General features: G+C 44.2%; 46 protein-coding genes, 1 tRNA gene and 1 pseudogene (1 of these 48 only partly in view). 2 read left to right on the top strand and 46 right to left on the bottom strand.

The genetic code is table 11. From position 1 onward, the window contains the following. Positions 1 to 206 (top strand): hypothetical protein (locus HMPREF9624_RS11885; RefSeq protein ID WP_207635621.1); only part of this gene is annotated, 206 nt, incomplete at its 5' end. Between the two features lie 259 nt (positions 207 to 465). Here HMPREF9624_RS11885 and rpsA read toward each other — a convergent pair. The 44 genes and pseudogenes from rpsA to HMPREF9624_RS00670 all read right to left on the bottom strand — a co-directional run bounded on the left by rpsA (position 466) and on the right by HMPREF9624_RS00670 (position 54,206). Beyond that, a complete protein-coding gene (gene rpsA / locus HMPREF9624_RS00890) occupies positions 466 to 1,572 on the bottom strand; it encodes a 30S ribosomal protein S1 (protein WP_009429344.1) in 1,107 nt (368 codons plus the stop codon). Next, positions 1,553 to 2,425, bottom strand: coding sequence for a 4-hydroxy-3-methylbut-2-enyl diphosphate reductase (ispH, locus tag HMPREF9624_RS00885; protein ID WP_009536114.1), 873 nt, complete (start codon positions 2,423 to 2,425; stop codon positions 1,553 to 1,555). The genes rpsA and ispH overlap by 20 nt, the downstream gene beginning before the upstream one ends. Position 2,426: 1 nt before the next feature. Then, the gene (cmk, locus tag HMPREF9624_RS00880; RefSeq protein WP_009536113.1) at positions 2,427 to 3,095 is read right to left on the bottom strand and encodes a (d)CMP kinase; all 669 of its coding nucleotides are present in this window, start codon (positions 3,093 to 3,095) and stop codon (positions 2,427 to 2,429) included. 17 nt (positions 3,096 to 3,112) lie between these two features. Beyond that, positions 3,113 to 4,375: a BaiN/RdsA family NAD(P)/FAD-dependent oxidoreductase gene (locus HMPREF9624_RS00875; RefSeq protein WP_036594659.1), complete on the bottom strand. Its 1,263-nt coding sequence runs from the start codon at positions 4,373 to 4,375 to the stop codon at positions 3,113 to 3,115. Between the two features lie 112 nt (positions 4,376 to 4,487). Then, complete coding sequence (locus tag HMPREF9624_RS00870) at positions 4,488 to 5,816, bottom strand: aspartate kinase (protein WP_036594498.1); 1,329 nt, start codon at positions 5,814 to 5,816, stop codon at positions 4,488 to 4,490. Positions 5,817 to 5,891: 75 nt separating this feature from the next. Then, positions 5,892 to 7,238 carry an ABC transporter permease gene (locus tag HMPREF9624_RS00865; protein ID WP_009536110.1) on the bottom strand — a complete coding sequence of 449 codons (1,347 nt, stop codon included), beginning with the start codon at positions 7,236 to 7,238 and terminating at the stop codon, positions 5,892 to 5,894. Next, positions 7,238 to 9,322: a COG1361 S-layer family protein gene (locus tag HMPREF9624_RS00860; protein ID WP_009536109.1), complete on the bottom strand. Its 2,085-nt coding sequence runs from the start codon at positions 9,320 to 9,322 to the stop codon at positions 7,238 to 7,240. Before HMPREF9624_RS00860 ends, HMPREF9624_RS00865 begins: the two co-directional genes overlap by 1 nt. After that, positions 9,309 to 10,097, bottom strand: a complete 789-nt coding sequence (locus HMPREF9624_RS00855; protein WP_009428625.1) for an ABC transporter ATP-binding protein — start codon at positions 10,095 to 10,097, stop codon at positions 9,309 to 9,311. The genes HMPREF9624_RS00860 and HMPREF9624_RS00855 overlap by 14 nt, the downstream gene beginning before the upstream one ends. 227 nt (positions 10,098 to 10,324) lie before the next feature. Continuing rightward, entirely contained in the window at positions 10,325 to 11,641 is a 1,317-nt protein-coding gene (gene serS / locus HMPREF9624_RS00850) for a serine--tRNA ligase (protein WP_009536108.1), read from the bottom strand. A gap of 130 nt (positions 11,642 to 11,771) precedes the next feature. After that, positions 11,772 to 12,437, bottom strand: coding sequence for a ribulose-phosphate 3-epimerase (gene rpe / locus HMPREF9624_RS00845; protein ID WP_009536107.1), 666 nt, complete (start codon positions 12,435 to 12,437; stop codon positions 11,772 to 11,774). Between the two features lie 20 nt (positions 12,438 to 12,457). Then, positions 12,458 to 13,354 carry a ribosome small subunit-dependent GTPase A gene (gene rsgA / locus HMPREF9624_RS00840; protein ID WP_009428514.1) on the bottom strand — a complete coding sequence of 299 codons (897 nt, stop codon included), beginning with the start codon at positions 13,352 to 13,354 and terminating at the stop codon, positions 12,458 to 12,460. 1 nt (position 13,355) lies between these two features. Further along, the gene (locus tag HMPREF9624_RS00835; RefSeq protein WP_009536106.1) at positions 13,356 to 15,374 is read right to left on the bottom strand and encodes a protein kinase domain-containing protein; all 2,019 of its coding nucleotides are present in this window, start codon (positions 15,372 to 15,374) and stop codon (positions 13,356 to 13,358) included. Positions 15,375 to 15,380: 6 nt separating this feature from the next. After that, complete coding sequence (locus tag HMPREF9624_RS00830; RefSeq protein WP_009536105.1) at positions 15,381 to 16,115, bottom strand: Stp1/IreP family PP2C-type Ser/Thr phosphatase; 735 nt, start codon at positions 16,113 to 16,115, stop codon at positions 15,381 to 15,383. Beyond that, positions 16,115 to 17,167, bottom strand: coding sequence for a 23S rRNA (adenine(2503)-C(2))-methyltransferase RlmN (rlmN, locus tag HMPREF9624_RS00825; protein ID WP_009536104.1), 1,053 nt, complete (start codon positions 17,165 to 17,167; stop codon positions 16,115 to 16,117). Before rlmN ends, HMPREF9624_RS00830 begins: the two co-directional genes overlap by 1 nt. Further along, positions 17,155 to 18,498 carry a transcription antitermination factor NusB gene (locus tag HMPREF9624_RS00820; protein ID WP_242822599.1) on the bottom strand — a complete coding sequence of 448 codons (1,344 nt, stop codon included), beginning with the start codon at positions 18,496 to 18,498 and terminating at the stop codon, positions 17,155 to 17,157. Before HMPREF9624_RS00820 ends, rlmN begins: the two co-directional genes overlap by 13 nt. Positions 18,499 to 18,605: 107 nt before the next feature. Further along, the gene (gene fmt, locus HMPREF9624_RS00815) at positions 18,606 to 19,616 is read right to left on the bottom strand and encodes a methionyl-tRNA formyltransferase (protein ID WP_009536102.1); all 1,011 of its coding nucleotides are present in this window, start codon (positions 19,614 to 19,616) and stop codon (positions 18,606 to 18,608) included. Further along, a complete protein-coding gene (gene def / locus HMPREF9624_RS00810) occupies positions 19,613 to 20,107 on the bottom strand; it encodes a peptide deformylase (protein ID WP_009536101.1) in 495 nt (164 codons plus the stop codon). Before def ends, fmt begins: the two co-directional genes overlap by 4 nt. A 45-nt stretch (positions 20,108 to 20,152) precedes the next feature. Then, positions 20,153 to 22,132 (bottom strand): replication restart helicase PriA, encoded by a 1,980-nt coding sequence (gene priA, locus HMPREF9624_RS00805; RefSeq protein WP_009536100.1) that lies wholly within the window; start codon positions 22,130 to 22,132, stop codon positions 20,153 to 20,155. Positions 22,133 to 22,141: 9 nt separating this feature from the next. Continuing rightward, a complete protein-coding gene (locus HMPREF9624_RS00800; protein WP_009536099.1) occupies positions 22,142 to 23,476 on the bottom strand; it encodes a UDP-N-acetylmuramoyl-tripeptide--D-alanyl-D-alanine ligase in 1,335 nt (444 codons plus the stop codon). Between the two features lies 1 nt (position 23,477). Next, entirely contained in the window at positions 23,478 to 24,971 is a 1,494-nt protein-coding gene (locus HMPREF9624_RS00795) for a UDP-N-acetylmuramoyl-L-alanyl-D-glutamate--2,6-diaminopimelate ligase (RefSeq protein ID WP_009536098.1), read from the bottom strand. Positions 24,972 to 25,011: 40 nt separating this feature from the next. Next, a pseudogene (locus HMPREF9624_RS00790) lies at positions 25,012 to 26,677 on the bottom strand (formate--tetrahydrofolate ligase). 2 nt (positions 26,678 to 26,679) lie between these two features. After that, a complete protein-coding gene (locus tag HMPREF9624_RS00780) occupies positions 26,680 to 29,265 on the bottom strand; it encodes a DNA translocase FtsK (protein WP_009536095.1) in 2,586 nt (861 codons plus the stop codon). A 23-nt stretch (positions 29,266 to 29,288) separates the two neighbouring features. Then, on the bottom strand, positions 29,289 to 30,620 hold the full coding sequence (locus tag HMPREF9624_RS00775; protein ID WP_009536094.1) for a hypothetical protein: 1,332 nt from the start codon (positions 30,618 to 30,620) through the stop codon (positions 29,289 to 29,291). 66 nt (positions 30,621 to 30,686) lie between these two features. Then, on the bottom strand, positions 30,687 to 32,585 hold the full coding sequence (locus HMPREF9624_RS00770; RefSeq protein WP_009536093.1) for an ABC-F family ATP-binding cassette domain-containing protein: 1,899 nt from the start codon (positions 32,583 to 32,585) through the stop codon (positions 30,687 to 30,689). 13 nt (positions 32,586 to 32,598) lie between these two features. Beyond that, positions 32,599 to 33,957, bottom strand: coding sequence for an MATE family efflux transporter (locus tag HMPREF9624_RS00765; protein ID WP_009536092.1), 1,359 nt, complete (start codon positions 33,955 to 33,957; stop codon positions 32,599 to 32,601). 19 nt (positions 33,958 to 33,976) lie between these two features. Beyond that, entirely contained in the window at positions 33,977 to 35,923 is a 1,947-nt protein-coding gene (locus HMPREF9624_RS00760; RefSeq protein WP_009536091.1) for a fructose-bisphosphatase class III, read from the bottom strand. Between the two features lie 320 nt (positions 35,924 to 36,243). Then, on the bottom strand, positions 36,244 to 38,193 hold the full coding sequence (gene ftsH / locus HMPREF9624_RS00755) for an ATP-dependent zinc metalloprotease FtsH (RefSeq protein ID WP_009536090.1): 1,950 nt from the start codon (positions 38,191 to 38,193) through the stop codon (positions 36,244 to 36,246). Positions 38,194 to 38,378: 185 nt separating this feature from the next. Then, complete coding sequence (locus tag HMPREF9624_RS00750) at positions 38,379 to 38,681, bottom strand: metal-sensing transcriptional repressor (protein ID WP_009536089.1); 303 nt, start codon at positions 38,679 to 38,681, stop codon at positions 38,379 to 38,381. Positions 38,682 to 38,693: 12 nt separating this feature from the next. Next, a complete protein-coding gene (locus HMPREF9624_RS00745; protein ID WP_009536088.1) occupies positions 38,694 to 41,270 on the bottom strand; it encodes a heavy metal translocating P-type ATPase in 2,577 nt (858 codons plus the stop codon). A 153-nt stretch (positions 41,271 to 41,423) separates the two neighbouring features. Then, the gene (locus tag HMPREF9624_RS00740; RefSeq protein ID WP_009536087.1) at positions 41,424 to 41,714 is read right to left on the bottom strand and encodes a hypothetical protein; all 291 of its coding nucleotides are present in this window, start codon (positions 41,712 to 41,714) and stop codon (positions 41,424 to 41,426) included. Further along, positions 41,704 to 43,242 carry a Y-family DNA polymerase gene (locus HMPREF9624_RS00735; protein ID WP_009536086.1) on the bottom strand — a complete coding sequence of 513 codons (1,539 nt, stop codon included), beginning with the start codon at positions 43,240 to 43,242 and terminating at the stop codon, positions 41,704 to 41,706. The genes HMPREF9624_RS00740 and HMPREF9624_RS00735 overlap by 11 nt, the downstream gene beginning before the upstream one ends. 164 nt (positions 43,243 to 43,406) lie before the next feature. Further along, entirely contained in the window at positions 43,407 to 44,279 is an 873-nt protein-coding gene (locus HMPREF9624_RS00730) for a DegV family protein (protein ID WP_009536085.1), read from the bottom strand. Between the two features lie 45 nt (positions 44,280 to 44,324). Next, positions 44,325 to 45,929, bottom strand: coding sequence for a C40 family peptidase (locus tag HMPREF9624_RS00725; RefSeq protein WP_009536084.1), 1,605 nt, complete (start codon positions 45,927 to 45,929; stop codon positions 44,325 to 44,327). Positions 45,930 to 45,964: 35 nt separating this feature from the next. Next, complete coding sequence (gene pgeF / locus HMPREF9624_RS00720; RefSeq protein ID WP_009536083.1) at positions 45,965 to 46,819, bottom strand: peptidoglycan editing factor PgeF; 855 nt, start codon at positions 46,817 to 46,819, stop codon at positions 45,965 to 45,967. Position 46,820: 1 nt separating this feature from the next. Next, on the bottom strand, positions 46,821 to 47,444 hold the full coding sequence (locus HMPREF9624_RS00715) for an HAD family hydrolase (protein ID WP_009536082.1): 624 nt from the start codon (positions 47,442 to 47,444) through the stop codon (positions 46,821 to 46,823). A 51-nt stretch (positions 47,445 to 47,495) separates the two neighbouring features. Next, a tRNA-Glu gene (locus HMPREF9624_RS00710) sits at positions 47,496 to 47,567 on the bottom strand. Between the two features lie 29 nt (positions 47,568 to 47,596). Next, the gene (gene aroA, locus HMPREF9624_RS00705) at positions 47,597 to 48,937 is read right to left on the bottom strand and encodes a 3-phosphoshikimate 1-carboxyvinyltransferase (RefSeq protein WP_009536081.1); all 1,341 of its coding nucleotides are present in this window, start codon (positions 48,935 to 48,937) and stop codon (positions 47,597 to 47,599) included. After that, positions 48,934 to 49,569: a cytidylate kinase-like family protein gene (locus tag HMPREF9624_RS00700; RefSeq protein WP_009536080.1), complete on the bottom strand. Its 636-nt coding sequence runs from the start codon at positions 49,567 to 49,569 to the stop codon at positions 48,934 to 48,936. The genes aroA and HMPREF9624_RS00700 overlap by 4 nt, the downstream gene beginning before the upstream one ends. A 171-nt stretch (positions 49,570 to 49,740) precedes the next feature. Next, positions 49,741 to 50,535: an ABC transporter ATP-binding protein gene (locus HMPREF9624_RS00695; protein WP_009536079.1), complete on the bottom strand. Its 795-nt coding sequence runs from the start codon at positions 50,533 to 50,535 to the stop codon at positions 49,741 to 49,743. After that, complete coding sequence (locus HMPREF9624_RS00690; protein WP_009536078.1) at positions 50,528 to 51,457, bottom strand: ABC transporter permease; 930 nt, start codon at positions 51,455 to 51,457, stop codon at positions 50,528 to 50,530. The genes HMPREF9624_RS00695 and HMPREF9624_RS00690 overlap by 8 nt, the downstream gene beginning before the upstream one ends. Positions 51,458 to 51,637: 180 nt before the next feature. Further along, entirely contained in the window at positions 51,638 to 52,759 is a 1,122-nt protein-coding gene (locus HMPREF9624_RS00685; protein WP_009428650.1) for an ABC transporter substrate-binding protein, read from the bottom strand. A gap of 190 nt (positions 52,760 to 52,949) precedes the next feature. After that, positions 52,950 to 53,228, bottom strand: a complete 279-nt coding sequence (locus HMPREF9624_RS00680) for a type II toxin-antitoxin system RelB/DinJ family antitoxin (RefSeq protein WP_009536077.1) — start codon at positions 53,226 to 53,228, stop codon at positions 52,950 to 52,952. Between the two features lie 313 nt (positions 53,229 to 53,541). After that, on the bottom strand, positions 53,542 to 53,832 hold the full coding sequence (locus HMPREF9624_RS00675; RefSeq protein ID WP_009536076.1) for a type II toxin-antitoxin system RelE/ParE family toxin: 291 nt from the start codon (positions 53,830 to 53,832) through the stop codon (positions 53,542 to 53,544). Positions 53,833 to 53,834: 2 nt separating this feature from the next. Further along, complete coding sequence (locus HMPREF9624_RS00670; protein ID WP_009536075.1) at positions 53,835 to 54,206, bottom strand: AbrB family transcriptional regulator; 372 nt, start codon at positions 54,204 to 54,206, stop codon at positions 53,835 to 53,837. Between the two features lie 276 nt (positions 54,207 to 54,482). Between HMPREF9624_RS00670 and HMPREF9624_RS00665 the strand changes: the two genes are divergently transcribed. Continuing rightward, on the top strand, positions 54,483 to 55,358 hold the full coding sequence (locus HMPREF9624_RS00665; RefSeq protein WP_009536074.1) for a bifunctional hydroxymethylpyrimidine kinase/phosphomethylpyrimidine kinase: 876 nt from the start codon (positions 54,483 to 54,485) through the stop codon (positions 55,356 to 55,358). Between the two features lie 80 nt (positions 55,359 to 55,438). Here HMPREF9624_RS00665 and HMPREF9624_RS00660 read toward each other — a convergent pair whose 3' ends face one another. Next, positions 55,439 to 56,104: a TIGR03943 family putative permease subunit gene (locus tag HMPREF9624_RS00660; protein WP_242822598.1), complete on the bottom strand. Its 666-nt coding sequence runs from the start codon at positions 56,102 to 56,104 to the stop codon at positions 55,439 to 55,441. Between the two features lie 161 nt (positions 56,105 to 56,265). Next, positions 56,266 to 56,440 carry the 3' portion of a metal ABC transporter permease gene (locus HMPREF9624_RS00655; protein WP_009536072.1) on the bottom strand. It continues 650 nt past the right edge of the window, so 175 of the gene's 825 nt are visible here — the last part of the coding sequence; the start codon falls outside the window, past its right edge — the gene reads right to left on this strand; the stop codon is at positions 56,266 to 56,268.

The raw sequence follows: 56,440 nt of genomic DNA, 5'->3' as shown, positions 1-56,440 counted from the left end.
ACAGTTACCTTGTTCAGCCCTTCGGTATCATCCATTTCAGAATCATACCTACTACGGCTTCTGCTGACTTCTCACAGTTCGTTGTTGCTACGGCGAGTTTCCTCGTCTGTGAGACCTCACGGGATAAGCCTGCCAGTCTTTCCTCGTCTACCTGCCTGATTTACGCCTACGGGTTACGGTTGCCTTTTGGACTTTGCTGCTTTTAGCCAGCTCATCCGCCGTAAACGCCTTAATATCAGGTTTCTGTTCGTCAGGCTACGATTTCGCTATCCCTTCTTCTCGCCTACACCTCGCGATGTAAACCTTGGGAGTCGCTATGGGGTTCGTCGGCAACTACGCCCCTTGTGGACTTGCACCACAGATTGACGGCATGCCCGTCATACTAAAAAAGGCTGAGCTAAGCCCAGCCTTTCATTCATGATATTGCAAGATAAACGCATCGCTTGTTTAAGAAATCCCGGTGGATTACTCTTCTTCACTGACAGCGGATACATCTACATCAGCCGTATCTTCCTCTTCTTCCGGAAGAAGAGCCTTGATGGAAAGAGAAATCTTGTGGTTATCTACATCGAGATCAACCACTCTTGCCTCAATTTCCTGACCCGGCTCAAGCACGTCGGACGGCTTGTTTACATGATCCTTGGAAATCTGAGAAACGTGCAAAAGTGCATCGATGCCCTTGTCCAACTCGATGAATGCACCGAAGTCGGTCATTCTGGCAACCTTTCCCTTTACAATCTCCCCTACAGCATACTTACTTTCCGCATCCTTCCACGGATTCTCATTCGGGAACTTTCTGGTCAGCGCAATTCTCTCTCCGCTGATTTCCTTAACCAAAACTTCTACTTCCTGTCCCGGCTTAAAGAGCTTCTTCGGATTTTCAATTCTTCCCCAGCTCATCTCGGAGATGTGAAGAAGTCCATCTGCTCCGCCAAGGTCGATAAAGGCACCGAAGTCGGTAAGGTTCTTAACCACACCGGTACGAGTATCTCCTTCTTTTAACTCGGAGAAAAGCTTGTCATGCTGTTCCTTCTTCTGTGCAGACATAATCTGCTTTCTATCACCGATGATTCTTCTCTTCGCAGGATTGAACTCCGTAATAACAAATTGAATATCCTGTCCCTGGTATTTATTTAAATCTCTCTCGAAGCTGTCGGATACCAAAGATGCGGGAACGAAAATTCTTGCTCCGTCCACCTCCACATTCAATCCGCCCTTAACTACCTGAACAACCTTTCCTGTAAGGATTGCATTCTCTTCGAAAGCCTTTCTCAACTCCTCGGAAGCTTTAGACTGTAAAGCGTCTCTGTGAGAAAGGATAACCTGTCCTTCCCCGTCATTGACCTTCTTTACCTTACATTCAATCTCATCTCCCACCTTTACAACGGTAGTAAGATCCAACTGATTGTCGGCACTGTAATCACTTCTGGTCATGATTCCATCGGACTTGTACCCGATGTTCAGTGCAATCTCATCCGGCTTTACGCTGATGACTGTTCCTGTAACGATTTCTCCTGCATGAACCGATTTTAATGATTCTTCAAGCAATTGTTCAAAACTCATTTCTGACATAAGTTAGAACCTCCTCTATAATTTCTTTTGGGGTGCTTGCCCCTGCTGTGATACCTACGTTGCGAATCGCTTCATCCGAGTTGAATTTGAGATCTTTCACCGTTTGTATCAGCTGGGTATTAGGACAAATCGCCTTGCATATCTCATATAACTTCTTCGTGTTAGATGAACTGCTTCCACCGATAACCACCATGGCATCGGACTTACCAGCTAATTCCTTTGCTTCTGACTGCCGTTCGAAAGTTGCGTTGCAAATCGTATTGATAACAGATGTATGATACCCCTTTTTTTTAAAAGTTTCAAGAACTGTTTTGAATTTATCAATATGGAAAGTGGTCTGTGCCACAACAAAAATCTTTTTTCCGTTTCCGTCGGGTAAGCACAAAACCTCTTCTATCCCTTTTAACGCCGTAACATCACCATCTCCCCATCCGAGAATGCCCTGAATTTCCGGATGCTCGGGATCCCCCATAACGATTACCGATTCTCCGGCTTTGCTGTGCTCGGCAACCAATTTCTGAATCTTTCGTACAAAGGGGCAGGAACTGTCCACTATTTTCAGTCCTCTTTTTTCCAAAAGCTCATAAATATCTTTTCCGACGCCATGCGCCCGAATCACAACAATTCCTTGCTCAAGCGCTTTTAATTCTTCTTTGCTCTTCAGCACATGAACTCCGCGGCTTTCCAGATTCTCCACTATTTTTTCATTATGTACAATAGCCCCGTAAGTATAAATGGGAAGACGGTCCTTCGGATTTTTTTTCTCCTCTTCCTCCAAAACACGGTATACCGCATCCACCGCTCTTTCCACACCAAAACAGAATCCTGCACTTTTTGCCAGGACAACCGCCATCTTATGCCTCACTTCCCACGCAATAAGCGAGCATTTTATCCACTACTTCCTCAATGTTCAAGCCGGAGCTGTCAATTAAAATCGCATCCTCCACCTGCTTTAAAGGCGCTACAGCGCGACTCATATCTCTCTCATCCCTTTTCTTTACTTCTTCCAGAACGGATTCGTAGTTCGCAGATTCTCCTTTTTGTTGAAATTCCAGCGTTCTTCGTCTTGCACGCACTTCCGGAGAGGCAGTCAGGAAGAACTTTTTATTGGCATCGGGCAGGACCACGGAGCCGATATCTCTTCCATCCATCACGCAAGAATGTTGCCTTGCCACATTGCGCTGTAAATCCAGGAGTTTTTCTCGAACGGAGGCATATTGTGAAATCACGGAAGCCCCCTCCCCTATTTCCGAAGTACGAATAAGAGCACTACAGTCCACTCCGTTGCATAGCACCTTTTGCACTCCGTTTTCATAAAGAAGCTCTACATGGATTCCTTTGATTTCCTCTTCCACAGCCTTTTCATTCTGAAAGGGAACTCCTTTTTGCAAAAGACCGAAGGCAAGGCCCCTGTATAGAGCCCCCGTGTCCACATAATAGTAGCCCAAGCTTTTCGCAAGCGCTTTGGCAATGGTCGACTTTCCCGCACCTGCAGGACCGTCAATAGCAATTGAATAGGGCATTTTTTCTCCTTTCACTTCTACTGCAATATAGCAAGAGCCTCTGCCGCAGACTTTCCGGCAAGGTATCCCGTGGAAAAGGCAATCTGCATATTGTAACCGCCTGTATAGGCGTCTGCATCAATGATTTCTCCGGCAAAATACAATCCCGCTACGCTCTTCGCCTCCATGGTTTTCTTGGAAAGAGCCTTCACATCTATCCCCCCTATGGTAACTATTGCTTCCTTAAAACTACCTGTTGCGGCAATCGTAAAACGAAAATGATGAAAGAGCTTTAAAATCTTTTTCCGTTCTTCTTTTTTACTTTCCGAAGCCCTTTTTCCCAAAGCGACCCCCTCTTTTTCCAAGCGTTTACAGAAGCTTAAAAATAGCTGTTTCGGAAGCTTTTCTTGAATCAAATCTTTCAAACTCTCCTTTCCTCTTTTTTCGCATTCTGAAAGGAAAGTTCTGTCAAAGTCCTCCATTTCTCCTTTTAAATCGATAACGAGGACAAAAGCCCCCATAGGGGATTCGTGAATCATAGGAGAAAGTTCCGCGGAAAGGGAGAGCACGGTCGGGCCCAGCACGGAGTCCTTTTGAAAATAGAGTTCTCCCGTCTTTTTTCCGTAAACCTTTCCTTTTTCATCCTCTACCGTTGCAGTAATATGCTTTAGCTTAAGTCCGGAAAGAGAGAAAATATCCTCTTCCAAAACCTCCATTTTGACCAGAGAGGGATAAAGCTTGGTGACGGGAATAGAGAACTCCTTCGCAAAACGATAGCCGTCTCCGGTAGAACCGGTAGAGGGATAGGAAAGGCCTCCCGTAGCAAGAATCAGCTTCTTGGTAAAAACTTCCTCTCCTCCAATATTACAAAGAAAGCCATCCTCTTTTCTCTTCACTGTCTTCAAAGTCCGGTCGCATTCTACCTTGACACCAAGTTTTTTTAAGGCAAATTTCAGGGCATCGGTTAAGGAGTAGGCCTTATCGCTGACGGGGAAAATTCTGCCTCCCCTTTCTTCCTTTAAGGGACAGCCGTTTTTCTCCATAAAATCCATCAAGTCCCGATTGGAAAGGGCACGAAAGGCTGGGTAGATAAAGCGCGGATTTCTGAGAAAATGGGAAAAAAACTGCTCTTCTTCACAGCTGTTGGTCAGATTTCCTCTCCCTTTTCCGGTGATGAAAAGCTTTTTCCCGAGCTTTTCATTTTTCTCAATTAAAAGAACTTCAGCATTCTTCTTATGTTGCTTTGCGGAAATGGCCGCCATCATGCCTGCCGGCCCTCCGCCAACTACGATAATATCCACTTTTCTCCCTTTGCATTCCTTCCTTTTTCGGACTTTTCCTTGACTCCCTTTAAGTTTGTTAACCGCATCTTCATCCCTTACCGGTTTACTTTCTGTCATTCCATATCACTATCTATTTCTTAGTCGGCAGGGCGGAAAGCACAAACATATTATAAATAGCCCGGATCGCCGCTTCGAAATTTTCGTTCTTCACGCCGATGATGATATTGTACTCGGATGAACCCTGGTCAATCATCTTAATGTTGATGTATTCATGCGCAAGAGCCGAGAAAATCCTTCCGGCAACACCGCGGGAGGACTTCATTCCTCTTCCCACAACCGCAATCAGAGCAAGATCCGATTCCAATTCAATTAGATCCGGATTCACAGCCCTCTGAATCCCTTGCAATACCTTTTGCTCGTGAGACTCCAACTCCTCCTGATGAATAAAAAGCGTTAAGGTGTCAATTCCGGACGGTGTATGTTCTACGGAAATGCCATTTTCTTCAATTACGGAAAGCACCTTCCGGATAAAGCCGATTTCCGCATTCATCATGGCTTTCTCAATATTGATAGAACAAAAATTCTTCTTTCCCGCAATTCCGGTAATGATGAAACGGGGCTTTTTTAAGGTATTCGCCACAATCATCGTACCATGATCCTCCGGCGCATTGGTATTCTTGATCTGGATGGGAATCCCCTCTTTTCTTACCGGGAAAATAGCGTCTTCATGCAATACACCGGCACCCATATAGCTTAACTCGCGCAGTTCTCTGTAAGTGATGTAATCAATCACCTCCGGTTTCTCCACAATATGCGGATCGGAGACAAGGAATCCCGAAACATCGGTCCAGTTTTCATATAAATCCGCATAAACCGCCGCGGCAATGAGAGAGCCGGTCACATCGGAACCGCCTCTACTAAAGGTTACCACTTCTCCGTTTTCATTTACCCCATAGAAACCGGGAATAACAGCATATTCCACAGAAGAAAGGACAGACTTTGCCACCTCCTCCGTCTTTTTAAAGTCACAGGAATCTCCGGAAAAGAAGATCAGCCGTTCCGCATCGATAAAAGGAAATCCGAGGTATTCCGCCATGACACGGGCATTTAAATATTCTCCACGAGAAGCGGCATAATCCAAGCTGTCCCCCTCCATAAGTCTTCTCACAATTTCCGAAAAATCGTCCTCCAAAGAAATAGACAAAGATAAGCCTTCTATAATTTCCTGATATCGTCTTTTAATCTTTTCTACAATTTCCTCGATTCCCTTCTTTTTCTGCACGGCTTCATATAGGGAAATAAATAAATCGGTAACCTTGGTATCCTTACCGTTTCTTTTTCCCGGTGCGGAAACCACAATATACTTCCTATCCCGGTCTGCCATCACAATATTTTTTACTTTTTCAAACTGTTCGCTGCTGGCGCAGGAACTGCCTCCGAATTTCGCAATTTTAAGCATAAATTTTCCCTTTCTCCATATACAAAAAGAATGGGAAAATTGTATCATTTTCCCATTCATGAAACAAGACTCGATTTATTCATTTCGAATTGCTGCAAGCGGACTCAGCTTCATGGCACGGACTGAGGGGAAGTAACCGGACAGCATTCCGACAAGCATGGCAAAAATAATGGCAAAACCGGCAAGCCAAAGAGGTATAGTAGAGATATTTCCGCCACCTCCTCCGGTATAGCTGTCCACCATTTCTCCTCCGCCTGAGGAAAGAAAATTAATGATAAAAGACACGCCATAGCTTAACACTATTCCGACTATGCCTCCAAGGATTCCGATTAAGGCCGATTCCGTAAGAAACATATTACGAATATCCCCCATATCACAGCCCAGAACCTTCATAACACCGATTTCCTTGGTTCGTTCGAAAATAGACATCATCATCGTATTCATGATGCCGATTGCCGCAACAAGGAGGGAAACCGCACCGATTCCGCCCAAAACAAGCTGTGTCGTCTTGATTTGTTCCTGCGCCTGCTTTAACCACTCCACCTGAGAATAGCAGGAATAGCCCATATCCGTGATTTGCTTTTGCACAGCGGCAACATTATTCATATCATCCACAAAGACATAGGCCTGGTCATAAGAATAATAACGAAGAGGCTTTCCATTCTTTCCGGTTTTCGGATCAGGCACCAGATTTTTCTTATAAATCTTCTTTAGGAAAGCCTTTAGGCTGTCCAGGTCTGCATAAACATAGCTGGAATCTTCACTATAATCTTCTGCACTGCCTTCCATCACTCCGGAAGTCTTAATGATGTACTTTTTTTGCGGTTTATTCTGTTCGCCTTGCGTTTGGGCCGTGCCGGGTTTACTGTTATCCTGCGCTTCCGGGAATATATAGAAAAGAGTATCCTTCATCGGATCTATGGAATATTCTTTGTCCCAGTTGTTTCCCTTATGAAAGGAACCTGCCACCGTATTTCCGTAAATAAGACTCAGCTCGGCGTCACCCTTCTTCGGATAAGTCCCTTCCTTCAGCTTCATTTGCTGAAAATAGGCCTGTGAAACTCCTCTCAAACTGAAATCTCCCTGCAGCGCTCCCACCTTTGCCGTGACATACACTTCCAAGGAAGGTGAGGTCCCAATAACATGAGGGATGGATTCAAAGGACTGAATGCTTTCATCCGTGAGCTCCACCTTATTTTTGGCATTCGTTCCCATACCGCCGTAGTTTGTGATATTAATCTTGGTAAGAGAGCCGGAACTTTGAAACGAACGTAAAAGACTTTCGCTCATTCCCAGCCCCAGACTCACCATGACTACGATAGATGCCGTTCCAATCACTACACCGAGCACAGTGAGTAAGGTCCTGATTTTTCTTCTTCGCAGATTGGAAAAAGCCAGAAGAAATAAGTCCTGCATCTTCATTATTTATTCTTTCCTTTTTTCTTTATCTTTACAACGATTCCGCAAAGGATAAGGGCAGCTACAACAGCGCCTACCGCTAAGGGAACGGACGAAGTATGATTTTCGGGTATCCGTGAATTGGGTACATTATCCATGGAATCTCCCGGAAGAGTCTCGGCCTGTTCCGTAATCGTCAAGTTGATTTCCGTTTTCTCGGTAAATTTATTACCGTTTACATCTTCGTACTGAATTTCTACCGGAATCGTATCGTCACCACCCGTTGCCTTCACGGCAGAAAGCATCACATCCACATTTCCGGTTTCACCGGGCTTAATGTTTCCTACATACGCTGTTGCCTTTTTAATGTAATCACTCTGGAATATAGCCTGTACATTATAGAGGATAACCTTACCGGTATTATTGATGCCGAACATCGCATTGGATTCGCTTCCTACACTCACGGACTCCGGTGTTACGCTAAAGTTGGAGAATCCCATGCGCGCCGTCTGGTTTACAGGAATATCAATATCCACCTTTTCTTCCGCATTCTTAAAGTCCGGAGAATCATATTTCTCATTGATACTCATCACATAGGACTTCGGATCCACACCGGCGTTCGCCTTCACGGTTAAAGTCAGTTCCGTTTCCGCTCCGGCCGCGAGAGAATTGACCACAAAGGAATTGGCTCCGTCAGCGATAGCAAACACGGCGGCATCCTGACTTTTCTCGGAAGTTAAAGTAAAAAGAATATTGCTAGCCGCGATGGAAGTCGAAGCATTTTTCATCGTCAAATAAAGCTTAAAATCCTGTCCGGCATAAACCTTCTCCGGTTCCGTACGATAGGCACTGACTATGAGTCTTGCCTTTGTTCTGTCATTGGCGTTGAAATCACCCAATTTTTCCTTATCCACCTGAATCATCGTGGAATTGCGCACGTTAACATAGAAGGAATACGTATCGCTGACAGAAACATTTGCTCCCGGTGCCACCTTGTAGCTTACCGTATAGGAAAGCGGATAATAGCCGCTTGCCGTATTGGATTTGATTGCCATGGAATAGCTCGGGCTTACGGTTTCTCCGGGTTTTACCACGGCAAAATCCCGGTCATAATTTGCCTCATTAATGGCAAAGGGAAAATCCTTTTGTGCTTCCGACTTCGGATTTTCTGTAAGCTGTACGGTTTCTTTCTCAGCGAGTGCCGTGTTAAACTTCACTTTAACATCATAGAGAGTATTCTTACTCTGGTTTCTGAAATTTACGGAAAAATTCATCGGTGTCGGATAATTTCCCGTCGGGGTCAACTGATTCTCTCCCACAACAAAAGTTTTCTCCAATATTTTCGTACCGGAATTCTTGACTTCTCCGCTTTCGGTAATAAACACATTGACAAACTCGGTTCTGTTTTGCTCCTGTCCGTTTCCATCGGTATACCAAATGGTAAAAGGAACACCGAAATAGCCGTCGCTGGTATTTCCCGCACCGTCTTTCATCTTCAGGGCATCCGCACGAACATTAACCTTAAAGGTCAGCTCCTGATACTCTCCTTTTTTTAGAGAAGCTAACGTTTTTTCCTGTGTGAAAAGAGAAGCATTCACTTCAAAGGGATAGACGCCGCCGTCCACGGGATAAACATAATTTAATCCGTTTTTATAGGCATTGTTCTTTCCCGCCTTATAGCCCTCATCCCAAGCATCCTTCTGTGCCTCTCCCTGCTCATCGTCATCGCCGGCATTTTTATAAGGATTGTCTTTATTCGTTCTGGTAGGACTGTTCTTTGTTGTCAGGTAGCTTTGGTCATTGGACAGACGAACACGAACATTCTTGATTTCATCGGTATTCGGGTTGGCCAAACCGTTAACTCCGTTATAACCTACTCTTACCTTAATCTCCATCTCCTGGCCGGGATATCCTGTAGGAATGTCCTGCGGATCATGAAAAAAGGTATTTAAGTTTGTATTGACATAGGATGCATAGGCATGCCTTTCAAAGCAGAAGAGAAAAAGCATAGTAAAAGACAAGAAGAAAACCGCACTGCTTCGTATCGTAGTTCTCAGGAATGCTCTTACTCCTTCCCCTGCTTTTCTTCTTTTTCTATTCTCTTTCATCATTCTTCACCTCATTTTTTAAAGGATGCACCACTGTATAGGGGCGTTTTCCGTTATTCGCTAAAATTTCTTCTTCTATGGCGCTTCCTTCCCGGAGCACCGTTTCTACAATTCTGCCGTCTACGATTCGAAGCTGCCTGTCGGACCAGGATGCAATATGGGGATCATGCGTAACCATAATCAAGGTTTTTTTCTGTTCCTCCACAATCTTTCTCATCAGGCTCAGCACCTCTTCCGTGGTATGGGAATCCAGGTTTCCGGTCGGCTCATCCGCAAAGATGATTTCCGGATTAATAACCAAGGCTCTAGCTATCCCCACTCTTTGTTGCTGTCCTCCGGACATCTGATTCGGCGTATGTTCCGCTTCTTTCGCAATATTCATAAGTTCCAGATAATGCAGGGCCTCTTTATTTCTCTCTTCCTTATCCACGCCGCGAAACATAAGCGGCAGAGCGACATTTTCCACAGCATTTAAAAAAGGAATCAGGTTGTAGCTTTGAAAAATAAATCCCACATGATTTCTGCGGAAACTGACAAGTTCCGACTCACTCATCTTCTCTATGGCTTCCCCGACGATGTGAATCTCTCCTTCACTGGGTTTCTCCAATCCTGCCAACATATTTAAACAAGTGGATTTGCCCGATCCGGAGGTTCCCACTATGGCAATGAATTCACCCTGATAGATATCAAAGTCCAGACCGTTTAGTGCCGGGACATCATTGTCTCCAATTTTGAAAACTTTCTTCAAATTCCTCACGGAAATGATTGGTTCCATATTTTTCCTTTCTAAGCTAGGCAAGTATGGCACTATTTCTAAAAGTATAGAGGATAGGCGAAAAATTATCAATAAATCTCTTTCTTACTTCCTTATATCTTTTTTAAAAACTGCATTTTATAAGAAAAAAGCCGTTCTCTCTTTATGACAGAAAGAACGGCTTCTCCGTTACAGATTATTTACTTTTCCGCTTTCATTTTATGGAAAATGAGCGAGCAGGTACAAAACTAAGCTTTTCTCTCTTTTTCAACGGAATTATACTTCGGAACTAAAACTTCCTTTCCTCCCATATAAGCTTGCAATGCCTTTGGAATCGTTACCGTTCCATCCTCTTGCAAATGGTTTTCAAGAAAGGCAATCAGCATTCTGGGTGGAGCTACGCAGGTATTGTTTAAGGTAAAGGCCAAATGATTCTTTCCATCCTCTCCCTTCACACGAATCTTCAAGCGTCTCGCCTGTGCATCCCCTAAGTTTGAGCAGGATCCTACCTCAAAATACTTCTTTTGTCTTGGAGACCAAGCCTCCACGTCACAGGACTTTACCTTCAAGTCAGCAAGGTCTCCCGAACAACATTCCAGAGTTCTGACCGGGATATCCAGGCTTCTAAAGAAATCCACCGTATTCTGCCACAGCTTCTGATACCAGTTCATCGCATCTTCCGGCTCACAAACCACAATCATTTCCTGCTTCTCAAACTGATGAATGCGGTAAACCCCTCTTTCTTCAATTCCGTGAGACCCCTTCTCTTTTCGGAAGCAGGGAGAATAGGATGTCAACGTTAAGGGAAGAGAGGCTGCGGGTAAAATCTGATCGATAAATCTTCCGATCATGGAGTGCTCCGAAGTACCGATTAAATAGAGATCTTCTCCTTCAATCTTATACATCATGGCATCCATTTCGGCAAAGGACATTACACCGTCCACCACCTTGGAACGAATCATATAGGGTGGAATAACATAGGTAAAGCCTCTGTCAATCATGAAATCTCTCGCATAGGAGAGGACTGCAGAATGCAATCTTGCCATATCCCCCACCAAATAATAGAAACCGTTTCCTGCAACACGTCCTGCAGCATCCATATCCAAACCGCCAAAACTCTCCATAATGTCTGCATGGTAGGGAATGGGAAAATCCGGAACAAGCGGCTCTCCAAAGCGTTCATTTTCCACATTACAGCTATCATCCTTTCCAATGGGTACAGACGGATCAATCATATTCGGAATCACCATCATGCGTTTCAGAATCTCTTCCTGCAACATGGGCTCCTTCTCTTCCAATTCGGAAAGTCTTTTGGAGAAAGCGGCAACTTCTTCCTTTACCTTCTCCGCTTCTTCCTTTTCTCCTTTAGCCATAAGGGCGCCAATCTGCTTGGAAACCTGGTTTTTCTTACTTCTTAATTCATCGGCTTCCATCTGTACTTTTCTGGCTTCTACATCCAAATTAATTACTTCATCCACAAGATTCAATTTCTCATCCTGAAATTTCTTCTTGATATTTTCCTTAACCAGATCAGGATTTTCTCTAATAAATTTAATATCCAGCATACTGCCCCCTTCTTTTCCTATCGAGTATTGCATTTTCCCGTATGGAATACGCTTATTCCGGTTTGTCGTTCTTTTAAATATAAACTGATACGATAGCTTTTTCAAGCCACTGCCTTGTATTGCAGAAAAATCAATTTTTCCGAATAAAACGATTGAACTGTCTCACACTCTCTCCGACTTCCTCTTTTTTGGAGAATACGGAAGAGCCGGCAATAATAAAGTTCGCCCCGTTGTCCAGAATATCCCGAATATTTTGCAATCCCACGCCGCCATCTATGCCGATTTCCAAATCAAATCCTCGTGCCTCCGCCAACTTTCTAAGCCGTTTTACCTTATCCAGGCTATAAGGAATAAACTTTTGTCCCCCAAATCCCGGATTCACACTCATAAGAAGCACATAACTTAAAATAGGTAAAATTTCATCCAAAGAGGAAAGAGGAGTTGCCGGATTTAGAGCCACCCCCGCCTCCATCCCAAGTTCTCTTATCGCATGAAGGGAGCGGTCAATATGTGGAGTCGCTTCCACATGAAAACTGACTCTGTCCGCTCCGGCTTCCTTACACAGCGGAAAATAAAAGTCCGGATTGTCCACCATAAGATGCACGTCAAAAAATGCCTTGGAGTTCTTTCTCAAAGCGGAAACAAGACTTAAACCGTAGGAAAGGTTGGGCACGAAATGTCCATCCATAATGTCAAAATGAAAACTCTCGGCTCCCGCCTCTTCCGCTAAATAAAGATCTTCTCTTAACGCTCCGAAATCCGCCGCAAGGACAGATGGAGACAGTCTGTTTTTCATCTTTTGCACCTTCTTTCTGCTTACTGCCTGCCTTCTTCTATTAACTCTTGGTAAAGTTTTTTATAACTCTCATAGCGAACAGCCGAAATCTTTCCTTCCAAAACTGCCCGTTTTACTGCACAATCCGTTTTTCTCTCTCCGATATGAACGCAGCTGTTATAATGGCAGTCTTTTCTGTAGGCTTCAAACTCCGGATAAAAATAGCGAAGATTCTCCGGGCTGATTTCCGGAGGAAAAAGGGAAGTAAAGCCCGGTGTATCCAAAACATAACTGTCCTCATCCAAAGCGAAAAACTCAGCATGTCTTGTCGTATTTTTTCCTCTTGCTATCTTCTCGGAAAGCCCGCCCGTTTCCATCTTTTCCTCTCCGAGGAGGGAGTTAATCATGGTCGATTTTCCTACACCGGACGGGCCGGAAAACACTGTCGTCTTCCCTTTTAAAAGAGAAAGAATTCTATTCTTATCCTCCGCGCTGTTTCCTTGCAGAAAATAAACGGGGAGCTCCGCTTTTTTGTAAATTTCCTTTATTTCTTCTATAAAATCACCGTCTTCCCTAGTCAAGAGGTCTTTCTTATTAAAGAACAAGAGACAGGGAATCTCTTTCACCAGAAGATGTAAAAGAAACCGGTCTATAAGGGGAAAAGACGGAGCCGGATTTTTTACGGCAAAGAGAAGCACTGCCTGATCAATATTACTGACCAAAGGTCGAATGAGTTCATTTTTTCTTTCCAGTATACGTAAAATATGGCCTGTGTGTTCCTTTTCACTGTCCGGAACTTCCGAAAACTCGACCCTGTCGCCAACCAAAGGTCTCTCCTTTTTATTGCGAAAAGCACCTTTGGCATGACATTCGTATACCCCGTCCTTCGTGTGCACATAGTAAAATCCGCCTACGCCTTTGATGATTTTTCCTATCATACTAACCCTCCGGGTGGAATTCCAAGTCGAAGGAGGCCAGTACGCGATCATTTTCCGCATCGACTACCTCTATGGTTCCCTTGGAAAGCCCGGTAGCCCCTACAATCCGGTTGATGCTCAGCTGCATCTCACTGCCCAGGGCATAAGATCTGGCAGACTGTATGGTAGTATAACGACTTTCTCCATCAATTTCCTGAATCAGATAAACAACAACCAAAACGGTCCCTTGAACACCGGGTCCTCCGCTTCCTATGCTCACACTTTGATTAATGCTGGAAACCCATGCCTTTTCCGTAGAGGTGGAAGGCTTGGAACTCTGCCCTCTGATTACGGTAAGGGAAACAGCCTGTCCCTGCTCCACCATAGTACCGCTCAGAATACTCTGGCTAAGCACATAATCCGCATCCACCGACGTACCGGAAACATAAGTGATTGTTCCTACTACCAGCCCCTCAGACTGTATCGCTAAAACCGCCTCATCTTCCGTCATACCGACAAGGTCGGGAACTGCCACCAAATTGCTGGCAGCTCCGGTACTGACCGTGATTTCCAAGGCTCCGGCATCTTTTGTACCGGCTTTGTTGGTTCGAATCACATAGCCTGCAGGAACTGTATCGGAGGCTTCTTCCTTGATGCTGTACTGAATGTTTCTATCCTGTAATTTCCGCTCCAGCTCTGCAATAGACATCTTTTGCAAAGAGGACAAATCTTCCGGATTTTTGGGGTCATAAAACTCCAAATCTTTACTTCCTTTGGAAAGAGTTACATAAATACGACTATGGCTGTTATATTGTCCACCGGGGTAAGAGATAATTTGCCCTTCCTCATATTCATCGGAAAACTCCGCCTTATCTTCATAAAGGCGAATATCATAATTCTTCAAAATATCTTCCGCTTCGGGGATTGTCTTTCCGATAATTCCCGGCAGCAAGCTGTCCAATGCGGAAATCGTAATAGCAACCTGCGTACTGTCTTCCGTAGTCTTCTCCGTAAGCTTTGTTTCGTCAGAGGAAATGCTTTGCACGGAACGGAGAAGTCCCACCACCTTATATCCCAAAAAGAGAAATACTCCTACAATCAAAATAACCGATGCAATAGCCAGGCCTTTGTAGAGATTACTGATTCCCTGGTCCAATCCGTTTCTTCCGAAGACTCCTTTTCCTCCATCGTCCTCTCTCTCGGAAAGAAAGCTTCCATCCGGATCCTCCAGCGCAAGACGTAAATCTTCTCCCATATCCGCTATACTTTGATAACGAAGGGAAGCCTTTTTCTGCATTCCTCTCCAAACGATATAATCCAGAGCCTTGGATATTTCTTTTACACTGTCTCGAACTCTGGGAATCGGATCTTCCAGGTGTGAAAATACAACTGCCATGGAGTTTTCTCCCGCATAGGGCACTTTTCCGGTCAACATCTCATAGAGCGTACAGGAGAAGGAGTAAATATCCGACCTCGCATCGCTTACCCCTAAACGAGCCTGTTCCGGAGAAATGTAGTGCACAGACCCCATTACAGCCGTGTTAACCGTTTCCTGACTGGCTGCTCTTGCAATACCGAAGTCGGCAATTTTAACAACACCTTCCGTACTTACAATGATGTTTTGGGGTTTAATGTCACGATGGACAATCCCCATCTTGTGAGCGAGGTCTATGCCGTCAATCAACTGCAATGCTATCCCGATTGCTTCTCTCTCCGCAATTTTCCCCTTTCTTTGGATAAAGTTCTTTAAAGTTATCCCCTCGACAAGTTCCATAACGATAAAGTGCAAATCCCCTTCATCAACCGTGTCAAAGGTGGAAACAATATTCAAGTGATTCAATTTGGCTGCCGCTTTTGCTTCATTTTGAAATTTGTTTACAAATTCTGCATCTCCCGCAAACTCATCCTTCAAAACCTTCAACGCCACAATTCTTCCGAGTTTAATATCCTTTGCTTTATAGACGTAACTCATCCCGCCTTCGCCGATCAGACCTTCTATCCTGTATCGTTCCTGAAGCAGGGTATCCTTTTCAATCTTCATATTTCCCTACTCCTTTCCAAAGGGATCAACAAGAATCAAGGCTATATTGTCTTTTCCGCCATTGATATTTGCCAAATCAATCAAGGCCTGTCCCTTCTCCTCTAAACTCGCATCATCTTTCAGCACCTGTACCATGCTTTCATAATCCACCATATTGCTTAATCCGTCCGAACAAAGAAAAAACAGGTCTCCATCTTCCAATTCTTCTTCAAAATAATCCACCGCCAGCTGTTCTTCTACACCCACAGCCCGGGTAATATAATTTTTATAACTCAGATATTCTCTCGAACCGCGAATCATCTTTCCTCTTTCAATCATTTCTTCCACATAACTATGGTCTCTTGTGAGCTGTTTCAAACGACTTTTTCGAAAAAGATAGGCCCTACTGTCTCCCACATTGGAAACAAACAACACACGGTCTTCTACATAGGCGGTAACAAGAGTACTCCCCATTCCTCGAAGATTTCCATTATTTTGGGAAAGGCAAAAAAGCTCCCTATTCATTCTATTGATTCCCAAATCCAAGCACCGTATAGGGGATTCCTCTTTCATCTCTCCAAGATAGGAAACTAAGCTTTCCACCAGATAACGGGAAGCATAATCTCCCGCCTTATGTCCTCCCATGCCGTCAGCCAACAAAAAAAGGTTGGGAAATACTCCCAGTCCCTCCTTCGTTGCAAAAAGGAAGTCCTGATTCATTTTTCTCATTTTCCCTTGATCCGTTTTCGCAAAAAACTGCATCAATCCTCCTTCTCTTCCATTTCCGCATCTCTTCGCAGCTGCCCGCATGCACCGGAAATATCCGCGCCCATCTCCCTTCTAATGGTACAAGTTATTCCCTGCTTTTCAAGCCCTTCTTTAAAACGATTGATTTTTTTTCGATCCGGCGCGGTAAAATCTCTTTCCTTAATGGGATTCACGGGAATTAAATTTACATGTGCGGGAAAATGCTCCCCTTTCTTCTTTAAAAGTCCACTCAGCTCCCGTATATCCTCTTCCCCGTCATTTACGCCGAAGACCAGAGCATACTCAAAGCTAATTCTTCTTCCCGTCTTTTTGAAATAAAAGCGAACCGCTTCCATCACATCGGACAAAGCATAACGATTGGCAATCGGCATAATTTTCTTTCGTTTTTCATCCGTTGCCGCATGCAGACTAAGCGCCAGCGTGATGCCCAGTTTTTCCTCTGCAAGCTCCAAAATTCTCGGTACAATTCCGCAGGTAGAAAGAGTTATATTTCTCTGCGATATATTTCTGCCGATTTTCCCGCTAAGAAGGTGAATAAAGCGAAGTACTTCCATATAGTTATCCAAGGGTTCTCCCGATCCCATCAGCACAACATTGGAAATCTTTTTCCCCGTAAGATGCTCTATCGCAACAATTTGCCCGAGCATTTCTCCGGAGCTGCAATTTCTTGCGAGGCCTGATAGCGTCGATGCACAAAACGCGCATCCCATCCTGCAACCCACCTGCGTGGAAATACACGCAGTGTTCCCGTGGTGATAAGCCATAAACACCGCTTCAATTCGATGTCCGTCTGCGAGTGTAAAAAGAAATTTTTCCGTTTCATCCAGTTTGGAAGTATAACGACGGTAAAGTTCCGGAAGGGCAAGGCTGAATTCTTCACGCAAGGCTTGCCTGAGATCTTTGGGAAGATTTTCCATTTCCGAAAAATCCGTTACATCCTTCTCCTGTACCCAGCGAAAAATCTGTTCCGCCCTATACCTGGGAAAATGATGTTCCAACACCCAAGCCTCTACTTCCTTTTCTTCCAAATCTCTTAAACTTTGCATGGCTGTCCCGTTTCCTCCGTTCGAATAAAGCTGGCATAGTAGAAGCCGTCTCCCGGCTCTCCCGGGAGAAATTTCTTTTCCGTTTCCAGACGAAAAGGAAAGGATTTTAAAATAAAGTCTCGGTTTTCTTCATTTTCCTCCCTGCTTAATGTGCAGGTGGAGTAAATCAGTTGTCCTCCCCTCTTCACATAGCTCTGTACCGTACTAAGAATTTCTCTTTGCAAGCTTTGTAAAGATTTTACTCCTTCTTTAGAAAAATGCAGTCTAAGATCCGCTTTTTTCCCGATGACGCCGAGTCCCGAGCAGGGTGCATCACAAAGAACCACATCCAGTTTGTCCTCTTCCTTTGCAAATCGGGAATCCGGTTTTCTCGCATCCCAGGCTTCTATCTCCATATTTTCAAGATGCAATCTTTCTCGATTTTCCTCAATATAATGTAGCTTATCCGATTTTTCATCCCTGGCATAGACCATTCCGCTTCCTTTCAATCGACTCGCCATATGGCAAGCCTTTCCGCCGGGAGCGCTGCAACAATCCAAGACTCTGCTTCCCTCTCGTAAATGAGCAATCCTTCCCACCTCCTGCGAAGAAAAATCCTGAATGCTCACCTCTCCGGAGAGAAAACGTTCTTCCTCCATGATATTCCCCAGTACTTTTTCTCCCTCTCCGGCTTCATTTCGAATATAAAAACCAGCATCGGAGGACAAGAAGCTTTTTGCTATTCGAAGTGTCTCCTCCACTCCGTAATCTCTCTTTAAAAATGCAAAAATCTCCTCCGGAAGAGCTGCTCCAATCGCATCTTCTCTGTATTCCTGCTCTAATTTCTGAAGAAGCTGCTCTTTATCCTGTGCTATTTTCCGTAAAATAGCATTGGCAAAGGGTACGAGGCCCTGCAATTTTCTTTTCTTTAGGTAGTTCAAACCTTCATTAATGGCGGCGTGCGGCGGAATTTTATCCAGAAAAAGAAGCTGGTATACGGAAAGCCGCAGAACCTGCAAGAGAACAGGCTTCATTTTCCGTAAAGGAGTATTGGAATAGAGTGAAAGGAAGTAATCGATCTGGATATAACGTTCCAGTATTCCTCTACTCAAGCGGGTGATGAAGGCTCTTGAACGTGTATCAAAATAAGATTCTTCCGAAAAAAGCTTTCTTAAGGCAAGGTGCAAGAATTCTCCCCCCGTAAAAACAGAACAAAGCAGTTCCAAAACTGCTTCTCTCTCCGTTTTTTTATGGATACAGGGAGTTGCCGTTTTAGACTCTGCCAGCCTCTTTTTCCAGTCTCCCTGCGTTTTTTTACCGCTTAGCCTTTCTCTCTTTTTTCTTTCCACCATAACTCCTTTTGACTTTGTTCCAAAAAACGAGAACTTGTCTCCGATAGGATGCTCATCCCATCAAATTTCGCGAGCTATTCCCCTCTGCAATATATAAAGCTTCAAAACTATTCCGCTTTTCCGCTATAGCCTCTGAGAAAATCCGAAGTCGCCATCCGTTTTTTTCCTTCTACCTGTAGCTCCGTGATTTCCAGAAAAGACTTTCCTGTAGAAAAAAACAGCTTTTGCTTATTCTTGGAACAAAAGAGTCCTCCCGCTCCGTCCGTCGGAATATACTCTTCTTTAAAGTTATCTCCCAGAAAATGCTCTATATCTCCTCTCTGTATTTTCCCCAAACTCAGCATTTCCTCGTCCGGCTTATTCACTGCATCCGCCTGCCAGATTTTAAAAGTTTTCCCGTTCGGAAGGATACTCACGGCATTCGGCCAAGGTGTATAAGCTCTTACCATTCTTTCAATATAGGACGCCTCTCTGTTCCAGTTAATAAAGCCGTCCCTCTTTTTTATGATACCTGTAAGGCTTGCCTTTTCATCCTCCTGCGCTACAGGATGAATTTCTCCTTTGGAAAATCCCTCCAAAGTCTTTACAATGCAGGTTTTCGAAAGTTCGGCAAGCTTTTGGAAGAGACTGTCCGCCGTCTCCTTCCTGTCTAAAGGCAGCTTTTCCTGTAAGAGAATGTCTCCCGTATCCAGGCCTTCCGCCATAAGCATCGTTGTGATACCGCTCTCCTTTTCTCCGTCTAAAACAGCCTGCTGAATCGGAGACGCCCCTCTGTACTTCGGAAGGAGAGACGCATGAATATTGATTGCCCCAAATCTTGGAATATCCAATACTTCCTTCGGAAGAATCTGGCCAAAAGCGGATACCACAATAAAATCAGGTGCAATTTCTCTGATTCTTCGGATGCAGTCTTCATCCGTTCTTAAACGGTGAACCGATTGAACCGGAAGGCCGAGCCTCTCTGCAGCCAGCTTTACCGGAGTTTTCTCAACAATGGCTTTTCTTCCCTTGGCCTTATCTTCCTGACTGATGACCAGGGCAATTTCATGACCTGCTGCCTCTAAAGCTTCCAGACTCTCTACTGCAAAATCAGGCGTTCCCAAAAAGACTATTTTCAAATCTGCTCCTCCTCGTCGAGCTCTTCATACACAACATCTTCAAGCTCACCCTCCACTTTTTCGGTATAGAGTATTCCCTGTAAGTGATCATTCTCATGCATAAAGGCTCTGGCTAAGAAGCCGCTTGCTTCCAGTTCATACTCCTCCATATTCTGATTGAGGGCCTTCATGAGAATACGCATGGGGCGAGTTACCACTCCTTCTTTTCCCGGAACGGAAAGGCATCCCTCCTCTCCTGTTTGCATTTCTTCTCCCAGGGTCGTAATCTCCGGATTAATTGCCACATACTGCTTTCCGTCTCCGATGTCCACAACAAAAAGCTGTTTTAAAATTCCTACCTGCGGAGCGGCCAGACCCACTCCGTTCGCCTCATACATCGTTTCAAACATATCGGAAATCAAGTCCTTTATGCGGTCGGTCATTTCCTTTACCGGCTTGGTTTTCTTTTCTAAAATCGGATCTCCTATGGTTCTTATGGAACGAATAGCCATTTTATCCCCTTTCAATGTGTTTATTTTCAAATAATACGGACCCTGCTATAGAAGATCAAACTGTAGCAAAATCAAATTTCTCTTATCTTCCTGCTTTAATTCTTGTATAAAATAGTCCCTTAGCTGCAAAATTATATCATGATTACTATGCTTAATATAGATAATTTTCCTAAACTTATCTTTTATTTTATAGACGGTAGCCGGGAAAGGACCATAGGTTTCTCCCCCTCCGTCTCTTATCCTTTCCTGTACTCTGGGCATAAGCTTTCCGAGAATATAGTCCAGATAAGCTTCTTCCGTATAAATGCATTGCATAGCCAGCATAACGGAAAAAGGAGGATAAGAGAGTCGTTTTCTATAGTTCTTTTCCTCCTTGTAAAAAGACAGGTAGTCCTGCTTAAGGGCAAGTTCCAGTAGCGGATGATCCGGCTGATAGCTTTGGATAAGCACTTCTCCGGCTCTTTCTCCGCGTCCGGCCCTCCCTGAAACCTGGGTAATCAACTGATAAGCCCATTCTCCGGCCTGAAAGTCGGAATCCAAAAGAATCTGATCCACTGCAATGATTCCGACCAAAGTCACCTTCTGAAAATCATGTCCCTTTACAATCATTTGTGTCCCCAGAAGAATATCCGCCTTTTCTTCCGAAAATGCTTGCAGAATCTCTTCATACTTTCCTTTTTTACCGGTACTGTCCCGATCCATCCTGAGAATTCCGGCCTTTGGAAATATACTATGACAGATGCTTTCCAATTTTTCCGTTCCGGTTCCAAAGGCTGCGAGATATTTACTCTTACAGTTCGGACAAATCTTCGGAAGATTTGTTTGATAACCGCAGTAATGGCACTGCAGAATTCCGTTTTTATGCAGATTCAAGCTTACATCACAGTGTGGGCAACGAAGTGCTTCTCCGCATTTTCTGCAACTCACAAAGGGCGCATACCCTCTTCGGTTCATAAAGAGCATCACCTGCTCTCCTCTGTCCAGCCTTTCCTGAATTTTCCCTTCCAACACCCGAGAAAAAATAGAGCGATTTCCCTCTTCCAGCTCCTTTCTCATATCCACTACTTGCATCTTCGGTAAAGTACTTCCTTCTACCGCTCGATTATGCAAACAAAAACAGGGCAGGTTTCCCTTCTCCACCTCGGAAAAAAGCTGCACGGAAGGGGTAGCGGAACCAAAGAGAACCGGGCAGGAAGACAATTCTCCTCTCTTTCGTATAACGTCTCGTGTCTCATAACGCGGTGCCTGTTCCGATTTGTATGACCTGTCCTGCTCCTCATCCATAATGATCAGTCCTAAATTCGAAAACGGAGCAAAAAGGGCGGAACGCGGTCCCATAAGAATCTTCACTTCACCGGAGCGACACTTTTCCATGCTTTCTGCCCGTTCTCCCTGACTCATTTTAGAATGAAGTACTGAAACGAGTCCCGGAAAGCGTTTTTCTATACGAGAGCGGGTTTGAAAACTCAGAGAAATCTCCGGAATCAGAAAAATCACTTCTTTTCCTTTCCGGATGATTTCTTCCATCAGTTTGAGATAAACTTCTGTTTTTCCCGAACCGGTCACCCCAAACAATAGGGCAGCCTTCTCGCCCTTGGAGAAGGCAAGTTTGATTCCTTCCAGGACATTTGCCTGCTCTTTTGTAAGAGAAAGAGGAGCCTCCTCCGCTTTCCACAAAAGTTTGGTAGCTTTTCCCCTCTTTTTGACTTTTTTCTTTACCGGAATAACCGTCTTTAAGCATTGGTTTAAGCCGGTTCCATATTCCCTGCTCATCCAAACAGCCAAAGAAAGAAGCTCTTCCTCAACGGAAAATTCCTTATCTAAAACGGAATCAATATCCTTGATTTTTTCTTCCGGAAAACAAACCCTTTCATGAATGGACAAGACATAAGCTTTTTTCTTTCCTCTTCCAAAAGGAACTAAAACAGGATCCCCGACATGGAGAACCATGTCCTCGGGAATCCTATAACTAAAACTCTTATCAATTGCCTCATGGCTTATGTCTACAATGACCTCTGCGTACAAATCAACTCCTTATTCCTCTTCCAAAAGCTTGTTAATAACCGTTGATAAGGAGAGCGAATGGGAGGCTTTAAACAAAACCGTGTCACCCGCCCTTACTTCATCCTTTACTGCCTCCGTCAAAGCGGAAAGAGAAGTACAGGCTTCTCCCGGAATTTTCTTTTCGCCCAAACCCTTCCATATTTCTTTCGATTTTTCTCCCAACGTAAAAAGTACATCAATAGAAAGCTTTCGAAGTTCTTCTCCTATTTCTCTATGTAAAAGCAATTCATCTCTTCCCAATTCATTCATATCTCCCAGAACCGCTATTTTCCTTCCTCCCTTTTCTGCAGAAAGAACATGGAGACTGGCCTTCATGGAATCGGGAGAAGCATTATAGCTGTCATCCAGAATAGTAATTCCCTTCTTCGTCTGAATTTTCTCACCTCTCCCGGGTAGTCCCGTAAAAGTGAAAAGCGCTTTTTTTGCCGCTTCTTCTGAAACCCCGAGCTCTTTCGAAAGCAGTAAGGCAATTCCCGCATTTTCCTGCATATGTTCTCCCGGAACGGAAAGCGGAATATTGGCCTTTTCATAGAAAGATAACTTGAGATGAATTCTCTCTTCTTTCTCTGAACTTCCTTTTACAGAGCCTTCCCTGTCCTCCCGCTTTCCACCCAAAAATCCCATTTCATAGATTTTTTTCTCATCCAGAACAGAGAGAATCGGATCTTTCTTCGGAAGGTAGAGACCAACCGTTCTATTTTCTCCCATAAGAATATGCATCTTCTCAAAACAGGTGTTCTCTTTTGTCTGCATATTTTCAAGATGGGCAGTGCCGATATTGGTAAAGACGGCCATGTCCACACTGGCCATTCGTGCCAACTTCTCCATCTCTCCGGGAATCGATACGCCCATCTCAATAACACTGATTTCCCTCTCTTCTTTGGCCATATGAAAAAGTGTAATCGGAACACCAATCTGGGAATTGGCGTTTCCTTTTGTTTGGAATACCGTTTTTTCGGAAGAAAGAGCCGTGGCAATCATTTCTCTTGTGGTCGTTTTTCCGACGGATCCCGTAACGCCGATGAGTTTTCCCCTATACCTCCTTCGGCAATATGCACCAAAATCCTGGAGCGCTGCCAGGGTATTCTCCACCCTGTGAAAATGTACATCCGGATACTGCTTTCCCAAATCGGAAAAGTCCTCCTCCGTGAAGATTTCTTTTGCTCCATGGCTGATTGCCATCGGGATAAAGTGATGTCCGTCTACTTTTTCTCCCCGAATGGGCACAAAAAGTGCAGAAGAGCAATCCTCCCGGGAATCCACTACGATTTTTTCTATTGCTAAGAAGAGTTTTTCAAAATCCATTCTATTTTTTCTCCGCCAATTTATCCGCTTCTTCCAGAATCACTTCCCGATCCACAAAGTGTGTCAACTGCCCGTTAACCTCATTGTATTCCTCATGTCCCTTTCCGATTACAGCAATAAGATCTCCACGCTTTGCATGTGCTAAAGCATAGGCAATGGCCTCTCTTCTGTCCGGAATGGCAATGTAAGCGGAGCTTTTTTTCGACAAGGTACTTTCAATATCGGCAATAATGTCTTCCGTCTTTTCATAACGGGAATTGTCTGCGGTCAAAATACTGAAATCCGCCATTTCGCCTGCAACTTCTCCCATCCCGTATCTTCTATCTTTAGAACGATTTCCGCCACAGCCGAAAACCACGATTAAGCGGCCCGGATTATAGGAGCGAAGCGTTTGCAAAAGGTTCTTCATTCCCATCGCATTATGTGCATAGTCCACAATCACCGTATGTCCGTCTCTCTGCAGAACAACCTCCATACGTCCGTTCACTTTAATCTTGGAAAGAGCATGCTTTATCTTCTCCATCGGAATCTTCAAAAGACACGCTAAAGAAACCGCTGCCAGAGCGTTATATACATTATAGGCTCCGGGAAGATGGTTGAAAATGCGTTCCTTTACTTCTCCATGCAGGAAGGTAAAGCAGGTTCCGATGAAGTCGTCCTGCCGTAAATTCTCAATTTCTTTCGCTTGAAAATCCGCCATGTTCTCCAGGGCAAAGGTGTAACAGGGACAGGGGGCATTTTCCAAAAATTCTTCCGCAAAATTGGCGTCGCGATTGACAAGCCCTATCTTCGACTGCTTAAAAATGCAGGACTTATAATATTTATACTCTGCAAAATCCTTGTGTTCATTTTCACCGATATGGTCTTCTTCAATATTGGTGAAAATGCCGTAGTCAAACAGAATTTCATCTGTTCTATGCATTTTGAAACCCTGGGAAGAGGCTTCCATTACCACTGCAGTGCAACCCTTTTCTCTCATCTTCCGAAAAGTTTCCTGAAGCGTATAAGATTCAGGTGTAGTGTTTCTGCTTTCTTCATGAATTCCCGCATAATCAATTCCGGTTGTTCCAATAAGCCCGGTGCGATATCCGCCTTCTTCCAAAATGCTCCGCACCATGCTTGCAGTGGTGGTTTTTCCCTTCGTCCCGGTGATCCCGATCATCAGCATCTCTCTTGACGGATAGTGAAAATAAAAAGCTGATAGTTCTGCAAGCGCCTCCCTCCCGTTTTCTACTTTCACAATACAAAGCTTATCTCGCTCCGCATCCGCTAAATGCAATTCTTCCAGTTCTTTTTCCACTACAAAAATTCGAACGCCGGAAGCAATCAGCTCCGGAATCTTGTCATGAGAATCCAGTTTCGTTCCTTTCAGGCAGAGAAATAAATCTCCCGCCTTCGCTTTTCTGGAGTCATAAGAAATACTCTGTAATTCTTCCTTTGTCGGATCCCCCAAAAGAACCCGGCAGGCTGTTAAGGCATCTATCCACTGAGACATTTTATTTCCTTCTTTCCGCTCTCTTCTGACAGGCATCCTCTTAGGAAAGCCCGATAATTTTCCCGTCAATAAGGTCTATCCGTTCTGCCGCAGGCACCTTCGGTAAGCCCGGCATCGTCATAATATCTCCGGTGAGAACAACTACAAAGCCCGCCCCGGCGGAAACATAAAGGTCTTTTACCTGCAGGGTAAATCCCTCCGGTCTTCCCAGTAAAGCCGGGTTATCCGAAAGGCTGTACTGGGTTTTTGCCATACAGACCGGACATTCCGAAAAGCCCAGTAAAGAAAGCTTTTCCAGCTCCTTTTTAGCCTTAGGACTGTAGTTTACATCCTTAGCACCGTAAATTTCCTTTGCCACCTTTCCTATCTTTTCTTCCAAGGAAAGACTCAGTGTCTGCACGGGCTGGAAGGCGGCGGCTTTATCCAGTTGCTTCAGAACTTCCTTCCCCAGCGCCTCTCCGCCCGCTCCACCTTTTCCGTGAACCTCCGTAATGGCAAAACCGACCTGCTTTTTCTCACAGAATTGTGCAATAAAATTCAGTTCATTCTTCGAATCCGAAGCAAAGCGGTTTATGGACACAACTACCGGAAGACCATACTTCTGTACATTTTCAATATGTTTTTCCAAATTGACAATTCCCTTTTCCAGGGCTTCGAGATTCTCTTCCAAAAGAGCATTCTTTTCCATTCCGCCATTATACTTTAGAGCACGAACCGTTGCGACAATCACGGCACAATCCGGTTTTAAGTCTCCAAGCTGGCAGGTAATGTCAAAAAACTTTTCAGCACCGAGGTCTGCCCCGAATCCGGCTTCCGTCACCACGATGTCGGAAAGCTTCAAAGCATATTTTGTTGCCATAATAGAATTACAGCCGTGAGCGATATTGGCAAAGGGACCGCCATGCACAAGTGCCATATTCCCTTCCAAAGTCTGCACGATATTCGGTTTCATGGCATCCTTTAGAAGAACCGCCATCGAACCGACAGCATGGAGCTCTTTTGCCCGTACCGGTTCTCCCTTCCTGTTGTAAGCTACAATGATACGGGATAGTCTTTCCTTTAAATCCTCTATATCCTTACTTAAGCAAAGAATAGCCATAATTTCAGATGCCACTGTGATAATGAAATGGTCTTCTCTGACAACACCGTCTCCGGGACCGCCTAAGCCAACAGTGACGTTGCGGAGCACCCTGTCATTCATATCCACACAGCGTTTCCATTGAATGCGCTTCAAATCGATATCCAAGGCATTTCCCTGTTGGATATGGTTGTCCAGCATGGCGGCAAGAAGGTTATTCGCCGCCGTAATGGCATGAAAATCCCCGGTAAAGTGAAGATTCAAATCTTCCATGGGAACGACCTGGGCATAGCCGCCTCCGGCTGCTCCTCCTTTAACTCCGAAGCAGGGACCCAGGCTCGGTTCACGAAGGGCAACAGTTGTTTTCTTTCCCAGACGATTTAAGGCATCGGTAAGACCGACAGAAACCGTTGTTTTTCCCTCCCCTAAGGGCGTGGGATTAATGGCCGTCACCAAAATCAATTTTCCGTCCTTCTCTTTCTTCCTTTTTTCTATAAACCGAAGGAGAAAGCTTGGCCTTATATTTTCCATATAGTTCAAGCTCTTCCTCCGGGATGCCGTATTTTGCCGCAACATCCGTAATGTTCAACAACTCTCTCTCCTGCGCAATTTCCAAATCAGATTTCATTTTTATTCCCCCTTATTTACAAAGTTCGCCTCGAACTCTTCCTCGCTCATCAAAATCTGTCTTGCCTTTGTTCCTTCCTCTTCTCCTACAATATGGGCCTCTGCCAGCTGGTCCATAATGCGGGCCGCACGATTAAAGCCAATTCTGAATCTTCTCTGTAAAAATCCGATGCTGGCCTTCTCCGTATCGATTACCGTTCTGGCGGCATCGATAAAGAGTTCATCCCGGTCGGATGAAGACGCCTCCGCCGTATTGCCGCTCTCACCCTGTTCAATGCTGTCTATAATGCGTTCGTTGTATTCTACCGTTCCTTGATTTTTCAGGAAATCCGTAACCTTTCCGACTTCCTCATCGGATACGAAGGCACCCTGCACACGAATAGGCTTCGGCAGATTCTGCGGGAAGAAAAGCATATCTCCCTTGCCCAAGAGTTTCTCGGCACCATTCATATCAATAATGGTTCTGGAATCTACACCGCTGCTCACGGAAAAAGCAATTCGGGAAGGAACATTTGCCTTAATCAAACCGGTAATGACGTTTACCGACGGTCTTTGTGTCGCAATAATCAAATGCATTCCGCAGGCTCTGGCAAGCTGGGTTAAGCGCACAATGGCATCCTCAACCTCCTGTGCGGAAACCATCATCAAATCCGCAAGCTCATCGATAATGATGATAATCTGCGGTAAAACGTCCACTCCCTCCTTTTCTCTCTCCTCTTTAGACATTTTCCGAATTTTTTCATTGTACCCCGCCAAGTCGCGCACCGCAAAATTGGCAAATTTTTTGTAGCGGTTAGTCATTTCCGCAACAGCCCAGTTCAGTGCCTGTGCCGCCTTCTTCGGATCGGTTACGACCGGAATCAGGAGATGCGGAATGCCGTTATAGACCTGTAATTCCACAACCTTCGGGTCCACCATAATCATTCTGACCTCTTCCGGACTATATTTGTATAGGATGGACATAATCAAAGTGTTAATGGAAACGGATTTTCCCGCGCCGGTGGCTCCCGCTACCAAAAGATGCGGCATTTTTGCAATGTCTGTCACAACCACCTTCCCCGCGATATCTTTTCCTACGCCGAAGGCAAGACGCATTGTATTCTTTTGAAATTCCTCAGAAGAGAGAATATCTCCTAAGTACACAACCTGACTGTTCTTATTCGGCACTTCTATCCCTACTGCGGATTTTCCCGGTATTGGCGCTTCAATTCGAATATCCGCTGCAGCAAGACGCATCTTGATATCATTGCTTAAGGATACAATTTTTGCCAGCTTCACGCCCTGTTCCGGCTGTAATTCATAACGGGTCACGGAAGGGCCTACGGAAACATTGGTGATACTGACACTGATTCCAAAACTTTTCAAGGTTTCCTGCAAAGTTCTGGCATTCTTTTCTATTTCATTTTTCTCGCCGGCATGCTTGTCTTTAGAGCACTTCAAAAGAGAGAGCGGCGGAAAATAATAAGGAGGCGTTTCCTGCACAGGGTTTATTTCCTGTTCCTCTTTCTTTTCCGCAATTCTCTCCTGCAATTTTTCCATATCGGATGCAATTCTTCCGCCGGATGCCGTCTCCACCACCCTTGTGGAAGAATCCTGTTCCAGAAGTCTTTTTTTCAGATCCGAATCCTCTTCCGTTTTCCGCTTTCGCGACCTTCCTCTTTCCTCTATAGTCATTGGGGATTCGAGTATATCTTCCTTTAGTGTAAAACTGCCATTTTCCACTATGCTGTTCTCTTCCGGTCTGCCGCCTTCCCGCTCGCTGAACTCTTCATCCTTCCGATTGTCTGAAGATTCCCCCAAGCCTCTTGTTAAATCCAGCTCTTCAAAGGAGAATCCTCCCTCTTCCCGCATCACTTTAAACGGGATTCCGGCGTTGTCCTTACTTTCCTCTACAAAATCTTCCAGATGAAAATCCGTCGCGGAAAAATCCACTCCTCTCGCCTCTCTTTGTTCCCTTTTTTCTCGGCGCTCCCGCAGTGCCTCTTTCGCATTCTCCGAAATCCGTCGGATGTCCTCCTTTGCTTTGCGCCCCGCCTTTTCCGCAGTACGGACGGAATACGCCGTAAACAAACTGACTATCGGTTTTTCCGTAATAAAAACAAGAGAGAGAAGAAGCAAAAAGAAAAGAACAAAAAGCGCTCCCAACTTCCCTAAAATCCGGGACAAAAGAAAGAGGATTCCATTCCCCAGTACTCCACCCCCATCCAATAAAGAGTTGAAGTCAAAGGGAATTTCTTTCCCCAAAAATATCGTTCCGATAAAGCTTTCCAGAAAAAGATAAAAAATGATGATAGAAAAGATTCTGCGATAAACCGTTGGATTTTCCCTCTGTGCCATAAAAAAAAGCAGTAAAAAAAGAAGAAGAAAAGGAAACAAAAAAGCAAACGTTCCAAAAAAGAAAAACTGTATTTTAACTAAAATTTCTCCCAAAAAGCCGCAAAATCCCAAATTGCTGAAAAAAAGCAGGACGGAAAACAGGCAGGTGATAATCAGCACTATCTCCTCCCTGATTTTCGAATCCGTCACAATGTTTCGTTCTGCCTGCTTCTTTCTACTCGTTGTTCTCTTTGTCTTTTGTTTTCTTGCCATAAACTCCTACTCGTTCCACTTTCTCACAAAAAGCTTGCCTCAAAATTTTCCTTCACAAAGTGAAAGTGCAAAGCCGGCCTGCCATGGCGCATCTTTTTCTCTATTCCGGAATTTTTTTTCTCTTCGATTACCCCTTCCCGGATAAGACGCAGTTGTAAAAGCTTTGCCAAAATCCGGCTCGCTGAGCGAGAAGTAATCCCTAAAAGCTCAGCTAAACTTTGTGCATTGAAGGCTTTTTCCGGAGCCTGTTCATAAAGTCCAATCAGCTTTAAAATATTACTTTCATGGATTCCCTGTGCTTTTGCAAACTGAAGTGCCTTCTCATTCTTATAGTTATACACCAAACGGAGTTCCTGAGAAAGTGGTCCCGTAATCTTTCCTTCTTCCTCCATAAAGAAAGCATCATTTCTGCTATAGTGATTGCTTTCCATCAATGCTCTCTCGGCATAATAACGGCTTCTTTCCATGGAAGTGCTCAGTCCCATTCCCAGACGGAATGGAAAATTCAGATTTTTTCTGCATTGGTTTAGAATTTCTTCCAAAATGGGAAAAATCTCCGCATCCATCGAAATCTCCGCACTCACGGCGAACTGATTAAAACCTTTTTCAATAGAAAAATGAAGATGTTTCGCCTTTCTGTATGCCGTTAAAAACTGATAGACCTGCGCCTCTCTAAATTCCTTCTCATCTTTATCAACTTCCTCCGAGAAAGGCAGACGCAATAAAACGGACAAAGTTTTCTCTTCCACAATGGTACTTAGACGCAAATCATCCAAGGCATGTTGTATGGAGTTCCGAATCATTTCTTCATTGGGAAATACCGCTACATAGGGTATTTTTAATTCATCCAGACGTTTAAGATTATTGATGCTGCGGGATAAAATCATGTCTATTTTGCCCTTATCCCAGAGCTTCTTGGCATACTCCGTAATATGCTTATAATCATATTGACTGTCTTTGTAAAAATAGGGGCGTTCTTCCTCCTGAATATACTTGCTTACACCCATGTAATGATTGGTTTCGGTCAAAAAATCACAAAATACACGATTCAGAGGAATATCCTTGTGTTCGATCTGAAATTGCAAAAAAATCGATAAAACATCGATTGGTTCATACGCCGTAAAAGCACAAGGTATCCGGATATCCGGAAACTTTTTCAGAATATAATGATAGCCAAGTTCCCCTGAAAAGAAAATCACATCACACTTCTTCCGACAGTCCTCATAGATCTTGTCAATGTCACTGAGGTGGGTATAAATATAGGGATAAAAATGACATTCAAAACTCTTGTCCTGAATCACCTTTTCTATTGGTTCCAGAGACTTCTCCGGACTTACAATGGCAACCGAATACATAGACTCTTCTCCTTTAATTCTATGCTAAAACTATAGTAGCATTGTTAACATAAATTAAAGACAAAGTCAATCGAGTCTTTTTTCTCCTGTCTCTATTCTTTCCGCTAAGTCCGAAAGATATTCCCATCTTTCCCATTTTTCACTGAGCAGACGTTCCGCTTCTTCCTTTTCCTTCTGTAATTCCTGCAAACGAACAAAATCTCTTGCATTCTCTACACTCTGTCTATCCAATTCCTCTATTTTTTCCTCGAGCTTTCCGATTTCTTCTTCTATCGTCTCATAGTCCTTCTGTTCACGGTAGCTCATCTTCAACGCCCGTTCTTTTCTCCGGGATTTCCCGCCGGACTCCGTCCCCGCTTGTTTATCCGCCTCTTCCCCGTCCTTTCCGTTCATTCCGTTCCTGTTCCCGTTCTTGTTTCCTTTCGTACTTTCCAAACTTTCCTTTCCGCCTCGCCCTTCTTCCGAAAGACTCTCGGAAAGCAGCGCTACCTGGTAGTCCGTGTATCCTCCTTCAAACTGACGAATCCTTCCGTTTTCCTGAAAAGCGAAAAGACGATTTACCGTTCTGTCCAGAAAATAGCGGTCATGGCTGATCATAAGGACAATTCCGGAAAAATGGTCTAAAAAATCCTCTAAAACCATAAGGCTTGCGATATCGAGGTCATTGGTCGGCTCGTCCAAAAAAAGCACATTCGGTGCAGACATCAGAATCCGAAGAAGATAAAGCCTCCTTTTTTCTCCGCCGGAAAGCTTCCCAATCGGAGCAAACTGCATTTCCGGTGTAAAAAGAAAGCGTTCCGCCATCTGTGCCGCGGAAATCAAACCTTCTGTCGTAGGAAGATAATCGGCAATTTCCTTAATGCTGTCAATCACACGCTCCTCGTCGTTCAGCTCTTCATTTTCCTGTCGAAAATAAGCAATCCGTACGGTCTGTCCGATTTCCACCGTACCGGAATCCGGAGTAATTTCTCCGAGGATCACCTTCATGAGTGTAGACTTTCCCACTCCGTTTTTCCCGATAATGCCAATTCGGTCATTCCGAAGAAAGTTATAGGAAAAATGGGAAAACAGGCACTTCTCCTCATAGCTTTTACAAATATCCTTTAGGAAAATAGTAGATTTTCCAAGTCTGGTATAGATGGAAGATAAATTTAACTCTTCCTCCTCCGTAGGTCCGTGCATCTTAGAAAGCTTCTCGTAACGATCCAACCTGGCCTTCTGCTTGGTACTTCTCGCCTTGGCCCCTCTTCTAACCCAGGCAAGCTCCTTTCTTAGAAGGTTTTGTCTTGCCCGCTCCTTTGCCACCTCTGCGGAAAGCCGGTTCGCCTTTTCCTCAAGGTATGCATCATATTTGCAGTCATAGGAAATAAAGCCTTCTCTCTCCAGTTCCACAATGCGGTTACAAACCGTGTCCAAAAAATAGCGGTCGTGGCTGACCAAAAGAATACTTCCCTTAAACTGAGAAAGTTTTCCCTCCAGCCACTCGCTCACCTCTTCATCAATATGGTTGGTCGGCTCGTCCAGAAGCAGTAAGTCCGGCTCCACATTTAAAACGGAAAGAAGAGCAAGCTGCTTTTTCTGTCCGCCGGAAAGCGTCTTACAGGGGGCATCATACTCCAAAAGCCCCAGTTCCTGCATGACCTTTTTCCCGAAGGCTTCCTTCTCTTCTACCGTGTTCTGTATCGAAAAATGCTTGATAAGAGCTTGTAAAACCGACTCCTCTTCCGGAAATTTTGTTTCTTGAGGAAGGTAGGCAATTTTTAAATTCCGTTTCTTTACAACCGTTCCCCGGTCGAGTTCCTCTTCTCCCGCAATTACACGAAGAAGAGTGGACTTTCCGCCCCCGTTCTTCCCGATTAGGGCTACCTTTTCTCCTTCCTGCATATAGAAGTTTGCGTCCTGAAATAAAACTTTATTTTGAAAGCTTTTTGAAGCATTTTCCACATTTAGAATACTTGCTGCCATATTTTCTCCCGGTCTAAATCACACTCGTTTTACTCTTCAGTTTCTTTAGGCAGCTATAAAACGCCGGCACCAAAAAAATGTCCGCGAAAAGCCACGCCAGCGGAGAAGCATAGCAAGCTGCAATATAGCCGAATATTGGAATAAAAATAAAGGCCACCAGAGAACGCGCTATCATTTCACTCACTCCCGCAAGCATCGCAAAGCCGGAAAAGCCCATTCCCTGAATGGTGAAACGCCAACAGTTTACAAAAACCAGCGGAATAAAAAAGAGGGAATTGGCTACCAGAAATTGTTTTGTCATAGCCAGCACTTCTCGTTCCTTGCCGTCAATAAAGATTTTCGGAATTTCTCCTCCGAACAGGACGAGAAGAATGCAAATCAAAACAGCATAAATACTGCCTATCTTTGTTGCGTCCCAAAGCCCTCTGTCAATCCGCTTATATTCTCTTGCTCCCGAGTTTTGTCCGGCATAAGTTGCCATAGTTGCCCCCAAGGCATCAAAAACACAACAACAAAATCCGCTGATTCTCTGCCCTGCTGTAATTGCCGCCATCGGAGCCGCACCCAAACCGTTTACCGCCGTCTGCAGAACTACGGAGCCGATCGCCGTAATACTGTATTGTAATCCCATCGGCACACCGATAAACAAGAGTCTTTTGTAATAATGCTTTTCCAGTCTGAGTTCCCCTTTTTTAAAATGTAAAATAGGAAACTTCTTTTTCATATAGAAAAGGCACAAAAGACCGGAAAGAAGCTGAGAAATTACCGTAGCATAGGCCGGACCGTCCACCCCGAAGCCCCAATAACGAATGCTGAGATAGTCCAAAATAATATTTAACACGGCAGCAAAGATCAAGAAATAGAGCGGAGTCTTCGAATCTCCGAGAGCACGGATTGTGGAACTCGTCATATTATATAAAAAGGTGGTCGGTATGCCCAGGAAGATAATAAAAATATAGTCAAAAGCATAAGAGAAGGTTTCTTCCGGCGTATTCATAAAGCGGAGTATCCCATCGGTCGCCAAGGCAATCAAAGCCGTCATGACAATGGAAAATATAATGCTGAGCCAGAGCAGGTTTCCCACATACTTCCGAAGTTTACTTTCCTGTTTGGCGCCGAACTTCTGCGCTACCGGAATAGCAAAACCGGAACAAAGTCCTATAACAAAACCGTTAATCATAAAGCTGATTGCCCCTGTGGAACCGACACCCGCCAAAGCATTTAAGCCGAGAAGCTTTCCTACGATAATCGTATCCACCATACTGTAAAACTGTTGAAACAATGTTCCCAAAAACATAGGCAAAGCAAATCCGATGATGAGGCTCATCGGATTTCCCTTGGTCAAATCCACCATCACTGTCTTTTTTCCCATACTTCCTCTTTTCTGCCTTTTATACTTCTCGCAGGCTTTCCTTTAAATCTCCGTTTCCGTAAGCCTTCAGTAAATCCCATAAATCTTCCATCTGCTGCCGGAGTTCCGTTCCCTTATCCGTCTCGGCAATGCGTATTCTGCTCTTCATTCTTTCCACAACTCGAATATCCGGTGTATTTTCTTCTCCCTTTTGAAAATCTTTATGCTCCGCAAGGGAAAGATGTTTAGAATCATAAATCAAGGTGTATCCTGCAATCCCGGTTTTAGAATGATACGCCTTAGAAATTCCTCCGTCAATCATAAAAAGCTTTCCGGAAGCCTTAATCGGACTTTCTCCTTGTTTGCTTTTTACCGGGACATGCCCGTTTATAATATGAGAAAGTTCCGGATTTTCACGAAATTCCTCAATGATTTTATCTACATAGCTTTCCTTTTCAATCCACTTATAGTAGGCATTGTAGTTTTCCTGATAACTTTCCGAATCGGCAATGAAATAGTGTTCAAAGGTACACATTTTATCTTTTCCGAAAAGAGGTGACTTCGGTCCACACCAAAGATACCAGAAAAAATCCGTTGCATAAAGTTTTCCGTTCGGATCCAAATCACGATTCATAAAATATGCTTCTATGCACTTTTGTTCGCAATAGTCCATAAGATGCCTTCCGAAGACCTCTCCGTCTCTCGTCGAGATGGAGAGAAAATCTCCCTCTTCCGTCATCGGAATGCATCCATGGTAAAGAATATTGTGATTTACAATTTTATACATGGAACCATGGGTAAAGAAAAAATCCATATGCTTTTTCAGCATTTTGGAATGCGTAAAACTATAGACGAGCGTATCCATGAGCTCTTTTTCTTTTTTCGAGAGTGCATAGGGATCTGTCCAATCTATCGTCGGGAAAAAGCAGTCCCTTAAAGGATAGATTTTTCCCTCGACCTCCACCACCTTCTTTTCCAGGTCCATTTTATGAAGAAGCATCCTATGTTCCAAACCATACTCCGGATGTCTCCGAATAAGCTGCCCCTCCTCCTTCCACATTATCACACTGATGGTTTTGCACATTTTTGCAGCGAGCTCCGGCTCCACCGAATCGGCAATATTTTTATCCCAAAGATGCGGATAAAAGCATGTACAGGGATCCTCTCCGTAGATTTCTTGCGCGAACATCGATAGAGGGCGGAGATTGATTCCATAACCGTCCTCTAAAACATCGAAGCTGTTATAGGAAGTGGCAATGCGAAGCACATTGGCAATGCAGGCGGGATTTCCTGCAAAGGCTCCCATCCAATCCACATCATGGTTTCCCCACTGAATATCCACATCATGGAAGCACATCAGTTCTTCCATAATGAGATCCGGATGCGGTCCTCTGTCAAAAATATCTCCGATAATATGCAGACTATCTATACTTAGATTCTGAATCAATTCGCAAAGGGCAATAATAAATTCCCTGCCTCGATTGACATCCAAAATTCCATGTAAAATCTCCTTATGATAAAGCTTCGTATCTTCCTCTTCATCATGTAAAAGTTCATCAATCGCATAGGCAAATTCCTTCGGAAGTTTCTTCCTTACCTTAGAGCGGGTATACTTGGATGCAATTTTCAGACAAAGGGCCGTCAATCGATGAATGGTAATCTTCTGCCATTCCTTGTCTTCAATAAAGGCGTTTTTTCGATTCAAAAAAGTTTCTCTCGGATAGTAAATCAAATTAGCCAGACGAAGCTGTTCTTCCTCCGGAAGAAAATGGGAAAATATTTCCGAAATCTTATCGCGAATTACACCGGAAGCCGACCGCATAAGAAAAATAAAGGCTTCACTTTCTCCATGAAGGTCAGAAAAAAAATACTCCGTTCCCTTGGGAAGGGCACAAATTGCTTTCAAGTTGATTATCTCCGCCGCTGCCTGATTCGCAGTGGGAAAGGATTTTGCCAGCAAACGAAGATAATCCAAGTCTTTTTTCATAATTTCTCCCCGCTCTTCTATGAAATCTTCTCGAACTATTTTTCTGTATACAAACCATCTTTATTCAATTTGTTCTATTCTTACGCTTCTATAGTATATTTTCACTTTAACATATTTTCGAAAAGATAAAAGGGATTTTTTCTTCTACACAAAATGCCTATAAAGCAAAAAGGACTACAAGGTCATGCCTGTCTCTTGTTAAATCCCGAAACAGACACATGCCCTTGTAATCCTTTTATTTACGGGAAACGCCGTATCAAAGAATACGGCATTTCTTTTATATCACTACAATGTAGCGCTCTTCCGCCGGAAAATCCTGTCTAGTCTTCCACCCTTGCTACCACAGAAGGATCTACCTCCTTACGGTTTAGAATCTCCATAAATTCTTCCCCGGAAATGGTTTCTCTCTCATAGAGGAACTTTGTAATCTCGTGCAACTTTGTGATATTTTCCTCCAAGAGTTTATAAGCCTTATCGTGTTGCTTCTTGACCAGCTCCACAACCATTTCATCTATCTTGGTCTGCGTTTCGGGAGAAACCGTAAGCGTCGCATCGCCGCCAAGATACTGGTTATGCAACTGTTCCATGGCAACCATACCGATGCTGTCTGCCATTCCGTAACGGGTAATCATCGCTCTTGCCGACTTTGTCGCACGCTCAATATCATTTGCCGCACCGGTGGTACAGGTATGGAAAATAAGTTCCTCCGCACAACGCCCTCCGGTAAGTGTTGCAATTTCATTTTCCAGCTCTTCTCTGGAGTAAAGATAATGGTTCCCTTCTTCCTCTACCTGCATGGTATAGCCCAAAGCTCCCGATGTTCTCGGAATAATGGTAATCTTGTGCACCGGAGCGGAATCCTTCTGCAGCGCCGCTACCAGAGCATGGCCGACTTCATGATAAGAAACAATCAACTTCTCCTTATCCGTCATAACCTTATTTTTCTTCTGATATCCCGCAATAACCACTTCAATGGACTCTTCAAGATCAGACTGAATCACCCTCTCTCTGCCGGCACGAACTGCACGAAGCGCCGCCTCATTGATGATGTTGGCAAGCTCTGCACCGGAGGCACCGGGAGCAGCCTTCGCTATGGCTTCCAGATTCACATTGTCGGACATTTTAATCTTCTTCGCATGTACCTTTAAGATATCCACTCTTCCCTGGAAATCCGGTAACTCCACCGGAACTCTTCTGTCAAAACGGCCGGGGCGAAGCAGTGCCGGATCCAACTGGTCCGGCTGGTTGGTTGCCGCCAAAAGGATGATTGCCTTTGAACTGTCAAACCCGTCCATTTCCGTAAGAAGCTGGTTTAAGGTCTGTTCTCTCTCGTCATTGCCCCCTAAACCGCCTGCACCTCTCTTCTTACCGATGGCATCAATCTCATCGATAAAGATGATACAGGGGGACTTCTTCTTTGCCTGATCGAAGAGATCTCGCACCTTTGCTGCACCCATGCCGACAAACATTTCCACAAACTCCGAACCGGAAATGGAGAAGAACGGAACCCCCGCCTCTCCGGCTACCGCTTTCGCAAGCATAGTCTTACCGGTTCCGGGAGGGCCTACCAAGAGGGCTCCTTTTGGAATTTTCGCACCAATCTTCGAATATTTGTCCGGATTGTTGAGATAATCCACCATTTCCGTAAGAAGTTCTTTCGCCTCATCTTCTCCGGCTACATCCCTAAAACGAATGCTGTCGTCTTTCTTCTCATACTCTCTTGCATTGGATTTCCCGAAACCGCCCAGTCCGAAGCCGCCGCCTCCCATGTTGCCCATTGCGGAAGTCATTCGCTTTGACAACCAACTTCCGACAGCCATAAAGAGAAGCAAGGGAATCACCCAGGAAAAAATGAAATTCAGGAGAAAATTATTTTCTACCGGAAGGGTTTCATTATATTTTACGCCCTGCTTGGTAAGTTCACTTAAAATCTGCGCTTCGGTAAATTCATTCTTTATTCTGGTCGTACTGTAAATGGTCGTTTTTCCATCCTTCTCCACTTCGTACTTAATGCTGTTCTCCCCAAGTTCAACCGCCTTAACTTCCTTGTTTTCTACCGCCTGTTGGAAGTCGGAATAGGTACTGCTTTCAATTCTGGCCTGCTTGATAGCGGGAATCACAAAACTGTTTAAGAGTAAAGTGATGATTAACGCCACAAAAACATAGAATAGAAAAGGCGTCTGTCTATTCCCATTATTTCCCTGTTTGTTGTGATTTTGTCTATTCGAAAAAAAATCGTCAAAGTTCGGAAATGAGTTTTTATTATCCATCCGTAATTCTCCTTACTTTATTGCTTTCTGTCTATCTGTTCAAAAAAAGAACTCTATACACGGCAGTATAAAGTCCTTTTGTGTTTAAAGTATGAAAATCTTCAAGAATACTTCTCTTTTTCTTTTCTTTTGGAATCACACCGATTCCTTTCAGAATAAGTTCTTCTTCCAGAGCCTTCTTTCTACTACATAATCTTTTTAATCAGTTCGCAAAGTTCCTCTACCGCATCTTCCTTTCCGTCCTGAATCTCTTCCACTACACAGCTCGAAATGTGTCTCTGTAAAAGTTCTTTACTGAAGGCCTTTAGGGCTGAGGAAACCGAACTGACCTGCGTGATAATATCCACACAGTATCGATCTTCCAGCAGCATGTTCCGAATCCCCTTAATCTGCCCCTCCATTCGATTTAATCGGGATATTAATGCCTTTTTCTCCGCCTCATTCCGAGGCTTCAGCTTTTTTCTCTCGGCGCAGTGACATTTTTCCATGCATTCCCTACCTTATTCAATATTTGTAACACCGTAATCCTGTGCCTCTACTGCCGCTTTCAGAGTCGCATTGTCCACTTCTTCCTTCAGAAAAACGGTGGCTGTTCCGTTCTCATGGCTTACTTCCGCATGATCCACCCCGCTGACTGCTTCTAAAGCCTTCTTTACTCTGGCCTCACAATGCCCGCACATCATTCCCGTAATTTCCATTTTCTTTTCCATTCTTTTTTCCTCCTGATTTTCCGTATTTTCACTTTGATTTTTTATTGCCGTTCCCTTTTGGGAAAATTCCGCCAAAATCGCCTGTCTCTTTTCTTCTCCAATCCCCTTTTTCCTGTCCTTCTTCGTGTCTTTTATGGAAAATAAATTCAAACGAAGGGCATTCAGGCAAACCGTCACACTGGATAAACTCATGGCTAAAGCTCCAACCATCGGGTTCATTTCAAAATTCCAGTGAAATACGGCTGAATAAAATCCTGCCGCAAGGGGAATGCAGATTACATTGTAAAAAAATGCCCAGAATAAATTCTCATGGATGTTGTGAATCGTGGCGCGGGAGAGTCGAATACTCCTCGGAATATCCGAAACATTTGACTTCATCAGTACAATATCCGCCGCATCAATCGCTACATCCGTTCCCGCTCCGATGGCGATTCCCAAATCCGCTCTGGTTAAAGCAATCGCATCATTAATGCCGTCTCCCACCATCGCTACCTTTCCGAATTCCTGCAGCTTCCTGATGACTTCTTCCTTACCGTCCGGAAGGACTTCGGCAATCACTAAATCCACCCCTGCTTCCTTTGCTATCGCCTCCGCCGTATTCTTCCGATCTCCCGTCAACATAACCGTAAAGACACCCTGTTTCTTAAGCTCTTCAATCCCTTCCTTTGCGTCCGTCTTCAAACTGTCCGCTACGGAGATGGCACCCAAAAGCTCTTCTCCTCTTAGGAAAAACAGATTGGTCTTACCCTCTGCGGAAAGGACATTCAGATTTTCTAAAAATTCCTCTTTCACCGGGAAATGCTCCCGTAAATACCCTTCCGAGCAAGCAATGATTTTCTCTCCCCCATAACTTGCCGTGATACCGTGCCCGGCCATGGCTTGAAAATCTTCTACCGGATAAGGAGAAATTCCGTTTTGCTCCCCATAGCTCTGTATTGCCTTGGCAAGCGGATGTTCGGAATTCTTTTCTATCGAAACAGCAAGCTTTAAAAGTTCCTCTTTCTTCTCTTCCCGAACCGGAACTATATCGGTGACTACCGGAGTTCCGTTTGTCACGGTTCCGGTCTTGTCCAAGGCAATGATTTCCACTCTTCCCGCTTCTTCCAAAGAAGATGCCGTTTTAAAAAGAATACCGTTTTTTGCCCCAACACCGTTTCCTACCATAATCGCAACGGGCGTCGCAAGCCCCAGTGCACAGGGACAGCTGATGACAAGAACCGCCACTCCTCGGGAAAGTGCCGTGGAAAATTCCGCTCCGCTTCCCAGCACAACGAGAAAAGTAAGGAGTGCAATTCCCATGACAAAAGGAACAAAAACAGCGGAAATTTTGTCCGCAATGCGGGCAATGGGGGCCTTCGTTGCGGCGGCATCGGACACCATTTCGATAATCTGTGAAAGACTTGTATCCTTTCCGATACGAACCGCTTTCGCCGTGATATATCCCGATCGATTCAAGGTTCCCGCAGAAATCTTGTCTCCCTCTTCTTTATCCGCCGGAATCGATTCTCCCGTAAGTGCCGACTCATCTATCGCCGTACGTCCGGAGAGAATCAGCCCGTCCACGGGAATCTGTTCCCCGGGCTTCACCGCAAAAACATCTCCAACCGCTACATCATCAACAGACACCGTCTTCTCTACGCCGTCTTTTAAAAGCACAGCGGTCTTGGGACTTAGATCCATCAGCCCTTTTAGAGCACTCGTGGTTCTTCCCTTTGAAATCGATTCCAACATCTTTCCCAGAGTAATCAGGGTAGGAATCATCGCTGCCGTCTCAAAGTAAAGATGATGCCCTATTTGATGTGCCATTTCCGCATTTCCCAGTTCCAAATAATAGTTTATCCCATAGAGAACGCCCAAAGAATAAAGGAATGAAGCCGAGGAGCCTAAGGCTACCAGACTGTCCATATTGGGAGCGAGCCGAAATAAGGCAGAGAAGCCCGAAGTGAAAAATTTCTTGTTAATCAGCATTACGATAATGGCAAGCAACATTTCCGTAAGAGCAAGAATTCCGGGATAGCGTAAAACTGCCGGTAAGGAAAAATGAAAAAGCATCGGCCCCATAGACAGCGTCATAAGAACAAGTAAAAAAACAAGAGACTGCAAAAAACGCTTTTTTAGCTTTGGAGTTTCTCGGTCTTCCAAAGCATCTTCCTTCTGTGCTTCCGACTTCGTATCGGATATAAAGCCATATCCGGCTTTCTCCACCGCTTCCTGCACGGCTGTTTCCGAAACCTCTCCTTCCACTGCCAAACTGTTGGTAAGCAGAGAAACCGAACAAGATTTTACCCCCGGCACTTTCTGCACGGCCTTTTCCACCCTTGTCTGACAGGCTGCACAAGACATCCCGGTCACTGTATATTTTTTCATTTACCCTCCTATCTATAGCATAAAGCAATTTATGAAAGCCGCTTTTCTTTCGGGAAAGGAACTTCTCGAGCTATCCTTTCAGAAGGTATAATATACCCCCATAGGGTATATGTCAAGAATGAAAATAAATTTACTTTCCCGGAGAAAATGAATTTATTCCTCTATCATCTCCTCATAGCCCTTTAATGCCGCAAAAGAAAAAAATTGTACCGCTCTATGGGATAAATCGACCCTCTGCCGACAGAGTGGGAAAGGATATGGATGACTTAGAATCGTACTGTATTTTCCGCATTGCTTCATGGGCTCCGTATTTTTTCGCTCTATCCTCTTATTTCTTTTCGTTTTCCCGGCAAGCTCCGTTCTCCCTACGGATTCCATTTGCCGGGCAAGCTCCATCCTCCCTATGGCTTCCGTTTCGGCAACTTCTCTTTTCCTATATTCCACTGCTGTGTCCTCCTATCTGTTTATTTCGCTCTCTGCCCCTCGCCCCGTCCAGATATTGATAGGCTTTTAATACCGCATTCTTTCCATACTTCTGCATAAGCTGTAGGGAAGCCTCCCTCACACGCTCTTCCCTATCCGGAAAACGCTCTTGCAAGATTCCTTTACCGCATCCCTCTTCTTTTTTCTCATTCTCTTCTTTCTCCCTGCAATAGGTAAAGAGATCCACTTGACCGAGCTTCTCTTTCTTAACGGGAGAAATATCTTCAAAAGACAAAGAAAGCTTTCGGATGGACAATCGTCTGTCCATGATTTCATCATAGATAGATAAAATCGCCTCCGTAATCTCTTTCTCCCGATTACTTCGTTCCATCAGGTGACGCAGTCCATGTACTCCTCTGGGAACAAACTTCCCATAATGATTTTTCCGCTTCTCTCCGGCATAAGACTCTCCTACATTTTCCCCGTCGAAGGAAATCGAAAGCTGTACCAATTCTGTACAAAGCCCTTTCTCTTTCAGCTCATAGGCCAAGGCCTCCGCCATCTCCTCCGCAACAATTCTTCCTTTTTGAAAATCGTAGGGACAGGGCAGGACCTGCCCCGAGCTAAGACTCTTTCGTTTTGCCTGCAAAGCATGAATATCGGCAATTCTGCAAGGTTCATACCCCCAGGCATGATCGATAAGATATTCCGCCTGTATGCCGAAAAGCTTATAAAGCAGTGTCTGATTCTGCTTTTTTTCTTCCCTGGAAAGAGAGGCTAACGCGATATCTCCCATGGTATAGATTCCATAACTTTCCAGCTTTTCTGCCGTTCCTCTTCCGATTCGCCAAAAATCTCGAATCGGACGATACCCCCAAAGTTCTCTTCGGTAGCTGCGTTCTGTGAGCTTTGCCAGGCGAAGCCCATCTTCCGTCGTCTTTAAATGCTTCGCCAGAATATCCATCGCAACCTTTGCCAAGTACAAATTCTCTCCCAAACCCACCGTGGCGACAATTCCCATTTCCCCATATACCGTCCTCGCAATTTCTGCCGCAAGCTCTTCCGCACTCTTCCGATAAATTTTCTCATAGGGGCGTAAATCAATGAACACCTCGTCTACGGAATAAACATGAATATCCTCTCTGGACACAAAACGCAGATAAATTTCATAAATTCTTCTGCTGTACTCCATGTACAGAGCCATTCTGGGAGGTGCCGTAATATAAGAAAGAGCCAAAAAAGAATAAGCCTTCAAGTCGGAATCCAGGCAGGAGCTTCCCACCAGCCTTCTCTCTTCCGTCTTCCACTTCCTTTGATAGTTAATTTCCTTAACTCTCTCAATCACCTCAAAAAGTCTCGGTCTTCCGGGAATTCCGAAGTTCTTTAAAGCAGGGCTCACCGCAAGGCAGATGGTCTTTTCCGTTCTTCCGCCGTCTGCCACCACAAGATAGGCATCCATCGAATCCAAGCCCCTTTCCACACACTCACAGGAAGCATAAAAAGACTTTAAATCGATAGCCATAATTCCACAGGACTCTTTCTCTTCCATTGCTTCTCTCCTTTGTCCTGTATAATATAACAAAACATTTGTTTTGTAAATGAAATATCACCTGCTTTTACGGGGAGGAAAAAAAACGAAGTGACACAGTATTCCTACTGCATGACTTCGTTTCTATAGCTGTATGACTTCCGTTTCTGCAAATCGTTTTAGTTCTATGCCTTTTCTTTTCCGAAGAAAAAGCTGGATACCGTTCCGGGACCGGTATGACAGGCAATCGTTCCGCCGATATCAAAGATTTCAATGTTTCCCTCGGGATGAAAGCGGTCTCGAATACTTTCCGCAAGTTTCTTCGCATCCAGAGGACAAGCCGAGTGACTGATAAAGCACTTTTCAGTAGAAAGATACCCTTCCTTCTCCATCTTGGAAAGAATGTTTTCCATAGCCTGCTTCTTCCCACGGGCTTTCTCGATGGGCTTCAGCTTTCCCTCTTCCGTAATCTTTAAAACCGGACAAATTTTAAGCAGTCCGCCAATAAAGCCTGCCGCCTTACTGACTCTTCCGCCTTGGATAAAGAAGCGAAGGTCGGAAGTAAAGAAATAGCCGTGAAGGCGATTTCTCCATTTTTCCACTTCTATGCGAAGTGTTTCCATATCCAAGCCTTGCTTTTTCAGCTCACAGGCCTTATCCACTAAAAGTCCGTAACCGCAAGAAGCCATTAAGGAATCCACGATTTCGATTTTTCGCTCCGGGAATTCTTCCAGTAAAATGTCCTTTGCAATGTGACAGGAATTAAAGGTTCCGGATACCCCACTGGAGAGACAGATATGAAAAATGTCCTGGCCCTGTTCTAAATATTTTCGGAAACTACCGATATATTCCTCGGTATTCACCTGTGTTGTCTGGCTTTTTTCACCGGAAAGCATCTGTTCAAAGAGCTTATCCTGCGAGATGGACTCATAAAAATCATCCCGGAACTCCTCTCCCTCCAGGAAAAACTTCGCATAAATCAGGTTGACGCCCCGTTCCTCCGCCCAGCCCTTTCTTAAATCCATGGTAGAACAACAAGAGAGTATATAATTCTCCATCTTTTATCCTTTCTATCATTTAACGCCTTGTATCAATGGAAGTCTCTATTCTCCGAGTACATTTCGAATCGCTACCGGTGTTCTGTAATTCCAACGATAAATCCGAATCCCGGAACGACGGGATGCGGCATTTACGACCTGGCCGTTTCCGATATAGATGCCTACATGGTTTATCACTCCTCTGCGGTTCGCATAGAAAATCAAATCACCGGGTTTAATGTTTTCACTGCTTACTTTTATTCCGGTTTTAGCCTGTTCCCTGGACACTCTCGGAAGAGATACACCGTATTTACTCATAATCGTCTGTGTAAATCCGGAACAATCACAACCGCGCGTAAGAGAGGTTCCTCCCCATACATAGGGATTTCCTACAAACTGGCAGGCAAAATTCACTAAATCACTCCTTCTCTTGGCCGCCTGGTTTGCCCTGTCCTGTGCCGGGCGATAGCTGATTGCCTCATAGAGAGCATAGCTCACGGAAACATTATTGTCTCTTGTTGAGACAAAGGCCCCCTGTTCTCCATCCTCATCATCACCGGAGTCCAAATCAAGCTGCACCCAACCGTCCAACTGATTCACCACGGAATATCTTTGGTCTCTCGTAATTTTTGTCCAGGCTGATGAGTTTAAGTCCGGATTGGAGCGAACATTCAAGGCATCGGTATTCACAATCGCCATTACCGTAGCATGTTCCAATGCAAGGTTTTCCGCTTCCTTCCCTCTTGCTACAAGTTCCGCCTTCACATAGCCCGTAATCCCCCCGGACTCTATTTTTAACCACCCGTTTTCTTCGGAAAGAATATTTGCTCCCGCAAAGCTCGGAAACTTACCGATGATATTCTCTATTCCTTTATCCTCGGGACTCGAACGAATATTAATATAATCCTGTGCCTTGGAAACGCCCAAATTGTCATACAGATTCAGGACTTTCTGGCGGAGATTTAAGCTTCTTGCTTCATCGAGCCCATATTCCAGACGGACATTCTCCGACTTGGAGGAAATATAAGCTTCTTCCACTCCTTCAATGGTATCCGTAAAAATCTTCAGATAATCTTTTCCGCTTCGACTCAGTACAATGTAACGCTCCCCTTTAGCACAGGAGGAAAGCGTATTTCCCTCTATTTTTTCCGGTGTGGAACGAATACGAAGTTTGTCAGCTAAAATGGTCACCCTCGGTGCCATAAAATCACAGGCTTTTTTCCTCGCCTCTTCCCCTTCCAGAAGATATTGTTTTGCAATATATCCCTCCAGGCCGCCGGAACGCACCTTCGCCCAACCGTCTTTTCCTTCCGGATTGGCATCCAGTACTTCCACACCGGCGCCATTTCGCAAAAGACCGATGATATTTCGAATATCATTTTCATTGGTATCCGAACGAAAATTAATGTAAGAATCGCATTGTACCAGACCTAAATTTTGGTATTTAGCGAGTGCCTCTTCCTGCTCTGTCTTAATTTTCTCATCAAGCTTAAACTTCAGCTCCGAATCACTCGCCTTGTCCGAATCTCCTCCCATTTCGCTCGGGGATAAGACGGACGCACTGGCTTTTTCCTTTTCGGAGGAATGCCTGCAAGAACACAAAAAAAGGCTCGCAAACAAAAGCAGTAAGCCTATTCTTCGAATTCTGTTTTTACTCTTTCTCTTCTTCATAGTAAGCTACCTGTTTTTACAAGCCATGAACCGTTTTACACCTCACTTAGTCCGATAAACGCTCCCTGTACCCCTCTTTTTCCCTGACTGTATCGGTGAGAAAAAAACAAATCAGGTCTTTCCATCGTGCAGTAACCGCTGACGGAAATATTTTCTGCGGGAATCGAATTTTCGAGCGCAATCCAACGATTTAATTCCCATAAATCAATGTGGAACTTTTCTTTGGAAACCCGTTCAATGGGGGAATCATTTTTTGCCATTTCCTTTAGTGCAGGAAAAGCGTCCAAAAATGCTTCTCCCACATCCTCTGACACCTCATAGCAATTCTTACAGATACTCGGTCCGATTGCAATGTAGATTTCCTCAGGTTTGGAAGAAAATTCTCTTTGCATTGCCTCTATCACGCGTGCCAAAATCCTTCCGTGCGTTCCTCTCCAGCCGCTATGACAGGAGGCGATGGCTCTATGTCCTTTATCGTAGAAAAGTATCGGCACACAATCCGCAGAAAAAGCGCTCAAAATCACGCCCTCTTCATCGGTCATTAGGGCATCCACATCCGTGTAATCCCTTTCTCGGAAAATGCCCTTTCCTCGGTCTTCCCTTCCTACGTGGCGGGCATTTACACTGTGTGTTTGCTGTGTAAGCACAAAATCTTCCGGCTTCGCTTCAAAAAGACTTCCTAAAATACGAAAATTTTCTAAAACTTTCTCCCTTTCATCTCCCAAATTGAAGCCTAAATTCAGAGAAGAAAGATGTTCTTTCGAAACACCGCCTTTCCTCGTGGAAAAGCCGTGTCGAAGTCCTCTAATTTCCTGTAAAAGAGGAGATTCAATGAGGGGAACTGTATGATTCCCGCTTTTGTAGTCTTTTATCGGAAAAATTGTCTTCAAACTATACTCCTATATTCAAACCTAAAATTTCCGCTGTTTCTTTTGCCGTTCTGCTTTTCATCACGGCTCCGGAAATACCGACCGCCTTCGCTGCAGAAATATTTTCCTCCAAATCATCAATAAAAAAGCAATCCGAAGGTTTTAAGCTGTATTCCTTTAAAAAGCGCTCATAGATGATGTCCTGCGGCTTTACACACTTATGTGCTGCAGAATAAAAAATACCGGAAAAGCACTCCACTGCAGGAATCACTTCCTTATAAATGGAAAGGAGACGCATGGAGGCATTGGAAAGCAAATAGATTTCTTTTCCGTTTTCCTTTAAAGCACGAATCATTTCCGCTGTCCCCGGAATGACCTTCATATTATATAGGTGCCAATTCTGAAAAGAAAGATGGGCGAGTTCTCTTGCCTTATCGGAACTAAGCCTTTCCATCCAGTTGCTCTCAGCCTTTTCTTCCTCTATGAGTCCGGCATCCAGTAAAAACCACTCCTGCGAGTTAAAGACAATGTTCTTTACCTCTCGAATCAATTCCTCATCTTCCGTATAGTGCCGGATAACCCATTCCGGGTTATAGGTTACCAAGACATTTCCCATATCAAACAGAATATTCTTATAAGAAATCATTACAATCCTCCGATTTTTATATAAAAAAAATCCCGAGCACCGCTCGGGATATGACGAATCCGGGAATCGAACCCGGGATTCAGCCGTGAGAGGGCTGCGTCTTAACCTCTTGACCAATTCGCCTTAGTCGATTTGAAACCGACTAGCGAATTCTAGCATACCGTAGGATTTCCGTCAAGCAAATTTTCTAAATCTTTGAAAAATGACGGATAGGAAATGGAAATGCACTCCGCATCTTCAATCTCCATAGGACTTTCCTTCGGACAAAGAAGTCCGAGCACGGCAAAGCTCATGGCAATGCGATGGTCTTTAAAGCTTGGAATTCGCTTTCCCTTTAAAGGAAAAATACCGCCCTGTCCGTAAATTCGCATGCCGTCTTCCGTTTCTTCACAAGGAATTCCGAGACGGTTAAGATTCTCCACCACCGCTCTTATGCGGTTACTTTCCTTCACCTTCAGTTCCTCCGCATTCTGAATTACGGTTTCTCCTTCCGCAATTGTAGCGAGTACGGCAAGAATCGGCAGCTCATCTATGAGTCTTGGGATAAGAGAACCTGCAATTTCCGCACCGCGAAGTTTTCCGTAAGTAAAGAGAACATCTCCTCTCTCTTCTCCCCCTATCGTCTTTTTATTTAAAGTTTGAAATTTCGCACCCATATTGGAAAGAACGTCCAGGATTCCGCTCCGGCTTTCATTTAGGCCGACATTTTCTAAAAGTATTTCGGAGCCGGGCAGGAAGAAGCAGGCCGCCATAAAGTAGGCTGCGGAGGAAATGTCTCCCGGGACGGAAAAAATTCCCGGAATGGATTGCAAGGCTTTTCCCGGTCTTAAATGAATCTCGGCTTTTCCGTCTTCCAGGATTTTTGTCTCAATATCCGCTCCCATCGCAGAAAGCAATCTCTCCGTGTGATCCCGTGAAAGAGAAGGCTCCGTATAGACCGTCTCCCCTTTTGCATAAAGAGACGCCAAAAGTAAGGCAGACTTTACCTGTGCGGAAGCGATGGGGCTTTCATAAGAAATCCCCTTAAGTGCACTGCCTTCTATCTTTAAGGGCGCAGTGCATTTTTCTCCTTCCGCGGAAATCTTGGCTCCCATCTTTGATAAAGGGGTCAGCACTCTCCCCATAGGACGTTTTTCCAGACTCTCATCTCCGAAAAGTACGGAAGAAAAAGTCTGTCCGGAAAGGATTCCCGCCATAAGGCGCATGGTTGTTCCGGAATTTCCGCAATAAAGAGAGTCGGCAGGCGCCTCTAAAGCCTCCATACCCTTTCCCTCGATTATCAGTTTTGTACCTTCTCTTTCTATGGAAACACCGAGTTTCTGAAAGATATCCATAGTAGAGAGACAGTCTTCGGAAGGAAGAAAGCCCTCTACCACTGTTTTTCCCTTCACAAGAGATGAAAACATAATCGCCCTATGGGAAATACTCTTGTCCCCCGGAACACAAAGCTTCCCCTTTAACACTCTTCCTACTCCATAGAGCTTCGCAATCACTTAAGATACCCCTTCATTTCCAAATAATTCCGCATGAGTACTTCCATTTCCCGGTAATCAATACGGGAAGCATTAATCATCAAGTCATAATTATCCACCTTCATCCAGTCCTCTCCGGTGTAATACTTATGATACTCTCTTCTTTCCCGGTCAATCTTCTTGATACGCTTCTTTGCCTCTTCTTCATCCACCTTACAGTAATCCATGGTTCTTTCGATACGCTTCTCCATATCCGCATAAACAAAGAAATCCACATGTTCTTTCTTCGCTTCCCGTAAGATTACATTGGCACAGCGTCCTGCAATAATACAGTTCTCCTGCTCCGCAAGTTCCACCACAACCTGACTTTGGAAACGAAAGAGGTTCTCGGGACTCACGATGTCCTCTTCAAGACTCGGCTTTCCAAGTCTCGGTTTTAAAGAATCCACAATCTTGTATAGGAGATTACTTCCCGCCTTCTCGTCCGCCAAACGGAAGTACTGCTCTCCGATTGCCGTCTTTTCGGAAGTAATACGCAAGATTTCCTCATCATAGAAAGGAATGCCCAAAGATTCTGCCAAGTTTTTTCCTACAGTGCGGCCTCCGGAACCATACTGTCTTCCAATCGTAATAACCAGTTTTTTTGTAAGCATATTCGCCTCCTACATTGCTAGCGGTATTGTTTTTCTTATTATAATACAGAAAAGGCAGTCGCACAGCTAAAAAATTGTCTCTACGTGCTGAACTGCCTCCTTTTTACTTTATCCTCTACCTTTTTCACTTTTTACAGAAATCTTCTTCTCTCTTGTTTCCGGATTCTCTTCTTAGGACAGTAAAATACGGTCGTTATCCAAAGCCTTCCCCGCCTTCTCGGAAAACTTCCGAAGAAGCATATCCACCGTGAGATGCTCTCTTTCTTCTCCGGAAAGATCCAGAACGATTTTTCCGCTGTCCATCATTAAGGTTCTGTTTCCAAGCTCCAGTGCCTGATGCATATTGTGAGTAATCATAAGGCAGGTGATTTCCCGCTCCGCAACAATTCTTTTTGTGAGCGAAAGCACCTTTTCCGCGGTTCCCGGATCCAGTGCCGCCGTATGCTCATCAAGAAGCAGAATCTTCGGCGTAACCATGGTCGCCATTAAAAGTGTGAGTGCCTGTCTCTGTCCTCCGGAAAGAAGACCTACAGGGTGATTCATTCGATCTTCCAATCCCATATCAAGAAGACTTAGTTGCTCTCTAAAGTAGGCTCTCTCCTTCTTTCCCGCACGGGAAAATAAGGAAAGACCGCTCGCCCTGATGTAGGAGACCGAAAGATTTTCCTCAATGCTCATATGAGGAGCCGTACCCATCAAGGGATCCTGAAAAAGCCTTCCGATAAAGGCACTTCTCTTATGCTCCTGTAAGAAAGTGATATCCCTTCCTTCCAAAATAACACTGCCCTTGTCTAAAAGGAAAGAGCCCGAAATGGCATTAAAAAGGGTGGACTTTCCCGCCCCGTTACTTCCTACAATGGTCGCAAAATCTCCCTTATCAAGGTGCAAAGAAAGGTTTTCCAGTGCCTTTTTCTCGTGAATGGTATTCGGATTAAAGGTTTTGGAAATATTCTTTAAATCAAGCATTTTCTCCCCTTTCCCGCATCGCGTTTCTTCTGAGCTTTGCGTAGTGGAAAAGCTCTTTGATTCTTGTGGAAGAAATCGCAAGAGCAACAATTAAAGCGCTGACCAGCTTAAAAGCTTCTGTCGGAACACGCAGGCGAAGTGCAAGAGCAATGACCAAACGATAAAGAATCGCTCCGCCGATAACCCCGAGGATTCTTCCAAGAAGCTTTCTCTTCCCGAAAAGCGTCTCTCCGATTACAAGAGAAGCAAGCGCTACCGTGACCATACCGTTTCCCAAGTTGATATCCGAGGCTTTATTGTACTGAGCAATCAAAGCTCCGGAAAGACCGGTTAAGGCATTGGAAAGACAGAGTCCTACCGTAATCGTAAATGCAGGGTTAATGGAAGATGCCCGTACCATAGCCGGACTGTCTCCCGTTGCACGAATGGAAAGCCCGAGCCCCGTTCCGAAGAACCAACGTAAAGCAAAAGCCACTACCAGTAAAATAAGAAGAAGGAGAATCAGCGTTCCCCACTCGGAAAGGAAGGGATTTTCCCCTGCAAACAGGGTAAATACCGTGTCCGTTCCAAATATGGAAAGATTCGAGGAAAAGCCCATTACTGCAAGGTTAATGGTGTAAAGCCCGGTATTCACAATGATTCCGGCAAGGATACTTTCAATTCCGAGCGTCGTTTGCAAAAAAGCGGTGCAAAAGCCCGAAAGAGAGCCGGAAAGCATTGCCATAAAAATTCCCAGTATGGGATGCCCGGAAATCGTAAACACTGCCGATACCGCAGTACCGAGCGTAAAGGATCCGTCCGTGGAAAGATCCGCGATATTTAAGATACTGTAGGAAATAAAAAGGGCCATAGCAACCAGCGCATAAATAAGCCCGATTTCCAAAGCAGTCTTAATAATTCCTATCGTAAAAAATTCAGCCATACTCATCCTACTTATTCTACTTGAATTTACTTGATGTTACTCGAATTTATTTAATGTTACTCGAATGCCGAAGCCTCGTTATCCACTCCGCTTCGGCATAAAAATTGTTCTCAAATTCATCCTGTACTACTTATCAAGATAGCAGTGCTATCTTCTCCGTACAGAATTTCGTGTAAAAATTTATTTTGCAAATTCCTGATTGGTCTTGATTTCTTCTACCTTTGTGCAGTAGGGCTTAAAGACTTCCTTTAACTCATCCATGGAAAAGCCGAGTTTTTCCGCTGTATCGGTATTCACAGTCGCAATACCGTTGTCAAAGGTCTGTACAGGAAGCGTTGCCGTTTCTTTTCCGCCGTGTAAAACCTCATCCACCATATCCGCTGTTGCCTTTCCGAGCTGTACATAGTCTACACCGTAGCCGGCAAAAGCACCGTTTAAAGCAAAGGAATCGGCTCCGCCGTAGTGAGGAATCTTCGCCTTTTGCAATTTCTCATAGAAGCTGAGCTCCGCTTTCTGGATGGTGTTATCCGTCGGAGTGAAAATCGCATCCACCTTTTCTGCAATGAGAGCATCCACTGCCTGATTTACTTCATCGGTAGTCGTTCCGGTCTTTTCTACCACTTCCACACCCTTATCCGCTAAGAATTTCTTTGCGTCTTCAATAGGAGCCTTGGAAGAGTCCTCACTCTTTGAGTAGAGCAGTCCAATTTTCTTTGCATCCTTATTTGCCGCAAAAATCAAATTCATAATGGCATCCGTATTCAAATAGTCGGAAGTTCCGGTAATCATACCGCCCGGCTCTTCCATGGACTTGACAAGCTTTGCGGAAACCGGATCCGATACTGCGGAGAAAACGACGGGAACATTCTTCCCTTCCGTAGCGGACTGTACCACCTGTACTGCAGGAGTGGCAATCGGAACAATAACATCCACCTTATCTGCAAGAAGCTGTGCCGTCATCTGGTTTAGTACAGAGGCATCGCCCTGCCCGTTTAATTTGTACTCCTTATACTCGTACTTTACGCCGTCCTTGGAAAGACTGTCCAGCTCTGTGCAAAGGCTGTCCTCAATCTGATTGAGTGAAGGATGGTCCATAAACTTTAAAATTCCTACTTTATAGGTTTTTTCCTCCCCGGTTTCTCCCTTTTCCTCCGTCTTTTCTTCTGCCTTGGCTTCCGTTCCTTTTTCTTCCGCGGAAATACTTTCATCTCCCTTACTTTCCGCCTTCTCCGCAGGCTTGGAACAAGCCGCTAAAGCAAGCACGGATGCCAAACCAAGAGTTACCAGTAATTTTTTCTTCATAAATACCCTCCTTTTCCTCTTGCAAGGCTTTACTCTAACACAGAAGAGGAGATGTGTAAACGAAGACAGAGGGAGTTTCTCCTCCCTCTGCCATAGATTGTCGGTATAGCTTGTATAACTTATAGCTTCATTGCCATCTTATAATCTTTTTTAAATATTGTCGTTAACTTAACGGTCAGTTTGCTTTCTTTCATCTTTTTAAATCAGCGAATAATTCATCCAAATCCGTATAGCCTTTAACAGCAGAATCTTTTGCAATCCTTTCCGCTTCGGCAATGGCAGCCATTGTCTCTTTATTGGGTACACGAAGATTCACATCAAACGGAATCCCCCCCTCTCGAAGAGATTGTCGAACAAATATATTGAAAGCTGTTGTAAGATTCATTCCCAATTCATTAAAGAGCGATTCCGCCTCCGCCTTTAACTCACTATCCATGCGAATGCTGATATTAGTCGTTGATTTTGCCATATCTTCCTCTTCTTTCCTTATGCATTTATGTAAATAATAAATACATTGCACGAAATATGCAATACATTGCACGATAATTTTAAGATATTTTCCCAACACATGATAAATTGCAATCTATTACCATTAAATCATAACCACCCGTCAACCGGGGTGGTTATGATTTTCCGTTTTAGTCCCACAGTCCATATAGTAATTATAGTTATATCTGACATTGATTTCTAAGCCGGATTTTCTTGCAATATAGAATGGATTATCCGATGAATCCGAGACACTATTTGAATACGCTATAAATAATAGAAAATGATAAAAATCCTTATTTCCTATACCTCTTTAAACTATCATAAAAATTTTCACGAGTTCCTGCCATAATAACAATAATAATCTGAGCTTCTTCTTGATAAACCGCATAAGCTAACTCATAATTTGTCTTATTATAAAATATATCCTGACAGAATATCCCCTCCAGGTCCCCTTTCTTTGCTTCTCCAACGAATGGGTTCTCTAAAATTGTTTGGATAGCCTCGTGAAACTTTTCTTTTAAGCCTTTATCTTTTAACTTTTTAAGATATTTACCCGCTGCGGGAAGAAATCGAAGCTCCGGCATTCCTATTTTTCTCCCCTCTCTCCAAACACCTCTTGCATGGTATAGTAAGGTACTTTATCTTCAGCAACTCTCTTCGCTTCCTTCAGCATCTCTTCCACCGCCGGACGAATTTGCTTCTGCCTACTTCGAAAAGCTCGCAAGAGTTCCTCACCGGAAAACCCCTCTTTAATCAAATCCGAAAGGATTTCTTCCGCAAACTCTCCTCCATTCTCCTGAAGCGGACGTAGAATCAACTCTTTTCCACGTATCTCGCACTCTGCGCCACGCGAAAACCCCAGTTGCGTATAAAACTTTTGGGGAATGGTAATTTGCCTTTTAGGGGAAATACTGAGCTTTTTCACTTCGCTTGCTTTCCTATCCATAATCGTTTTCATATTCTTCCCTCTTACTCCAAATATAATCTTTGTTTCTTTGTTTCTTTGTTTCTTTGTTTCTTTGTTTCTTTGTTTCTTTGTTTCTTTGTTTCTACTTTAATCTTTCGTACCAAAATGTCAAGATTAAGAAATGATTTGTCCATATTGGGAACTGGTATATTTTTATAAAAATGCGCTATACTCTTTACACTGCATTCAGCTTCCTATAATCTTTGATTAAGCAGAAGATATTTTTGCACTCTCGCAATATAATCATTCATAAACGGAGATAGAACCATGCAAAAAGATATTAATGAGATAGCGCAGGCGTCGCAAGCGACCCTCGTTCAGAATAAAAATGTGCCCATCCTGCTCTTAAGCGATTTTCCCTCCTACGGTACGGTGGCACTTAGAATGGCCTCTGCCGTACTGGGTAAGCTCCATTATGATGTCTTTTCCCTTCCGACTGCCCTGGTATCGAATACCTTAAATTACGGAAAGGCGGAAATACTGGATACGACAGAATACCTCTTTCATAGCCTCTCCGTTTGGAAAGAACTCGGCTTTTCTTTTTCCGCACTTTTTATCGGCTTTGTCCTCGGAAATGCACAGGTAAATCAAATTTACCAATTTGCAAAAGAGGAAAAAGAAAAAGGAAGCTATATCTTCTTCGATCCCATTATGGCGGATCACGGAAAACTTTATAACGGCCTTCAAAAAAAGGACATTGAAAGCAGAAAACAGCTCATGCAGGTCGCCGATTGTATTTTCCCGAATAAAACAGAGGCCTGCCTCCTGGCAGACCTCAAAACCGTTCCGGATAATTTTAACTTGGATGAAGCAAAAGAGTTGATTTATTCTTTAGCTCAAAAAGGTGCAAAAAATATCTGTATCACCAGCATGAAAATCGATGAAATGCCCTGTATTTTCCTTTATGAAGAAAGTACAAAGGAATTTCATACTCTCCCCTATACAGAAAGAAAATTGAATCTTGGGGGTACCGGAGACCTTTTCTCTTCTCTGTTTATCGGAAAATATTTGCAGGTGAAAAATTTTCTTTCCGCCGGAGAATGGACCCTTCAGAAAATAAATTCTATTTTAGATGCTTTTCAAGAGAAAAACCATGGTGAGAAAACCATTCCCATTGAGGAATATTTGCCGATTTTAGACTAGCACTGTCCTTCTTCAAATACTGTCTTTTTTCGCTTATCCGTTTAAGTCGAATAAACGAAGTCACCAATTCTCGCCATGTTTTAGTCCGTCACCGTATCTACCCCCACCTCCGGAAGCTCTTCCACATCCAGGGCTTCAATATAGTAGATAAGTTGAGAAAGATCGTTCGAAATGGAATACTTCCCTTTTCGAAGAATCCCTTTTACACGAATCCAGGATTCTTCTGATTTCAGCTTAGACAAATCCAAGTCCGTTTTAAATTCAAAATTTACATAGCCGCCGGTACAATAGGGACAAGACGGTCCCATTCTTCCGACCAGAGTATACCCCCCGAAGTTCATGTAATAGCCGTCAATACTGACCGTCTTCCCCTCATAATCTTGAAAGTTCATATACCAGTCATTAATCTGCGTTGCATAGTGCTTGTCTCCCACTACGATATCCGGCTTATCCAGGTTTACCTTTCCCCTGTCTTCCTTCGGGTCATAGGGATAATCCTCATAGGGATATGATTCTTCCTCCCCTTCCGTCTTCCCGTCGGGAGACTTCTCTCCGGATTTTGCATCGGATGCATTTTCATTTGCTTCCGCCTCGGTCGATGAGTCATCTTTGGAACCATACTCCTTATCCAGTGACTCCTGCTCTTTTTGCTCCAGACTTTCCAAATCCTTAGCCATGGACAGAGCCTCTTCTTCCGAAACGGATGATCCGCTTGCCTCCGTGCTCTTATCTTGTAATTTCCTCACATTATTTTCCTTTTTGCAGGATGTCAAAACAAAAGAAAAACACAAAAGAGAAAAGAGAATATACGCCGTTTTCCTTAAGTAAAGCCGAGTCAAACAGAAAAATTCCGTTGCTATCGGATGTCTTTTCCGATTCTTCTGCTCCTTATTCCTCATTTTTCCTCCTAACTCTTTCTGTTCCGCAGCATCTCAAGGCCTAAGAATAGGAAGAACAAAATCATATCTACAATAACAATGGACGCTCCTGTAGGAATACTGTGCAAAAAGGACAGACTGATTCCGACAATAAAACCGAAGAGCGAAAGAAGCGCCGCTACAAGAATCGTCGAAAGGAAGTTC

This window comes from Oribacterium asaccharolyticum ACB7 (assembly GCF_000238075.1).
Classification (GTDB): domain Bacteria; phylum Bacillota; class Clostridia; order Lachnospirales; family Lachnospiraceae; genus Oribacterium; species Oribacterium asaccharolyticum.
Note: the sequence above shows the minus strand (reverse complement) of the source record. Positions and strands in the feature narration are given on the sequence as shown.

Excerpts from the sequence above, each read along its gene's own strand:
- HMPREF9624_RS00835 (WP_009536106.1), bottom strand. The coding sequence starts at position 15,374 with ATGAAGATTGAAAAGGATACCCTGCTTCAGGAACGATACAGGATAGAA.
- rlmN (WP_009536104.1), bottom strand. The coding sequence starts at position 17,167 with ATGCAAAGTTTAAGAGATTTGGAAGAAAAGGAAGTAGAGGCTTGGGTG.
- HMPREF9624_RS00725 (WP_009536084.1), bottom strand. The coding sequence starts at position 45,929 with ATGAAGAAGAGAAAGAGTAAAAACAGAATTCGAAGAATAGGCTTACTG.
- serS (WP_009536108.1), bottom strand. The coding sequence starts at position 11,641 with ATGCTGGATATTAAATTTATTAGAGAAAATCCTGATCTGGTTAAGGAA.
- HMPREF9624_RS00670 (WP_009536075.1), bottom strand. The coding sequence starts at position 54,206 with ATGAAAACGATTATGGATAGGAAAGCAAGCGAAGTGAAAAAGCTCAGT.
- HMPREF9624_RS00695 (WP_009536079.1), bottom strand. The coding sequence starts at position 50,535 with ATGCTTGATTTAAAGAATATTTCCAAAACCTTTAATCCGAATACCATT.
- HMPREF9624_RS00680 (WP_009536077.1), bottom strand. The coding sequence starts at position 53,228 with ATGGCAAAATCAACGACTAATATCAGCATTCGCATGGATAGTGAGTTA.
- HMPREF9624_RS00795 (WP_009536098.1), bottom strand. The coding sequence starts at position 24,971 with ATGTCTCAGTGGATAGATGCCTTAACAGCCTGCCGGGTTCTTTTGGGG.
- ftsH (WP_009536090.1), bottom strand. The coding sequence starts at position 38,193 with ATGGATAATAAAAACTCATTTCCGAACTTTGACGATTTTTTTTCGAAT.
- HMPREF9624_RS00735 (WP_009536086.1), bottom strand. The coding sequence starts at position 43,242 with ATGGAAGAGAAAGAGTCCTGTGGAATTATGGCTATCGATTTAAAGTCT.
- cmk (WP_009536113.1), bottom strand. The coding sequence starts at position 3,095 with ATGCCCTATTCAATTGCTATTGACGGTCCTGCAGGTGCGGGAAAGTCG.
- ispH (WP_009536114.1), bottom strand. The coding sequence starts at position 2,425 with ATGGCGGTTGTCCTGGCAAAAAGTGCAGGATTCTGTTTTGGTGTGGAA.
- HMPREF9624_RS00690 (WP_009536078.1), bottom strand. The coding sequence starts at position 51,457 with ATGGCTGAATTTTTTACGATAGGAATTATTAAGACTGCTTTGGAAATC.
- HMPREF9624_RS00865 (WP_009536110.1), bottom strand. The coding sequence starts at position 7,238 with ATGAAGATGCAGGACTTATTTCTTCTGGCTTTTTCCAATCTGCGAAGA.
- HMPREF9624_RS00675 (WP_009536076.1), bottom strand. The coding sequence starts at position 53,832 with ATGCCGGAGCTTCGATTTCTTCCCGCAGCGGGTAAATATCTTAAAAAG.
- HMPREF9624_RS00685 (WP_009428650.1), bottom strand. The coding sequence starts at position 52,759 with ATGAAGAAAAAATTACTGGTAACTCTTGGTTTGGCATCCGTGCTTGCT.
- HMPREF9624_RS00860 (WP_009536109.1), bottom strand. The coding sequence starts at position 9,322 with ATGAAAGAGAATAGAAAAAGAAGAAAAGCAGGGGAAGGAGTAAGAGCA.
- HMPREF9624_RS00730 (WP_009536085.1), bottom strand. The coding sequence starts at position 44,279 with ATGGAGAATTATATACTCTCTTGTTGTTCTACCATGGATTTAAGAAAG.
- HMPREF9624_RS00750 (WP_009536089.1), bottom strand. The coding sequence starts at position 38,681 with ATGGAAAAATGTCACTGCGCCGAGAGAAAAAAGCTGAAGCCTCGGAAT.
- HMPREF9624_RS00745 (WP_009536088.1), bottom strand. The coding sequence starts at position 41,270 with ATGAAAAAATATACAGTGACCGGGATGTCTTGTGCAGCCTGTCAGACA.
- HMPREF9624_RS00765 (WP_009536092.1), bottom strand. The coding sequence starts at position 33,957 with ATGGGAAAAAAGACAGTGATGGTGGATTTGACCAAGGGAAATCCGATG.
- HMPREF9624_RS00855 (WP_009428625.1), bottom strand. The coding sequence starts at position 10,097 with ATGGAACCAATCATTTCCGTGAGGAATTTGAAGAAAGTTTTCAAAATT.
- def (WP_009536101.1), bottom strand. The coding sequence starts at position 20,107 with ATGGCTATTCGTTCCATAAGAACCATAGGAGATCCGATTTTAGAAAAG.
- rsgA (WP_009428514.1), bottom strand. The coding sequence starts at position 13,354 with ATGATAGGAAAAATCATCAAAGGCGTAGGCGGATTTTACTATGTGCAC.
- HMPREF9624_RS00775 (WP_009536094.1), bottom strand. The coding sequence starts at position 30,620 with ATGTATTCGGTTGCCATTGTAAGTCCGGAGAAGTCTCTGGAACCAATA.
- HMPREF9624_RS00770 (WP_009536093.1), bottom strand. The coding sequence starts at position 32,585 with ATGGCAGCAAGTATTCTAAATGTGGAAAATGCTTCAAAAAGCTTTCAA.
- HMPREF9624_RS00715 (WP_009536082.1), bottom strand. The coding sequence starts at position 47,444 with ATGATTTCTTATAAGAATATTCTGTTTGATATGGGAAATGTCTTGGTA.
- HMPREF9624_RS00760 (WP_009536091.1), bottom strand. The coding sequence starts at position 35,923 with ATGAAAAAAGACTTGGATTATCTTCGTTTGCTGGCAAAATCCTTTCCC.
- rpe (WP_009536107.1), bottom strand. The coding sequence starts at position 12,437 with ATGAAAAACAGACTGTCTCCATCTGTCCTTGCGGCGGATTTCGGAGCG.
- HMPREF9624_RS00820 (WP_242822599.1), bottom strand. The coding sequence starts at position 18,498 with ATGGTGGAAAGAAAAAAGAGAGAAAGGCTAAGCGGTAAAAAAACGCAG.
- HMPREF9624_RS00800 (WP_009536099.1), bottom strand. The coding sequence starts at position 23,476 with ATGGATTTTGAAAAACTCTTCTTAGCAATAGAAAAAATCGTAGTGGAT.
- HMPREF9624_RS00700 (WP_009536080.1), bottom strand. The coding sequence starts at position 49,569 with ATGCTTACAAAAAAACTGGTTATTACGATTGGAAGACAGTATGGTTCC.
- rpsA (WP_009429344.1), bottom strand. The coding sequence starts at position 1,572 with ATGTCAGAAATGAGTTTTGAACAATTGCTTGAAGAATCATTAAAATCG.
- HMPREF9624_RS00870 (WP_036594498.1), bottom strand. The coding sequence starts at position 5,816 with ATGCTTAAAATTGCGAAATTCGGAGGCAGTTCCTGCGCCAGCAGCGAA.
- HMPREF9624_RS00665 (WP_009536074.1), top strand. The coding sequence starts at position 54,483 with ATGCAAAAAGATATTAATGAGATAGCGCAGGCGTCGCAAGCGACCCTC.
- HMPREF9624_RS00780 (WP_009536095.1), bottom strand. The coding sequence starts at position 29,265 with ATGGCAAGAAAACAAAAGACAAAGAGAACAACGAGTAGAAAGAAGCAG.
- HMPREF9624_RS00830 (WP_009536105.1), bottom strand. The coding sequence starts at position 16,115 with ATGCAGTTTTTTGCGAAAACGGATCAAGGGAAAATGAGAAAAATGAAT.